The following is a 52465-nucleotide window of genomic DNA, read 5'->3' as shown; positions in this document are numbered from 1 at the left end:
CTTTTTTTATGTGTGGGATTTAATAAGACAAGATAAAAAGGCTTAAATAAATTTAAGCCTTTTATGAATCTAGTTATTTATTGATCTGCTTATTGATCTGCCGCGATAATGGATTGTGTTGCATTCTTTAGCATATATAGGGCCTGACCTAATAAAATGTCTTTTTCAGCCAAAGTAACCAGAATAAGAGGGTGTTTTGGTGCTGCAACTGCTGTCAAAATGGCTTTAGCATTTTCTGCATCCAAAGTGATGCTCTGACAGCCAGTAAGATGGATTTCCTTGGTAAATGCAGAAACCATCGCTAAAATCGAGCTACTCATAGCAGCCAGTTTGCTGTTGTTGTAGTTGTCTTTCTTGTGAATTGTTGCCAATTCAAACCCATCTGTTGAGCAGACCATTACATAATATACGCCACGAACATTACTAATGATCTCCTGAATTTGCTGTTTGGCATGCTGAACGAGGGCTTCCGGGACTTGATGTCTTTCTTGTATAGTAAGCATGCTTTAATCCTTAGCTCATGAGGTTATGGTTGACTTCGATTGAAGTAATGAGGGCTTCTAAGAGAAGTAAGATGTCGTCTTTTTGACGTGCATCTACAAAAAAGAGGGGAGTATAGAGATCCTGCTGAATCAGCCAGTCCTTATAAATCTGGGTAAAGTGAGAGCTTTCAAGATCACTGTGCGTAATCCCAATGGCAATATTATTGGTATATTCCTAGAATACTTCGATATAGCTTTCCAGTTCCTGGATTGGATCACTCACCGTATGATCAATGAGGATAATAGCACCTAGTGCGCCTTGACAGATGACAAGCCAGATAAAATCAAAGCGGCTTTGTCCTGGCGTCCCATATAGGCCAATTTTAGTTTCATCTTCTAATGTGATCTCATCATAATCAATTCCTACAGTGGTTTCCATTTTTGTATGGCTGCGGTCGTCAGTATTCAGTGCCTCAGTGAGTAACACTGGTATATATTAGATAAGGAACGTATCGCGGCTGTTTTACCTGCGCCCATGGAGCCCGCAAAAACGATTTTATATTGTTGTAAAATCATAAGTATTTACTTTATTAAAATCCAAATTTAAATCGTAGCTTTCCAAAAAAGCTTTTAATGAAACTTTGCTGTTCTGTTCTTTCAACTGGCGCAGTGGTGCGATAACGACTTTCCCAAGCATTAATTTTTTCAATATTTCCGGAAGCCATACTGGCTGCAATAAATTGTCGAAGTGTGAATAAAGAAATTGCATGTTGCTCAGCAATTTTTGAAATCTTAGCGCCTTAAATAAAGCAGGCAGATATCTGAAAAATACGTTTTTTATGTAGCGGATGAGCTGACTTTGGCCAGTAATGAATTTTGTAGTGACCATCTTCAGGTGCGATCTGAGCAAAATTAGGCGAGTCCCAGAAAAAATTCCATAACCAGTCCTGCAGAATCTGCGTTTCTCTACGTGTCACTTTTAATACGTCGCTAGTAAGCGAAGTCGTATTAAAATGAAAAGTCTGTACCTGTTTCAGCCCGGTCTTTGTTTAACCAAACCAAGCAAGTTTTTTGCTGAGTCAATGATGGCAATAGTGCCATGCTGATCATAGAGATGTAATTTGCCTTTTTCAGGATGCAGCATCTCTTTAAAAAAGTTGATGGTATAGGGAGGGTCAGAAGATTGCTGGGAGTGAACTAGCGTTGAAAATATAGGTTCTTCTATTTCTGGTTTAATTTCTGAATTAAGAACATTTTGCTCAAACCAGTGCTTGAGAATTTGTGTGTTTTGCAGGGGTAAAGCGAGCGTGTTATTTATAATCTGGTTCGAATATTGAGCATTTTTAGAGATGCATAAATAAGGACATTTTTGGTTTTTGAGAACACGTTGAATACCCTCTGTTTCAAGAAAGTATTCATACACCAACAGGCAATCGAGATGAGGATCGGAAGCAGTGTTCCATTGCAGGATAAAATGGTCAGGAGTGATGTGTTGTAAAGTCTTTTTTAGTTCATCAGCATCGTGAATACTTAAACCTGCTATTCCAATATGAATATAATGCCTATGCATTTTAAGTCTCGATTAAACTTTATATTTTATTGGGTGAAGCGCATAAGAATCCCCTTTATCGCATGAAATAAAGGGGAAAACTGTGTATTAGCTGAAGTCTAAACCTTATTCAAAAGATTTAAGCTCATGACGAGCCATAGCCCGGTTTGCTTTAGAGCGATCCAGTACAAGATACAGGAATACATTATTATTCTTTTCGAGTGGGCGAATGAGATGATATTGCTTGCCCAGCGTAATCAGAATATCTTCAATCGAGTCATTCAGGTTTAATGAATTCGCTACACGGCGTTTTGCGCGAACCACTTCTGTATTGCCGGCTGCTGCAAGTTTACGATCGATATTGCCACCATTGAGTTGCTAAAGCCAAGACCGCTTTCACCATCAGTTAATGCTGCAGCAACGAAACCATCAATGTCTGTAAGTGTATCTAAGGTTACCTTAGCCACAATTATTTCCCTGTTATAAAAATAGTTGATGCGTTAGTTGTATTTGATGAAGTTCGAATATTATCTTTTTCATTCAAATTCATTATAAAAATGGGCAAGTAAATTACAATTGAAATAAAAACCATATAAAATTTAATGGTTTACTTTAGATTTTAATTTTTAACTTCTACTTTGTAATTATGTGATGCGTTTATCTTTTTATTTAAGGATATGTGAAACAATTTTGTGATTATTTTTTGATTTATAATCTCAGCTTAATCTAAAAGATGTAATAAAATATTTTGAATGAATTATGGGGCTAGTTAGGTAAAAATTTCAGTTAAGAAAATTGATTCACTTCATTCCCTGATAAATCTAAAGAATAAAAAAAGCCAATATCTCATTGGCTTTTAGTAAAACTGAATTTTTTGAGGTTGAAATATTTATGCAAATACGCGTAATACTGCATCAATCAGTACCCAAAGAATCGCAAGCGCAACCACTGGCTCAACGATTTTTGCCCAGGTTGGTGTTTCTACAACAGCAACTTCTTCAACATCATGATGCTGGCTATTTTGATGAACCATTTGGCTAAACTCCTTCATTGATGCTTCTAATGATAGCTCTTCTTCATGAATTGGTTTAGAGCCTTTGAGTTCTGTTAGGTTATTTGTTGTCCAAACCCAATCATCTGCCTGGCCAGACAAATGTTCAATTTGTCCTTTCAACAGCTCTTGGATACTGGTCTGATTATGATTGCCAGTATCATGTAACTGCTTTAATTCAGTCAGCTGAAAATGGAAAATTTCAGACGTGAGCTGTTCCAGCTCGGGTTTTGGTAAAGTTGACTGGTTTTCCACTCGGGTAGTCAGGTGACGGGCGATTTCTAGGATATAAAGTTCATCTGGATGCTTGATTTCATTATAAATTTTTTGCGGATTATTGCGCCATTCGCTAATCAGTTTGCCTAAAGTGAGAGCATTGATTTCTGAAATATATTTACGTCTTTCTTCTTTTGTATAGTCTTGTAGAAGCTCAGGCTTTTGAGTTTCTATCTGTTCAACAAAATATTGTACTAAATCAAAAGCCATTCACTTACTCCATTATTTTTAATCTAATAACCTTAGGGTTGGTTTTTTCTTTGCGGGTTCAGGCTGTTCTTCAGTGCTTGATTTTAAAGCATCTTCATCATTTTGTGTATGCTCATATTCATTTGGATCAAAGAATAATCCCTGACCATTCTCACGTGCATAGATCCCGAGGACTGCTGCCATCGGTACATAGATATCACGTGATACACCACCAAAACGTGCTGAGAAGGTGATGGCTTCATTATCCATATTCAGCGCATGAACTGCATGCGGCACAATATTCAGGACAATCTGGCCATCTTTAATAAACTGTTCAGGTACCATGGTATTTGGACGTGTAGCATCGACCAGCAGATAAGGCGTCATATTGTTATCGCAAATCCACTCATAGATTGCACGTGCCATATAGGGACGGGTAGGACTTAAGTTGAATTCTTGTTCAGACATGATGTTTCTCTACAGATTTAATTTGCTCTTGGTAGCGGTTTTTTTCCTGCAAGGTCATGGATTTTGCAAATGCAGGACGGCTAAAAACTCGTTTGCAATATAAATAAAATGGACGACATTGTTGTCGAGGTAATTCTACTCCCATGCTTTTGAGTCGAATGAAAATGGGAGCCAGCATGCAATCTAAGATGCTGAATTGTTCCGACATAAAATAAGGAAAATGCTGGAACAGGGGCGTTAATGAAATCAGGATATCATGCAACTGTTTTTGTGCCTTTACTTTGGCTGCAGCATCCAGAGTATCCGGATGGCATAGCATGATATCTGCCAGTTTGAGCCAGTCATTTTCAAAACGCCAGATATATTGCCGCTGTTCCGCACGAGGCATGGGGGCATCTGCATAGAGCTTATTCTGGCGGTAACGATCATCAATATATTCGGAAATGATGCTGGTATTGAACAATTTTAAATCATTTTCAATTAGCATGGGCAGCTGGTTATAAGGATTGAGGCTGGCCAGATCTTCATCATCGCTATCGACCAGAATCAGGTTATATTTAATCTGCTTTTCGGCAAGTACGTAGCGAATCCAATGGGAACGAAAGTCATCGGCATGGCTATATAAGGTGAGTCCTTGAAGTGGCGCGCTTTCGACTGACATAAATCCTGATTAAGTTCTAATGAATAGACTAGGATACTAAAAATCAACCCAAAAAGCACGAAGCATAAAAAGCCAATTGGACTAAGGCAGGGTAGAGTAGAGAAAAAAATGAAAGGAGCAGAACAACATGATCATGAATTTTGGCTTAATCATTCTGTTTATTATTATCGGTTTTGCGAATTATTATCTGACCAAATCCTTCTGGTGCCATGAAGGAGTGTGGGGTAAGGATGTGCATGAACAATGACAATAAAAATAATATTAAGTGGTCATTTTAAAACCATAAAAAAACCCTGGAATAAACCAGGGTTTTTTGTCCGATCCGGTAAACGAATTAACGTTTAGAGAATTGAGGACGTTTACGAGCTTTACGTAAACCAAGTTTCTTACGTTCAACTTCACGAGCATCACGAGTAACGAAACCAGCTTGACGAAGAGCAGGTTTAAGAGTTTCGTCAGAAGCGATCAGTGCACGAGTAATACCGTGACGGATAGCGCCTGCTTGACCACCGATACCACCACCAGCAACAGTGATGTAAAGGTCATATTTCTCAGTCGCTTCAAGAAGCTCTAGAGGTTGACGAACAACCATACGAGCAGTCTCACGACCGAAGTATTGTTCTAAAGAACGGTTGTTGATTACGAGTTTACCAGTACCAGCAGATAGGAAAACACGTGCAGTTGCGGTCTTACGGCGACCTGTACCATAGTTAGTAGCCATGTGCTGTATCCCTTAGATGTCCAAAACTTGTGGCTGTTGAGCAGTATGTGGATGCTCAGTACCAGCGTACACTTTCATTTTTTTGATCATTGCATAACCAAGAGGACCTTTTGGCAACATGCCTTTTACAGCGCGTTGGAAAATTTCTTCTGGTTTGTGAGCAACTAATTTTTCAAAATTAGTTTCACGAATACCACCAGGGAAACCAGTATGGCGATAGTATTTCTTGTCAAGTGATTTGTTACCAGTCACTTGAACTTGCTCAGCATTGATAACAACGATGTAATCACCAGTGTCAACGTGAGGAGTATAAGAAGTTTTATGCTTACCGCGTAAACGACGAGCGATTTCAGTCGCGAGACGACCTAAAGTTTTGCCAGAAGCATCAACAACGTACCAGTCGTGTTGAACTTCAGCTGGCTTAGCGCTGAGAGTTTTCATTAAACCACTACCTATTATAGTTGGTTTGGACTATGGAAGCTGTCCAAACAAAAGGAGACGGAATTCTACCCGAAAGCCGGGAGAACCACAATGAAAATATAAAATTTCAAGCGCTGTATTTTACAACGTCTTTCAATGAATGACCAGTAGGATTTTTAGCCTATAAACACATATGATTAATCATTAAATAATAAAACGGACCTAAGACTAGGGGCACGTCTTTGTATGAATGGATTCACCTGTTTTTTAATATGTATTTCTTTAGCAAATGGCCTGTCTTCGAGTCTGCCTAGGTTTGCTTTCTAAACTTGAGACAATCCTCCTTGAAAATGCCAAAAGCTAAACATATCGAGTGTTTAGAGGATTGCCTGAAACTCTTTATAGGGTTTATTGACGTCAGCCCGGTTTTATCTTTCTTTAATATAATAAGAAAGGTACAGTATTATTTGAATAAACATCATCTAAACCTTTATCTAAAACTTTCCCTGTGAAATTTGTACTAAAATAAGGACAATTGATAATACAGAAGAAAGTCATGCTGCCTTTATATATTACCAGTGGTGAACCTGCCGGAATTGGTCCAGATATCTGCTTGAGTCTGGCGGATCGTATTGATGAGCGTCCATTGGTGGTACTTGCCGATCTGTATATGCTCCGTCAACGGGCGCAGCAGTTAAAACTTCTGGTTGAACTGATTGAATACACAGGGCAAACGACTTCTTCAGAAAAAGGTCAGCTTTATGTTGAGCATGTGCCTTTAAAAGAACCGGTAGTACTAGGTCAGCTAAATAGCCACAATGCCGCTTATGTACTGGAACAGCTGCGTCGTTCAGCCAAATATGCCATGTCAGGCAAAAGTGTCGGAGTGGCTACAGCGCCAGTGCAGAAGTCAGTCATTAATGATGCAGGCATCCATTTCAGTGGTCATACCGAGTATTACCAGGAATTTGCTGGTGTACCGCGTGTGGTGATGATGCTAGCGACTAAAACTTTACGTGTTGCTTTAGCAACCACCCATCTGCCACTTCGTGCAGTTGCCGATGCCATTACTCCGGAACGCTTGCATCAGGTGATTGATATCCTGATTCATGACTTAAAATCGAAGTTTAAAATCGAGCATCCGCATATTCTGGTCTGTGGTTTAAATCCACATGCAGGTGAGGGCGGTTATTTGGGTATGGAAGAGATTGAAGTCATCAATCCAGTACTGGAGACTTACCGTACTCAAGGTATCAATATGAGTCTGAGCCTGCCTGCAGATACTTTATTTACCGCTGAAAATTTGAAAGATGCCGATGCTGTTCTGGCGATGTATCACGATCAGGGTTTACCTGTGTTAAAATCTCAGGGCTTTGGTGAAGCCATCAATATTACTTTGGGCTTACCGTTTATCCGAACTTCTGTCGATCACGGCACAGCACTCTCCCTCGCAGGTACAGGCCTTGCGAAAAGCTCAAGCTTACATGTGGCTGTGGACTTGGCGCTGGATTTAGCGCATCAATGATCTCGTCTTTATTACACGTTGGAAATGTCTATGTATCAGATTAATGCCTTAAACCCAAAAGATGAAGGGCATCACACGCGCAAGCGTTTTGGTCAAAACTTCTTACATGACCAACGTGTCATTGCCAAAATTGTGCGTTCCGTAAATCCGCGTGCAGGCGAAAATATTGTTGAAATTGGCCCGGGTCTGGCTGCTTTGACATCTCCTTTAATTGGTGAATGTGATGCCTTGACCGTACTTGAGCTGGACCGTGACTTGGCCGCTGGTTTGCCGGGTCGTGTGCCGCATCCTGAACGTTTAACCATTATTGAAACAGACGCACTGAAATACGATTTCACCAATTTGTTTGAAGAAGGTCGTCCGCTACGTGTAGTCGGAAACCTGCCTTATAACATTTCAACGCCACTATTGTTCCATCTCCTGGAATTTGGTGACAAAGTGAAAGACATGCACTTCATGCTGCAAAAAGAAGTGGTCGATCGTATTACGGCTTCACCGAACACCAAAGAATATGGTCGTTTGTCGGTGATGATCCAGTATTACTGTAAACCGACTTTTCTGTTTGAAGTGCCGCCAGGTTCTTTTAATCCGCCACCAAAAGTAACATCTGCCGTGTTCCGTTTGGAGCCATATGATGTAAAACCGATCGTGGCAAAAAATGAAAAAGCTTTGGCTCGTCTGGTATCGCATGTATTTACCCAGCGCCGTAAGACTTTGCGTAATAGCCTGAAAGGGATGCTGGTTGAAGATGGTTTTGAAAAGGCAGGTGTGGATCCAATGGCACGTCCAGAGACACTGTCACTTGCCCAATTTGTGGCATTATCTGATCAAATGGTAGCTTAAAAATAATGACCCGCACTGTTCGATACAATTATGTGATTGGTGATGTACAAGGCTGTTTTGAAGCCTTGAAGGCACTGCTGAAAGAAATCCTTTTTGATCCTGATCAGGACTTTGTCTGGTTTGCTGGTGATCTGGTGGCTAGAGGGGAAAACTCGCTGGGTGCATTACGCTTCATTAAAAAGCTTGTCGATAATGGCGTGGCGGCAACAGTGCTGGGTAATCATGACCTGACTTTGCTGGCTTATGCACGCGGTATTAAGCCGATTAAAGACAAGGATAATGTCCGAGATGTGATTGATGCGATCGACAGTGATGAGTTAATTGACTGGATCCGTAAACAGCCGATGTGTCTGTTTCCGAATGAACAGACGGTACTGACCCATGCCGGTATTCCCAATATCTGGGATGCAGCCAAGACGGCTGAATTGGCTAAAGAAGTAGAAGCCATTATTGCCCATGATGATTTTGAGGTGGTGGATACTTTCTTAAAGGAAATGTTTGGGAAAGAGCCTACACTCTGGTCAGATGAATTAGAAGGTCATGAGCGTACACGCTGTATCGTGAATTACCTGACCCGGATGCGTTTAACTGATGCAGAAGGGCGTCTGGAATATAGTTTTAAAGATTCACTGGATGATCCGATGCCAGAAGGTTTTAAGCCCTGGTTTGAATTTGAATCGAAAACTGCAGCAACCCATCAAATTGTATTTGGACACTGGGCCGCTTTACAGGGTAAAACCATTTCTGAGCGAATTCAGAATGTCGATGGTGGCTGTGTCTGGGGTAATCAGCTGATGGCTTATCGCCTGGAAGACCAACAAATGTTCGCTGTCGATAATCCGGTATTTTAAAAAATTCAAAGCTAAAAAAGCCACGTTCAACGTGGCTTTTTTATGTGCTGATCATTAGTCTACACGAATCCAGGTCTGGTTGCGGCCCAGAACTGAAACACCCATACTGGCACGTAGTGTTAAACGCTTGCCGGTATTGTTTAGACGAACCTTGGCATCATAAATTTTACCTGCCAATGGATCAATGACACGACCTTTTTCATAATTTTTGGTGCCTTCAACGTGTTTCAGGCCTTTTAGAATAGTCATGCCTAAAATCGGTTGATCGGTATAAGGGGCTGGACATTTATTACATTTTTCGCGTGGTGTATAACCTGGACGTGGCGTGATTTTCGCAATCTTGCCTGAGTAAGTATTATTTGCTTCTTTTTCGATGACAATGATGGCTTTTGCTGCTCCAGTTTTATCATCAATTTGTTGCCAGGTTCCGCTAATATCTTGAGCCCACAGGTTCATCATGAATCCTGTAGTCAATGTGGCAAGGAATATCTTCTTTAACATATCCATCATTCCAAAGAACTTTTCATTATTACCCGCACATGTTAGGAAGATTGCACAAATAGTCAATAAATAATTAAAAATCATGGAATTAAATTTATAAAAAAAAGCTGCCTGTTTAGCAGCTTTGAGAAAAAGTGTGAACTTATTCCTGACGAATCCAGGTTTGGCTACGACCCAGAGCAGATACACCCACATAACCGCGTAGAGTTAAACGTTTGCCGTTGCTGCTTAGACGAACCTTGGCATCGTAAATTTTACCTGACAATGGATCAATCACACGACCTTTTTCATAATTCACGCTATCACCAACCTGTTTTAAACCTGTCAGTACGTCCATCCCCAGGATTGGCTGATTAGTATAAGGAGCAGGACATTTATTACAGGTTTTTTGCGGGGTATAACCTGGACGAGGCGTTACTTTGACAATCTTGCCGGCATAAGTACCATTGCTGTCCTGACGGATTTCAATCAGTGCTTTGGGTGAACCAGTCTTATCATCGATTTGTTGCCATGTCCCGGTCAAGTCTTGTGCATAAATGGTCCCAGTCATGAATGTAGCAATGAGCATTAATCCTAATTTAGATTTATTCATTTATATTTATCCTTTTTTCATAGATGAAACAAACTATCCCAAACACAAGCGTGTGGTTTTTTAATTTTGGTTGATTTTAGAGTAATGAGCGTTGCAGATTGCTCGATCAATCTGCTTTAACCCTGTTGATTCCCCATGACAGAAATATGCCGATGTTAATTGCTTTGTGGCTGAATTTTCAGTAAAAGCAGAGAAATTCAATAAGATCTTTAACATGGTAATGTCTTGCATTCTATCTCCTTATATTGCCCATCAAAATCCGTTTGATGCTAAGCCTGTTAAGGCAAATGAATCTAATATTTATATGCATGTTTTATATTGTATAAAAAAAGCATCTGTCTAATATTGATACAACTTAATGCATGAAAATGCAAGCTTCTGTGCACTAAGTCATGAATTAATCTTGTTTAATCCAAGTCTGGCTGCGTCCCAAGGCTGACACACCCACATAACCACGTAGGGTTAGACGTTTGCCATTGGCACTTAATTTAGCTTTGGTGTTATAAATATTGCCAGATAAAGGGTCAATCAGTTTGCCCTGAGAGAAATTATTATTACCTGCATCCTTTAAGCCGGTGAGTACATCCAGACCAAGAATCGGTTTATTGGTATAAGGTGCAGGGCAGGAAACACAGGTTTCGCGCGGTGTGTAGCCAGGACGAGGCGTAATCTTGGTAATTTTGGCGGTATAAACACCATTTGAAGTTTCACGAATTTCCAGAATCGCTTTGGGGGATCCTGTTTTATCGTCAATACTTCTCCAGGTACCTGAAATATCAGAAGCGAAAGCCAGATGACTGAAAAAGGTCAGGGCTAAAACGGATAATAATTGAACCTTTTTCATAGGTCTGTTCCTGAGTGAAAAATTCTTTATTTCCCTATAGTAAGAATAGTTTCATTCAGAAACAAACGTTAAATATTGATTGATGAGTCACATTTTTTGCAGATAAAGTATAAAAGTTGGCAACCAGATCGCAGTAAAAACGGCATTCACTGCCATGCCAAACGCAGCATAACGTCCGGCAACACTACCACGCTGCCAGGCTTGAGCTGTACCAATCGCATGTGCTGCTAGACCTAGAGCAAGACCTGAAGCACGCTCATCATTGATATGTCGTAAAATAAATGGTGAAAATGCTGCACCAATTACGCCAGACAAAATGACGATCAGAATGGCCAGACTAACAGGTGCCTCCAGTAAGGTTGCAATATTAATTGCAATTGGTGTTGTGACTGCACGGGTGGCAAAGGCCATGATGTCGCCAGAAGACATATGCAGCAAATAGGCGAGACCCATCGGTAAGGCAACCGCACTGATACTGGCAAAAACGAGAATCCCAATAATGGCTTTCAGCGGCAGGTCATCATAACGCATGGCCGCTAGTGGAATCGCCAGTGCAACCGTGACATAACCGAGCAAATGGTTAAACAGTGGATTGACTTCATCCATATAATGCTCATAAGGAATACCGAGCACCAATAAAATCACCAGCACCAAGAACATGCTAAACACAATCACAGGAATTTGCGGAATAACACGATTGCAGGGTTTAGCAAGCAGATAAGCAATTAAGGTAATCGCAAAGCCATAAAGAACAGAAAACATGTGCGACTCCTATAACCAGCATTTTGCCATTTTGGCGTAGATCCAAAGAGGGAGCAGAGTGCTCAGGCATAACACCAGCATGAAGGCCGGAATTTTTTGTCCCATATGCATCAGCATAATTAGCGCGCCTGCACTAATTGGTAAAAAAGCGAAGGCACTTTCTTTCATTAACTTGTTATTGGTATCCACCAGACGCGCTGGAATTTTGCCAAAATAGCGCCAGGCAAATAAGGTGATTAGCAGGCTGATGAGTCCGACCAGATTGCCCAGTTCAGGGTGATCTAGCTGGGTCATTAGCCAGACTGAAGCTTCACGAAATACAATAATTAAGAGGAGAGTGCCGATCCATGCTGGCCAGTCAATATGTTTTATCCAGTTCATTGGTGATGTCATTTAAAAGTTTACTTATCAGGTTTTACTCGATCTTAGGCCGAATTTCAAACTCTTCAAGTGGACGCTGGAATTGAAGTGCTTGAGATCCCAGAATTTCTTCTATCGGTAAATGTGCCTGTTTGATCAATTGTTCCAGCTTCGGAGGTGCAATCCTTACATTGATATGCAATTGACCTTCATCATCATAATGTTCGGACTGAATCACATTCAGCGCATAAAGTTGATTGCGCAGTTTGCCATAGGCAGGTTTCAATACCAGTTCAAAGTGCTGAATCTGACCCATTAATGCTTCATGCACAGCTTTGCGTAACAGATCCAGACCTTCACCGCTATGTGCTGAAACATAGACCCGTTCAGGCTGACCGGGCTGGCGGTAAATGATTTTGGCATCCTCACCGCTACAGTCAATTTTATTATAAACCCTTAAAACTGGAACGTCAGCGCCAATTTCCTTGAGCACCTTTTCAACGGCTTCAATTTGTTCAAGCATTTCCGGGCTGCTGGAATCAATCACATGCAAGAGCAGGGTTGCTTCAACGGTTTCTTCCAGAGTCGCTTTAAAAGATTCAACCAGTGAATGTGAAAGATTACGTACAAAACCTACCGTATCTGCCAGTACCAGATTGCCGACGCCGTCCCATTGCAGGCGTCTTAAAGTTGGGTCCAGAGTCGCAAATAGTTGGTCAGCTGCATAAACATCGCTATCGGCCAGAATATTGAATAAGGTAGATTTTCCCGCATTGGTATAACCTACTAAAGACACAGTTGGAACAGCCGCTTTTTGGCGTGCAACACGGCCCTGAATACGGGTTTGACGGACTTTTTCTATTTTGGCTTTAAGCTGTCCCATGCGGATACGCAATAAACGGCGATCTGTTTCTAGCAGGGTTTCACCCGGACCACGCAGACCGATCCCGCCTTTCTGGCTATCCAGATTGGTACGGCTACGAACCAGTCGTGAAGATAGATGCTGTAATTGTGCCAGCTCAACTTGCAGTTTCCCTTCATAGGTGCGGGCACGCTGTGCAAAGATATCGAGGATAAGTTCGGTACGATCGACTACCCGGCAATGCACCACATTTTCCAGGTTACGTGCTTGGGCAGGTGTCAGTGCATGATCGAAGATGACCAGATTAGCATTGAGTTCTTTAACCCGTTCAGCAATTTCTTCTGCTTTTCCTGAACCCACAAAGAATTTGGCATCCGGTTTTAAGCGTTGAACAAAAAGATGTTCCAGAATTTCGGCATTTGCAGATTGAGCTAACAGATGAAACTCTTCAGCATCAAGGTCATCCAGCATTTGTACACTCACACTGACCAGTATGACGCGTTCTTTTCCCTGATGTTGCTCAAAATATTCCACTCAGGCCAATCTCCAGTTGAAAACTTCATTTTAGTTGAAAATGAACTTTACAGATACTGAAATAGCGAGCTTTGTTTTAGAGTGCCGTGACAAACAGTTGTGCAAGTGTTACGAGCAACGCCGTATATAACAGGGTACCACCCAAGATATAGCTTAATACTTTTAAGGGCCGAATCATCTCAGCTGATTTCACTGTTTCATCTTGCATGATGAGCATCCTTTTTTAATCTAATATTTCGATTGATTTATTTTATTTAATTAATTTGATGAATTTAAATTGAAAATATAGATGTACTTGGTCGTTTTTTATTATCAATGCAAGTTGGACATGAACAGTATAAAATGGGTTTAATTCGTGGATATTCCCTGTATCTTGTTTAGGATTTAGTGATCTTTTTATGAACTCGACTGTACAAAATCAATCACCTGAGATACAAGGTTTAGCAAAATTCTTTCTTTATACAAGAAAAACGACTTTTGCATTAGCAGCCATCAGCCAGGGGTTTTATCTGGTTTACCGTCACGGTTTGTATAAAGACCCGAATAACCCGAACAATACCCGATATGTGCAGTATTTCTGTCGCCAGTTGTGCAAGGTGTTTAATATCGAGGTTCAGGTCCATGGCGTGATTCCACGTGAGCCTGCATTATGGGTGAGCAATCATGTATCCTGGCTGGATATCGCCGTTTTGGGTTCAGGCGCGCGAGTGTTTTTTCTGGCCAAAGCTGAAATTGAAAATTGGCCAATTTTGGGCAAGCTGGCTAAAGGCGGTGGCACCTTATTTATCAAGCGTGGTTCAGGAGATTCGGTCAGAATCCGTGAACAGATTACCGATTTTCTAAAGCAGAATATTCCAGTCCTGTTTTTTCCTGAAGCAACCACATCTGATGGACGCTCAATTAAAAAAATTTATGGTCGTATTCTCGGTGCAGCAATCGAAGCGCAACGTCCCGTACAAATCTGCCTGATCTGTTATGTAAATCAGCAGGGTGAGCTGGATATGGTGGCGCCTTTTATTGGGAATATCAGTTTTGCCAAACATGTACAGAATGTTCTGGAAATGCCTAAAGTAACAGCTCATCTGATGGCCTTGCCGGCAATTGCGACCGAAGGGCATACAGTAGAAAGCCTGACTGCACTAGTGCATGAAAATATGCTGGAGGGTTTGCAAAGGTTGCAAGCCAAAGTATTAAAAAAGCCTCATTAAGAGGCTTTTTTATTAGAAATACTCAGAGATATTCATTACATAAAGCCTTCGATTGGGAGTATCGACAGGAATTTTATTGAGGCTTTTTGATACCACTTCATTCCCGGCTCTTTTTTAAAGGTCTTTGTTTCACCTTTGGCATTGCGAATTTTCCAGTTAATGTTCTGGTTGGCATCCAGAACCAACTTATAGGCATACTTGCTTAAGTTTTTGTCCATGGTTTCATGTACCGCACGGGCCAGATTAGGACTATTTAGCAATACGCCAATTTCAGTATTCAAATAAGCCGAACGCGGATCAAAATTAAAAGAGCCGATAAATACTTGTTTCTGATCAATGGCCATCAGTTTAGCATGCAGGCTGGAGCGGCTCAGGCCTTTTAAGCTGACTTTCGCTTTTTGTGCCAGCTCTTCAGTATTGGCATTCAGGTTGTCGGCATCTGGCGCGGCCAAAAACTCATAAAGTTTTACATCATTTTCTAGCAGTTCCTGACGATATTTGGCATAAAAGGCATGGACCAGCGGCACGTCATTGGCCTTATAAGAGTTGGTCAGTACTCGGACTTTGACATCTTCTGAAGCCAGTTTCTTGAGACGTTCTGCCCCCTGTTTTTCCGGTACAAAATAGGCCGACACGATATCCACACTTTCTTCCGGTTTTTCCAGATGCTGTAATAACTGGAAGTTCAAGTGATCTTCAGTTTTAGCCTTTGACTTGATTTTACTTGGTGGGTCTTTAACGACTTCAGCTTCTACCCAATCAAGTTGAATGTTGTGTTCCAGCCATTTATCGAAAGCCTGGGAGCGATTGGCCAGATTCAGGTAGTTCTGGATTGCAGTATCATGGCTATATTCTTCCAGCTGCTGTTTCAGGCTCGGGTAGCGTAGCGTGTGATGGCGAGGATTAACAATCTGCCGAACTGGATAGGCATAATCATCATTCCAGTATTCATCAAAAGAATGAATGATTTCATCAGAAGCGGCACCAACCAACATCACATCTACATCAGAAAATTGATAACTGTCACTGACGTTGTAATACTGGTTACTCATATTACGGCCGCCAATCAGGGCAATCTGGTTATCGGCAATAAAGCTTTTGTTATGCATGCGGCGGTTGATCCGTTTTAGATCCAGCAGCATATCCATGGCACGGTATTTACGGAAACGGTAGGGGTTATACAGTTTGACCTCAATATTCTGATGCTGATCCAGCGCCAGATAAATACCTTCCATTTTCTTGGCATTGTTGTCGTCCATCAATAAACGGACTTTTACGCCACGGTCTGCTGCCTGAATGAGGGCATGCAAGGCCAATGCTCCAATACGGTCGTTATCCCAGATGTAATATTGCAGGTCCAGACTGCGTTCGGCTTTATTAATCAGCTGGATACGTGCAGCGAGTGCTTCAAGCGGATCTGGCAGTACGTGATAACCGGTCAGGCCAATATTCTGCCGACGTAAGGGCTCAACAATCTGGGCCAGACTGGTTTGTGAGGTATCCGTTTCAAATGCCATCCGGCTAGGCTGTTCGGTTTGCGGAGGCAGCGTACTGCAAGCAGGAATGCCGAGTACCAGGCTGCAGCTCAGTAAAATGCCAGCTTTATAGCGGTAAGCTTTTGATAAGCCAGAGGGTTTTGAATGAGCGGAAGCATGGGGAGCATTTACCATAAACATCAAAGACTGAAAAATTTGGATTGAGTATAATTGCCAGCTATGAAAAGATAAATATAAAGCCACTAATCAGCTCCTCGACTCGACAAGGCAAATCTATGTGGGATACAAGTTCCGTACTTTTTTATTTTTATCTAGGCATGGCCATTCTTGCCGTTTGGGCAGTGTATCAGGCCTGGTCGAGTCAGTCGCGTACAGAAACCATTCATCCCTTTAAAGCGTTTTGTCACCTGCTGGCTTTCTATCTGACCTATTTGCTGATTCCGCTGGTGTTCTTCAGTATTTATGCAGGATGGATAGGCTACTATTCGATTCATGAGTCTATTTTTATTTTCGTGATTAGTGCCGTACTCAGTTATGCACGTTTTATCGAGCCGCATTTGATTCGGGTTGAAACCACGCCTTATCAAATCAATCCTCAACAGAAACTTAAAAAGCCGGTACGGATTGCCCTGATTGCAGATTTACATATTGGTCTGTTTTCCGGACATGAACGTCAGTTAAGACAGATTGTGCATAAGCTGAATCATCTGAAACCGGACTTGGTGGTGGTTGCAGGGGACTGGACCTATGAACCTGAAAATAAACTGGCACAGGAGCTGGCGGTCTTGAAAGAAATTCATGCGCCAGTATATTCGGTGACAGGGAATCATGATGAACAGTATCCTGGCCCGCCTATTCAGGAATTGCTTCGTTATGCGCTGGAAGTGAATCAGGTTATGGACATTGAAGGGCAGATTGTCGAGTTTGACGAATTTCGTCTCTTAGGAGTAGGGGATCTTTGGGCTGGAAAAACCGATATGCGCGCAATGCCGGATCTGCCTCAAGACAAACCTTGGGTGATTCTGTCACATAATCCAGATACCGTGGATATGGTGCCGAAATTGCCAACACGACCACTGATGCTTTCTGGGCATACGCATGGCGGACAGGTCGAGTTACCTTGGCTGACGGATTATGTGATGAAAAAGGTCTCCATTCTGGGCCATAAAAAAGGTCTATACCGGCATGAACATGCAGATGTATTTGTGACTGTGGGAACGGGTATGGTGGGCGTGCCATTTCGTTTTCGCGTACCACCAACCATTGATATTATTGAACTGGTATAAAAAAGATTCATTTACTGCTGTTAAAGCAGTAACCAGAGCACAATAATAATCAGTAAAATCACGGCTGCGGTGATCCAGATTTTCTTTTCAATCTCACGGCCGGGCACACGTTTGCCGACTTGCTGTGCAGCTACCTCAGTATCTTTGGCGATGCTAAGGTTGGGATGATCTGGAACTTCCAAAGGTGTAGTTACCACTGAAATATTTTCATCTGCATCATCTGTAAAGCGTGGGCCAATGTTGCCTTTATTGTTCCGATTCAGCGCCAGATCATGCTCGCGGACAATTTCATCAATGACCTGTATCGCCTGTGATTCATCTAAAGCTGTATGCGTCCGGATATAGCGAATGGCGTCCAGTTTTTTATCATCTTCTAGCAGAATCACAATATCCACCAGCTGTTCTTGAGTAAGTTGCTCAATAAGATCCTGCATCACTCTGCCTCATTCTCTGGCTTTATTTATTTGATTGTTCTCGAAATATCCGCAAAGAAGTAGCAAGTTTTTGTTGTGAAATCATAAAAAAAGCCAGCATGAACTGCTGGCTTTGATTGAGATGGCTTAATCTGTCAAGATCCTTAGATCTGATTGTTTACATCATCATTTTTAGTTTCACGGATCAGCAAGAATGCAAGCAATGACAGGATAGAAGCTGCTGTGAGGTAATAACCTACTGCAGACAAGCCATAAGTTGTTGCCAGTTTTGTTGCAATCAATGGCGCGAAAGATGCACCAAAAATACCTGCCAGGTTAAAGGTCAGGGCAGAACCGGTATAACGTACTGAAGTCGGGAAGATTTCAGACAATACGGTACCAATCGGGCCATAAGTTAGACCCATGATCGCTAGGCCGATACATAAGAAGAAGAACACAACCAGCGTACTGCCTGATTCAAGCATATCGGCAAAGAAGATACCGAAAATAGCAGAGACCACACATACCGCGATTGAAGTTGTCTTACGACCGAATTTTTCTGCAAGAACTGCTGAAAGTGGAATGAACGCAGCAAAGCACAGAGTTGCAACTAACTGCAACTGAAGGAATTCTTCACGTGTATAGCCGAGCTGTTTGGTACCCCATTGCAATGCGAATACAGTAGTCAGATAGAACACTACGAATGTACAGATCGCTGCGATAGTGCCCAATACCAGCATTTTAGAATGCTTTTTGAATACTTCGAAGAAGGGTACATTCACTTCTTTCTGCTTTTTCAATACGTTCTGGAATGCAGGGGTTTCATGCAGTTTCAAGCGAATCCATAGACCCATAATCACCAGTAGTGCACTAGAAATAAATGGAATACGCCAGCCCCATTGCATGAACTCTGCTTCAGACATGAATGCGCCAAGGGTCAAGAATGAGCCTGTTGCCAGAATGAAGCCAATTGGTGCACCAAGTTGCGGGAACATACCATACCAGGCACGTTTGCCTTCTGGCGCATTTTCAGTTGCCAGTAGAACCGCACCTGACCATTCACCACCCAAACCAAGGCCTTGGCCTAAACGACAAAGAGCCAGCAATAATGGCGCAGCAATACCGATTTGTGCATAAGTTGGCAATAAACCAATGGCAACGGTAGAAAGGCCCATAGTCAGTAAAGCAGCGACCAGAGTCGCTTTACGTCCGATCCGGTCTCCTAAGTGACCAAAGAGTGCAGCACCGATTGGGCGGGCAATAAAGGCAATCGCAAAGGTTGCCAGCGACTGAATAGTCGCAGTCATAGGATCTGTACTTGTAGGGAAGAACAGATAAGGGAAAATAATAACGGCAGCTGTGGCATAAATATAGAAATCGAAGAACTCGATTGTAGTGCCCACTAAACTTGCTGTTAAAACACGAAATTTTGAATTGGTTGCTGTAATTTCTGTTACAGCGATAGAATCTGAAGACGCCATGAATAACCTTACACTTACTAAAAATAAAAAATTTAGTTTTAAAAGCGTAATCTTTTTAAAAAAGGCGTAATTTTTTAAAAAAACAACTGCAATCTTCTCGTTTCAACTCGCTCAGGGTCACTGAAATGGAGAAATGAGATGATTAAATCACGTAAAGATAGATAGACAGAAAATGTGATCCTGCGCCTATCAATACAAAAATGTGCCAGATAGCGTGGGTATATCTTACTCTTTTTAAAGCGTAAAACAATGCACCTACGGTGTATGCTAAGCCACCAATGATCAGAAAGGTTAAAGATTGAGCACTTAAGTACTGCTGCATATCGTCCATAACCAGTAGTGCAAGCCATCCCATGACCAGATAAGCGACTAAAGAAAGTTTCTGGAAACGGTTGATGAAAATGAACTTGAATAGTGTTCCAAGTACAGCAATCACCCATAAGGCAATCAGTAAATACTGGGCTTTGGCTGTTGGAATCGCAATCGATAGAAACGGGGTATAGGTACCTGCAATCAGGTAGTAAATTGCCGTATGATCAACTTTTTTGTAAAAATAGCGTCGGTCAGCAGCAGTAGACATATGGTAGAGCATCGAAGCGGAAAACAGCAGAATCATGCTGAAAGCATAGACCCAAAGGCCAATCCATTGTCCGGTACTCAAATAAGAGCCTTTAATAATCAATAAAATACCGGCAATCAAAGCCAGCGCAGCACCGAGGCCATGACTAGTGTAATTAATCCGTTCCTCATTGTGATCATAATCTGGAACTAGGGGAGCATTCTGCATGATTGTCATTCTTGTTTAAATATACACTTGTATAATAATTCAATTTTGCTTTTAAGTTAAGAACAATTAAACTTGAGCAGCAATTCATATCAGGTTTTTCTTATGTCGACATCGACTTCTCTCTCGGTTCAGGAACAACAATTCTTGGAGGCTTTTCAGCAAGCCTTTGAAACTGATCATTTTGATCGTCTGATTTTGAGTCAGTATAAAGGTGAACTTGAACAATTGGAAAAAATGACCTTTAGAGTCATTTCGCTCAATGAGCAGAAGGTTTTGAGCTGTGTCTATCGATACAAGACTCAAGATGTCACTAAAAATTATCCTTTGAATGAAGCCTTAACTCAAGTAACGGAATTATTGACCTGTTGTAAGCAAGCTAACCTGTTTACTGATCAGGAAGAGTTGCAGCTGAAGAAAAACAAGAAAAAGGCCATGCTGACAAGAAGTAAAGCTAAACCAGTCTCTACAAAGGCTAAAGCAGAACGAGGCCATGACCGGATCAAGCAGCGTTATGTCGATCAAGACAGTGTATTCCTACAGCATTTAGGAATTACCGATCAGCAAGGCCAGATCATTCCGAGCATGGCGCGTAAGTGGAAACAGATTAATAAATTTGTCGAGATTTTCTCCGGCGCACTGGCTCAAATCCAGCCGCAGGAACAAGGATTACGTATCGTCGATTTCGGTTCAGGTAAGGGATATTTAACCTGTGCACTGTATGACTATATGCAAAAACATGGTCAGACGCCCTATGTCACCGGCGTAGAGCTGAATCCGAAAATGGTCGAATTCTGTCAGAATGTCGCGCAGCAATCCGGTTTTAATCAATTGCATTTCTTCCAGGGTGATGTGCGTACCTATGAACCGGAACGTCTGGATGTGATGATCGCTCTGCATGCCTGTGATGTGGCGACCGATTTTGCGATCCATAGCGGTATACGCCTGAATGCACAAATCATCATGTGTGCTCCATGTTGTCATAAAGAGTTAAGACCGCAATTACAGAGTCCGAAAGTGCTGTCGCCAATGTTGCAGTTTGGCATTCACGCTGGGCAGCAAGCCGAAATGCTGACGGATACCATTCGTGCCTTATTGCTGAAGGCTTATGGTTATGAAACCAAGGTCTTTGAATTTGTGGCCCTAGAACACACCAGTAAAAATAAAATGATTCTGGCGACCAAACGTAAGGATTATGAACAGCCCGATCAGGCTGTTCTCGCCCAGATTCAGGCATTGAAAGAGATGTATGGGATTCAAAAACATTCACTGGAATTGTTATTGAATGACCAGTGGGATCAGCAGGGAATTGGTTCTAAATGCTAGATGATAAAAATCTTAAAATCGTGTCAGGCAGCTGGGATGATTTAGCTCAAGATGCCCGAGTGATACGTGAAGCCGTTTTTATTCAGGAACAGCAAATTGCTCCTGAAGATGAATGGGATGCGGAGGATACAATCTCTACGCATTTTGTGGCTTATTTACAGGATCAAGCCGTGGCGACTGCACGCTTATTAAAGAATCACAGTATTGGTCGCGTAGCTGTATTACAGTCGGCACGTGGTACGGGCATCGGCTACAAGACCATGCGGGCTGTGATTGATCAGGCCAAGGCAGAGCAACGTAAATTCGTAAAGCTTTCTTCACAGGTACATGCGATTGGCTTTTATCAGAACTTGGGTTTTGACGTGCGGGGTGAGGAATATCTGGATTGCGGCATTCCACATATAGATATGTATCTCAGCTTAAAAGACTAAAAAAATAAAAAAGCGAGGAAAACCTCGCTTTTTTAAATTTGATCTTGGAACTGTCTAGTGACCATGAGCCGTATTTTCGTCATGGCTAGCACTGTCCATCTGTGCATGTTCTTCAGCAGACATATTATGCTCCTCCGCGCTCATCTCATGAGTCTGATGAGATGAAGAGGTAGCCTGACGAGCTTCACGGTCAGCCTGTGCTTTGGCTAAAGCTTCTGGAGACATTGCAGGTGCATTCTTAAATGCATGCTGCTGGGTATTTTCTTTCTTTTGCTGGCTTGGCATGTAGTCTGGTTCATTGCTGACCGCAAGCCAGAAAAACAACATAAATAATCCACCTAAAATACAGAAGATAATCAGTGCTTTCCAACCCCAAGGTGATTTTTCAGGTGAACTGTGATCAGTCATATGCATATACCCATCGTGGATGTCTAACTCATGTAACTTTATAACATAAATTGTCTGGAAAGCAGATCAAAATCTGTCATTGATTGAATGCAATAGACTTCGAGAGTTTATCGCGTCGAAATAAAAAAAGAGGAGTCAAGCTCCTCATTTTTAGACCCAGTTTTTAAAAGCGCTGACCTTCAGCAACTTTCTGTTTGAGTAACTGTGGCGCTTTGAAACGTTCGCCATATTTACGTTCTAATATCTCAGCACGATTTAAGGCCTTGGTTAAACCATACTGGTTCAAGAACTGCACTGCACCTCCCGTCCAAGCGGCAAAACCAATTCCAAAGATTGAACCAATATTGGCATCGACCACTGACTCCAGCACACCTTCTTCCAGACAGCGTACGGTATCCAGCGCTTGAACAAACAGGAAGCGGTCTATCATTTCCTGTTCAGAAATATCCACTTCTTTATACCAATGCTCCAAGCCAGACCACAGCTGCTTTTTGCCACCTTCAGGATAATCATAAAAACCTGCACCAGCAGCTTTGCCTTTACGGTTAAACTCATGAATCATGGTTTGAATCACGGCATCTGCATCGGTGCTTGGGCGTTCTTTGCCTTGTGCTGCCAGAGCCTTACGGGTTTCTGCAGCTACATGCTCAGAAAGTGTCAGAGAGACTTCATCTTGAATAGCAAGTGGTCCGACCGGCATACCTGCTTTCAGCGCAGCCATTTCAATACGGGCTGGATGCACCCCTTCGGCGAGCAAACGTAAACCTTCCTGTACAAAGGTTCCAAAGACACGGCTGGTAAAGAAGCCACGGCTGTCATTCACTACAATCGGTAGCTTGCCAATCTGCTGCACAAAGTCAAATGCCTTGGCCAGTGTTTCTGCTGAAGTATTTTTCCCCTTAATGATCTCGACCAGTTGCATCTTGTCGACTGGGCTAAAGAAATGCAGACCGATAAAATTCACCTGATTTTGAGAGGCTTGAGCCAAGTCACTGATGGGTAGAGTCGAGGTATTGGATGCCATTACACCGTTGGATGCTAAATATTGCTCTGCTTCCTGAGTAACTTTGGCTTTGAGTTCCTGATTTTCAAATACTGCTTCAATGATCAGGTCACAGCCTTGAAAATCTGCTGCTTCTGTCGTGGTGTGAATCAGACTTAAAATCTGGTCACGTTTTTCAGCTGTTAAGCGGCCTTGGGCTACTTTTTTATCAAGTAATTTCTGGCTATAGGCTTTGCCTTTTTCAGCAGCTTCGACCGAAATATCTTTTAGTACCACCTGAATGCCTTTGCTGGCAGTGACATAGGCAATACCTGCACCCATCATACCTGCACCCAAAATACCTACTTTAGTGGCTTTCCATGGCGCAAAGTCTTTAGGACGACTGGCACCTGATTTAATGGCATTCATGCCATGCCAGAATGTACCGATCATGTTCTTGGAAATCTGGCCGGTAGCGAGATAGGTGAAATAACGCGACTCAATTCTCAGTGCGGTATCAACATCAACCTGAGCGCCTTCAACCGCAGCGGATAAAATGGCTTCAGGAGCTGGATAGCAGCCCTTGGTTTTATCACGCAGCATCGCAGGAGCAATGGCCAGCATCTGTGCAACGGCAGGCGAAGAAGGAGAGCCTCCCGGAATTTTGTAACCTTTTACATCGAAAGGCTGTTGGGATTGCGGATGTTGTTTAATCCAGGCTATAGATTTATCTAGTAACTCATCCAGTGAGTCGGCTGTGTCATGTACCAGTCCCAAAGACTTGGCTTTTTCTACACCGAACTGTTTGCCTTCCATCAGCAAAGGTAAGGCATTTTGCAGGCCTAGCAGACGAATCATACGGACAATACCACCACCGCCTGGTAGCAAGCCTAAAGTGACTTCAGGTAAACCAAACTTGGTTTTGGCATCATTGAGGGCAATACGATGATGGGCACATAAAGCGATTTCCCAACCACCACCGAGTGCGGTGCCATTTAAAGCTGCCACCACAGGAATGCCACGCGTTTCGATATAGCGTAATTTGGCTTTCATGTCTTCAATCATATTGAAGAATTCAGTGGCATGTTCAGGCGTCGCCTGAATCAGCTCATCCAGATCACCGCCAGCAAAGAATGTCTTTTTAGCTGATCGGAAAATAATTCCGGCGATCTGTTCATCTGCCTGTAACTGGGCAGCGACTTCTTCCAGAGCCGTGCGAAAGTCGGCATTCATGGTATTGGCGGACTGGTTTGGAGAATCAAAGGTCAGAATGACAATATGATCTTCAGTTTTTTGATATTGAATTGCGCTCATGCTGATCTCCTTATACCAACTCAATAATGGTTGCGATGCCCATACCACCACCCACACACAGGGTGGCCAGTCCACGTTTCTTACCTTGACGTTCCAGTTCATCCAGTAAAGTGCCTAGAATCATGGCACCGGTCGCACCGAGTGGATGTCCCATGGCAATGGCACCACCATTGACATTGACTTTGGCAGGATCAACCTTCATTTCATTGATAAAGTGCATCACCACAGCAGCGAAAGCTTCATTGACTTCAAACAGATCAATATCATCAATGATGAGTCCGGCTTTGGCTAAAGCCTTANNCGTTGCCAGTACTTTGGCGCGTGGCTTGAGATTTTGCTGTTGCACTGCCTGTTCGGAGGCAAGTAATACGATTGCTGCACCATCCACAATGCCTGAAGAATTACCCGCATGGTGTACATGGTTTACAGAGCCTACTTCCGGATATTTCTGTAGAGCGATGGCATCAAAGCCTATCTGGCCCATCGTTGCAAAACTTGGCTTTAATGCACTTAAGCCTTCTGCAGTTGTTGTCGGTTTAATAAATTCATCTTTGTTTAGAATCACGACGCCAGCTTTATCTTTCACTGGAATAATGGATTTATCAAAATAACCATTCGCTTGGGCTGCTGCCGCTTTCTTTTGTGATTGCTCGGCGAATTGATCTACATCTGCACGACTATAACCATCAATGGTCGCGATCAGGTCAGCCCCGATGCCTTGTGGAATAAAATCGCAAGCCATATTGGTTTCAGGATCTAAAGCCCACGGGCCGCCATCAGAACCCATCGGAACACGAGACATGGATTCAACGCCACCCGCAACGACCAGATCTTCCCAGCCTGAACGAACTTTTTGTGCTGCCAGATTTACAGCTTCCAGGCCCGAAGCACAGAAACGGTTGATCTGAACGCCAGCCACATCATTGTCCCAGCCTGCGGCAATTGCAGCAGTTTTGGCAATGTCTGCACCCTGATCACCGATTGGAGTCACACAGCCCAGCACAATATCATCCACCTGAGATGTATCCAGGTTATGGCGTTCTTTCAGTTCATTTAAGAGCGTAGTCAGTAAACTAATTGGTTTAACTTCATATAATGATCCGTCTTTTTTTCCCTTTCCGCGTGGCGTGCGAATGGCATCAATAATATAGGCCTCGCTCATACAATATCCTTTTCTTGCTTTACTGAAATTGTTCTAATGCTTCGAGTGTAATGATTAAATCTTGAAGTGCAATGACGAGAACGGACCAGATCATTTGAGCAATTTGGTCAGTCTTGATGGATTAAAAAGCGGGCATAAAAAAGCCCAAGTCTGGAGCTTGGGCTAGGGGCTTGTAGCGCTTAATAAACGATACTTTTCAAGTATACAATTTTATAGCAAGGTTTTTAATGGTAACCGTGTAACTGACGGTATAGGCCTGGTGTTACCCCTGTCCATTTTTTGAAAGCACGGTGGAAAGTACTGGTTTCACTAAAGCCAACCTGTTGTGCAACATCTTCCAGAGTCAGATCTGGGTTAAGTAATAAGTGAATTGCAGCATCACGGCGCAGTGCATCTTTCACGCCCTGATAGCTCTTGCCTTCAGCAGCCAGACGGCGACGCAGGGTTTGCGGAGACAGGTAGAGCATCGATGCGACATCGTTCAAGGTCGGCATTTCTTCACCAATCTGGCTCTTTAATACATCACGGATCCGAGAAGTCAGCGAGTTGGTATTTTTAAATTTGACTAGAAGTTGAGCCGGAGCTGCTTTGAGGAATTCTTCCAGCGTTTCTTCATTCTGGCGAATTGGCAAATCCAGATAATCCGCTGCAAAGGTAATTTCAGTACGCGGCATATCGAACTGCATCACAGGTGCAAAGAACAGCGCATCGTATTCATCTGCATGAGCAGGACGCGGGTAGCTGAAATGTACACGTTCCAGCGGCAGACGACGTTCAATTAACCACGATGCCAGACCATGCCAGATCATCAGCATACTTTCGGTAATAAAGTGTTCCGGATCCATCGAATTTGGAATCAGGGGAACCAGACGCGCTTCGTGCTTGTCACGCTCTAGGGTTACAGACCAGTCGTCACCAAAGAGTTTGTAGAATTGAGAAGAAAGCTCGAGTGCATCGCCCAGCGTTTTGGCATGGATGATCAACTGGCACATAATCGCGAAAGTGCCCAGACGACGCGGCTGTTTGTCAAAACCGACATGTTCGTCCTGTGTCACCATCCAGAGCATCTTGATAAAACGGGTATATTGTTCAGGCGAAATACGGGCCTTCGGCTGATGCAGAAGCTCGGCTTCAATCCCAACGTGAGACAATAAAGTATCGACATCCATGCCCAGGCGCTTAACGCCGTATAAGGCTGCATTGACGAAATGGATACTGATCGTATCACGACTCATGTTTAATCCTTCAGTCTCTTTAATGTTCACTAATATTTGACCTAAATGACAAAAAATAAAAAATCAATGGCAATTTACAAGAATGCAATTACCATTTTCTTACATGTTAAATTGCCGAAACTATCAAGGTAAATGGCTGAACATGACATTGTTTTTGGGCATTTATGTTCTTATGATGAGGCAAAAAGCAATATAAATAGAGTAATAACTCCAATGTCATATGCATTAAAAGGTTTGAAAATATTAGATTTTTCTACATTATTACCCGGTCCATTTGCCACGTTATATCTTGCAGACATGGGTGCAGAAGTTGTGCATATTGAATCACCCGCACGTCCTGATCTGGTGCGTTTAATGCCACCTTTTGCACATGGACAGGCCACAACGCATAATTATCTGAACCGAAACAAACATTCTGTCGCACTGGATTTAAAGAATCCTCAACATATTAAGCAGATCAAATCCCGAATTGCAGATTATGACATTGTCGTAGAACAATTTCGCCCAGGTGTGATGCAACGGCTTGGCCTGGATTATCCAACACTCAGTGCGCTCAATCCACGCTTAATCTATTGCTCGATTACTGGTTATGGTCAGACCGGCCCTTATAAAGATCGGGCTGGGCATGACATTAACTATTTGGCTTTATCTGGGATTGCTGGGCATAGTGGCCGGCTTGAAAGCGGACCACCGGCAATCGGAATCCAGATTGCTGATGTCGCGGGCGGCTCTATGCATGCGCTGGTTGCCATTCTGGCAGCGGTGATTGAGCGGCAGAGTAGTGGTCAGGGACAATATATTGATATTTCCATGACCGATTGCGCGGCGACATTAAATAATATGGCAGCTTCTGCCAGTCTGGCGGGTAATCAGCATCAGCAGATAGAATCAGGTTACTTAAATGGCGGTACCTTTTATGACTATTATCAGACTCAGGATGATCGCTATCTATCAATAGGCAGTCTGGAGCCTCAATTCATGCAAGGTCTGGCACAATTGCTGGATTTACCGATTATTCTGGAAAAAGGTGCTTCTTTCGCACCTGAAGATCATACTTTAGTGAAACAGGCGATTCGCGATAAAATCAGTTCCCAACCTCTATCTCACTGGCAAGCCTTATTTTGTCAGGCAGATTTCTGTGTCGAACCTGTACTAAAGCTTGATGAAGCCCTACATTCTGAGCTGGCGCAACAACGTGAATGGGTGGTGCAGGTGCCAGTTAAAGCGGATCAGCGGGAGCAAACCGAAGCTCAACTGGCTTGCCCGATCAAGTTTTCAAGATCAACTATGCGATATCAATTTATTGGTCAGGCTTTAGGCGAAACCGAAGAGTGGTAATTGAGCGACCTTCTCATTTTAGTTTATGAAAAAAACTGCTAAAGATTTAAAAAATAAATCATTCACATTAAAAATCAGAGGAAGCTGATCTAAAGCTTTATATCATTGAAAGTTTGCTAGGCTTATCAATAAAATCGCTATGAAATATGTATAAAAAGCATTTTATTGATAGATTCAATGTCGTTATCCTTGCCGACGATATAATAGAAACTACTAGCTGTACGCCATGTATTTATATACTGATTTCGATCAGCAACTGATTAATGAACGTGTTGCACAGTTCCGTGACCAGACGGAACGTTATTTAGCGGGCAAATTGACGGAAGATGAATACCGTCCGCTCCGCCTTCAAAATGGTCTTTATGTACAACGTTATGCGCCAATGTTGCGTATTGCGGTACCTTATGGCCTGATGAATTCTAAACAACTTCGTAAAGTGGCTGACCTGGCGAAAGAGTATGATCGTGGCTATGCGCACGTTTCAACCCGTCAGAATATCCAGTTTAACTGGCCTGCACTAGAGAACGTGCCTGATATGCTGGCTGAACTGGCAACCGTGCAAATGCACGCGATCCAGACTTCAGGGAACTGTATCCGTAATACTACCACTGACCAGTATGCAGGTGTCGTGGCAGGTGAAATTGCAGATCCACGTCCAACTTGTGAATTGATCCGTCAATGGTCAACTTTCCACCCGGAATTTGCTTTCTTGCCACGTAAGTTCAAGATTGCGGTATCTGCGCTGGAAGAGATTGACCGTGCAGCAACTTCATTCCACGATATCGGTGTCTATATCGTGAAAAATGAAGCAGGCGAGATCGGCTATAAAATTAAAGTGGGTGGCGGCTTGGGCCGTACGCCAGTAATTGGCAGTTTTATTCGTGACTTCCTGCCACGTGAAGACCTGATTGCTTATCTTGAAGCGGTACTACGTGTGTATAACCTGCACGGCCGCCGCGACAACAAATACAAAGCACGTATCAAGATTCTGGTAAAAGCATTAACGCCAGAAGTTTTTGCTGAAAAAGTTGAAGCCGAATTTGTACATACTGTCAAGACATTAAAGATTGATGCTGAAACACTGGCGAAAATGGATGAAAACTTCACTCCATTTGACTACCAAGATTATGCGGATGAAGACTTCACTGAACTGTTTGCACAGTATCCGAAGTTCAAGCAATGGTTCAATATCAATACCAATGCACATAAAGTAAAAGGTTACCGCATCGTAACGATTTCACTGAAACGTGCGGGTATTGCACCGGGTGATATGACCACTGAAGAGATGAACCTGATTGCAGATCTTGCAGACAAGTACACCTTCGGTGAACTGCGTACAACTCACGAGCAAAATATTGCGCTGGTAGATGTACCACAAAAAAACCTGTTCGAATTGTGGCAGACGCTGGATCAGCATAACCTGGCACGTGCGCATATTGGCTTCTTGACTGACATTATCTGCTGCCCAGGTGGTGACTTCTGTTCATTAGCAAATGCGAAATCCATTCCAATTTCTGAAGCGATTTCACGCCGTTTTGATGATCTGGATACTATTTACAACTTGGGTAAACTGGACCTGAACATTTCAGGTTGTATGAATGCCTGTGGTCATCATCACGTGGGTAACATCGGTATCCTGGGTGTAGATAAAAAAGGCGCTGAATTCTATCAGATCACTTTAGGTGGTAATGCGGATCATGATGCCTCTATTGGTGACATTCTTGGGCCATCATTTGCTGCAGAAGTGGTGCCGGATATCGTAGAAGAAATTCTGAATACTTATCTTGACTTGCGTCAGGATGGTGAAGAGTTTATCGATACTTATCGTCGTGTCGGCATTCAACCATTCAAGGAGCGCGCATATGCTTAATACCGCACTACAAGTGCTCTCTAAAGATGGCACAATTGCAGATAACACTTACCAGCTAATTGGTGAAGATGGTGTATTGCCACAGGGTGATGTAGTTCTGACTGTAGAGCAGTTAGACCAGATTGCCAATATTACTGGTAAAAAAGCATTGTACTTAACGGTTGATGCTTCACCTGAAACTAATGAATTTCCGCTTGAGCAACTTGATGCGATTTTTATTGAGTTTGCAGGTTTTAATGATGGCCGTGGTTATTCATTTGCTGCATTGCTTCGCCGTCAAGGTTTCCAGGGTGAGCTGCGTGCGACTGGTGATGTGTTCAAAGATGTCTTGAACTACATGAAGCGTTCTGGTTTCGATACTTTTGTCATTAAAGAAGGTAAAGATATTCAGGAAGCAGCTGCAGGCTTGGGTGATTTTACCAATCCGTACCAAGCTTCAACTGCCGTACCAACACCGAATTATCAAACTGGGGCTTAATTCGCCTTCAACTAAAAAGCCTCCATCTGGAGGCTTTTTAGTATTTAAACCTTAGGGTGCTCGTTCTTCAAGTAGGCAGTTAATCATCCATTGCACTCCGAATTGATCCGTAAAGGCACTATAAAGCGCACCCCAAAAGGTTTTTTCTAAAGGCATTTCGATTTGGCCATTCACCGATAAAGCTTCATAGAGCCGTTTGGCTTCATCCTGTTCATTGGCACTTAAAATAATCGCAATGTAGTGATTAGTACCTTTCCTAAATGCTGGTGTGTCTTCAGTACAGAGCTTGTCATTGATATCCGAACCCATGAGCTCTGTATATTCATTGATTGGAAGTGAGATATGCAAAATCAGACTTTTTTCTTCATCTGATAAATCAATTCCTTGCTGTCCAGGCGTATCTCCATAACGGGTTAGACTGGAAAATTCGCCACCAAATACCGAGCGATAAAAGGTAAAGGCAGCTTCGGTTTCATCCTGGAAATTGAGATAGTGATTAAGTCGCATGCAGGATTCCTTTTCTTATTTTGACTCCCTTTAATTTACGCCCTGAATTGAATTTGATTGATAAAGAAGCTTTATGAAAATGTAAGTAAAAGAATTTAATTTATGGACAGATAATAAAAAAATGAAATATTTATAAAATAAAAAGAGGGCTATAAAAGCCCTCTCTACTACTTGATTATAAAAGAATTAGATTAGTTCGATTGCGACCGCAGTTGCTTCACCACCGCCAATACATAGCGCAGCGATACCACGTTTACCGCCTGTACGTTTCAATGCATGGATCAAGGTCAGGATAATACGTGAACCTGTAGAACCAACCGGGTGACCGAGTGCACATGCACCACCGTTAATGTTGACTTTTTCAGGATCAAGCTTGAACTCATCCATTGGGCACATGGTGACCATGGCAAAGGCTTCGTTAATTTCCCAAAGGTCAACTTCCTCAGCTTTCCAACCAGTTTTATCCAGAACTTTCTGAATAGCGCCAACAGGAGCAATCGTGAATTCAGATGGATGCTGAGAGTTTGAAGCATAAGCGATGATTTTAGCCAAAGGCGCTAAACCTTTAACTGCTGCATTGTCGCCTGAAGTCAGTACAAGGGCAGAGGCACCATCTGAAATTGAGCTGGCATTTGCTGCAGTGATCGTCCCGTCTTTTGCAAAAGCAGGACGTAAAGTTGGAATCTTGTCAATATTGGCATTGAAAGGTTGCTCATCCTTATCAACGACCACATCACCTTTACGGGTGGAAACAGTGACTGGCACGATTTCATCAGCAAAGTAGCCTTCATTGACTGCAGTTTGAGCACGTTTCAGTGAACGGATTGCAAATTCATCCATTTGTTCACGTGTATAACCTTTGCTATTTGCCATATCTTGAGCAAATGAACCCATCAGGCGACCAGTTTCGGCATCTTCCAGGCCATCCAGGAACATATGGTCCTTGATTTCACCATGACCCATACGGAAACCGCCACGCGCTTTTGGCAATACGTATGGGGCATTGGTCATGGATTCCATACCACCTGCAACCACATAAGTTGCAGAACCTGCCTTAATCATATCTGCCGCTTGCATGACTGCTTTCATGCCTGAACCACATAATTTGTTGATGGTGACAGCACCGGTAGAATCAGGCAGACCTGCTTTACGCATCGCTTGACGGGCAGGGCCTTGTTTTAAACCTGCCGGGAGTACACAACCCATAATGACTTCTTCAATATCGGTTGGCTGCAAGCCTGAACGAGCAATCGCTTCTTTGATGGTGACAGCACCAAGTTCAGGTGCAGTAACGCTAGCCAAGCTGCCTTGAAAGCCGCCCATCGCCGTACGTGCGCCATTGACAATTACGATGTCAGTCATTGTTATATCTCCCTATAAGTTTTGATCATTTTTTCTCGAACCTAAGCAGTATATTGAAAAAAGTACAGGATTAAAGTCCTAATCTGGATAAATCATAGACTCTAGGGTTTTATTAACAGGAGGCCAGATGTTCGATTCGGATATGCCCCATTTTATTCAAGACAATACGTTGTTGGGATGCAAGGTGAGTAGAACAATAATAAAAGCTGCCATTTGATCCAATCGGTAAAGCCGTTTGGGCCTGATAAGTTACGTTCGGCATACTTAAAGCACCTCGCCAACTCAAGTTACCGTATTTAAGATTAAGTTGTTCAATGTGTAAAATTTGTTCGTCATTGTCGACTTGACGATTACGGTTTTTATCAATAAATACCAGCAAATTTTTATTCCATTGGTTTGCTTGACAGGTTAATGAATCTTGACTGGGACAAATCACAATATTCTGGTGAAACACAGCTGCCTGGCTGCGTGCATAACGATTGGTTGCTGTAATTTTCATCGGAATATTTTTAGCTTCCTGCTTGGATAGATAATCATGAAAGTAAGGCAAGGCAATTGTGACCACAATTGCCATAAGGGCAATACAGATAATTAACTCAACAATAGTGAACGCTCTTGTTATCTTTTTATACATAGAGTTACCTGATTTATATATTATTTTTATTTGAAACATGCTATTAATTGTGCGTTTTTTATGCTTAATTGAGCGAGTAAGAAATGCCTTACTCAAAATTCAAAAAGGCGCTTAAAAATAAATTGGCAATGACAATAGGCGATTCACAACAAAAAATTGAGTAAAAAATTACTGAATTACAACGGAAATTGTAAGTAATTTTGTCAATAATTTACTTGATTAGATTAATCAAGCACTTGGAAAAATAATAAAGTGTTTGTATGATGCGCAGTGAATAGCTTAAAAATAACACTGGGGTAAAAAAAGCCTATCTCAGAATGGCCTATTAGAAGGCTTGAGCTTGAACAACAATTGTTATCTCTGGAGGATAAATCCATGAAAATGAGTCGTATTGCTTTAGCAATGCTTGTAGCTGCTCCTTTTGCTGCTGCAAACGCAGGTGTAACTGTTACTCCATTAATGTTAGGTTATACTTGGCAAGACACCCAACACAACAATGGCGGTGATGATGGCGAACTAACAACTTCTGGTGAAATGGAAGATGATCTATTTGTTGGTGCTGCAATTGGTGTTGAACTAACTCCATGGTTAGGTTTTGAAGCTGAATATAGCCAAGTTAAAGGCGATATGCGAGATCTACCAGGTGCTGAATACAAAGGCCAGAACATTGCAGGTAATTTCTATGCAACTTCTGACGTATTTACTGGCAACTATGACAGCAAAATCAAGCCATATGCATTATTAGGTGCTGGTCACTATAAATATGAGTTTGATGGTGCTTCAGAAGCTGCTTTAGGTCGTACTGGTCGTGGTTTTGAAGAAGAAGGTACACTAGGTAATGCTGGTATCGGTGCATTCTGGCACATCAACGATGCTTTAGCGCTACGTACTGAAGCTCGTGGTACTTACCACTTCGACGAAAAATTCTGGAACTATACAGCACTTGCTGGTCTTAACGTAGTTCTAGGTGGTCGTTTGAAACCAGCTGCTGACGTTGTAGAAGTTGCTCCAGTTGAGCCAGTAGCTCCAGTTGCTCCAGCTCCACAAGAGTTGACTGAAGACCTGAACATGGAACTTCGCGTGTTCTTTGATACGAATAAATCAAACATCAAAGACCAATACAAACCAGAAATCGCGAAAGTTGCTGAGAAGCTAGTTGAATATCCAAACGCAACTGCTCGTATTGAAGGTCACACAGACAGCACTGGTCCACGTGCATTGAACGAACGTTTATCTCTAGCTCGTGCTAACTCTGTTAAATCTGCACTTGTTAACGAATACAACGTAGATGCATCTCGTTTGTCTACTCAAGGTTTCGCTTGGGATCAACCGATTGCTGACAACAACACTAAAGAAGGTCGTGCTATGAACCGTCGTGTATTCGCGACAATCACTGGTAGCCGTACTGTTCTAGCTGAACAACCAGTTGCTCAATAATTCGTTATTGAACACTGATTAAAAAAAGCGACTCTTTGAGTCGCTTTTTTTATGGCTGTTTTTTGCATACACTTGCTGCTCGAAACTGATTTTGAGTTAAAGCATGAGCATAGAACTCCCTGAAGACTTACAAAGTCTGGAAGCTAATAGTGGTATTTATGCGATCTGGATGATTTTTCATCATTATGGAATAGATCTGCATATTCCTGATCTGGTGCAATTGACACAGCATAATGATGAGATGGGAGCTTCAAGTATTGCGCTCGCTGTTGCCCTTAAGACATTAGGACTCGATGTTGAGTTTTTTACAGAAACTGATCCTGATAAACAGCTACTTGAAATCCAGTTTTATCAAAAAGCACAAGAACTCAAAGTGCCTGTTTATGAATATCCACTTTCTTATACAGATATTCAAAAATCAGTGGATAAAGGCCTTTTTGTAATCGTGTTCTACGATACGCTTGAAGGGGTGGGGAACCATTCATTGATTTATGAAATCAATGAAAAAGAGATCAGCTTCTTTGATAGTTTTGATGCTATGCCTATAGAAGTCTTCGAACAGCAGCGTCGAGTAGAAGGTATTTGTCAGCAAGTCATCGTGATTGATGACCGTAATTTTGTCATGCGTCATAGCTGATTTCAGAATATAAAAAAGCAGCTACTTGAGCTGCTTTTTTAATAAAGGTGAGATATTAGTCTTTTTCAATATTCATCGGTTGAACATCCATCTCCTGATAAGAAACCAGTTTGGTTTTATATTTCCATTTATAACCCAGCCAAATCACCAAGAATAATAAAATACCGATATAAGTAGAAAGGACAGCCAACCACTCACCATCTAGGACAGCTTGATAATTCTGACCTAATACGACAATTGAACAAAGAATGAAGGCAAACCAAGGTGCGAACGGGAAAAATTTAGCTCTATAGGCTAGACCTTCAAGTTGATAGCCTTGAGCCAGATAACCTTTACGGAAGCGATAATGTGAGATTGCAATCCCGAGCCAGACAATGAAGCCACACATACCTGACATATTCAGCAACCAGTTAAACACTTCCTGCTCGCCAAAGAATGTGGTCAAGAAACATAGTGCCGCAATCGCCGTTGTCGCATACAGGGCATTCATCGGTACACCGCGTGGATCCAGATGGGCAAACAGCTTAGGTGCACTGCCTTTACGCGCCATATCGAACAGCATACGGGTAGAAGAATACATGCCTGAGTTACCCGCAGACAGAATCGCCGTCAGAATTACCGCATTCATCATACTGGCTGCAAAAGCAAAACCTGCTTTCTCATACAATAAAGTGAATGGAGAAAGGGTAACGTCTTCTGTTGCAGCTGCCTGTAATAGACGTGGATCATTATAAGCAACTAATGTACCGATAATGAAAATACACACGATATAGAACAGCAGGATTCGCCAGAAGATCTGCTTGATTGCGACTGGAATGGTTTTTTGCGGATCTTTAGATTCACCAGCGGCTACACCAACCATCTCGGTTCCCTGGAACGAGAATCCGGCAATCATGGCAACACCAATAAGGGCCTGGAAACCACCAACAAAAGGCGCTTCACCCACGCTCCAATTTGCAAATGCTGAAGCACCCGGTGTGAGCATGATCTTGGCAATCATCCAGATCCCGATGATGATAAAGGCAATAATTGCCAGTACTTTCACCAAAGAGAAGAAGAATTCTGACTCACCAAAACCTTTTACTGTGAGAGCGTTAATCCCAAAGATCACAGCGAGGAAGATCGCACTCCAGTAAAAGCCCGGAATATCAGGGAACCAGAATTTCATAATGAACTGTACGGCAACCAGTTCAAAGGCAACGGTAATCGCCCAGTTGTACCAGTAGTTCCAGCCTAAAGCGAAACCGAAACCACTTTCGACATATTTGGTGCCGTAGGTAAAGAATGCGCCCGAGGTCGGATTATGAGTCGCAAGTTCTCCAAGGCTGGTCATCAAGAAATAAATCATTACGCCAATCAGGGCATAGGCGAGAAGTGCACCACCCGGGCCTGCGCTGGCAATGGTCGCACCTGAGGCCAGGAATAAACCTGTACCGATAGACCCGCCAATCGCGATCATATTGAGATGACGAGCACCAAGCTTACGCTGCAGCTGCACGCTGTTCTGAGTTTCGCTCATCATGATTCCTTAGCATTTTTTTGAGTGCTGGCGAAGAGCACTTTAAAACCTTGTTGATCAGTTTTGACTGTACATTGGCCAAAACTTTGTTCAATTAAAATTGGATAATTTAAGAAGCGGTTTGCCACAATCCACAATTCACCGCCAGACTTGAGATGACGACGCGAAGTCTTACATAGAGTTTCGCTAGCCGCATAGTTGGTTTGGATTCCCTGATGGAAAGGGGGATTGCTGACAATGGCATGTAAAAAGAGCGGTGCATCTTCAATACCTGACACAGCTTTAATTTCCAGCTGCTGAGGACTGAGCTGATTTTTCTCAAATGTCATTTGAGTAGAAGCCAAGGCAAAGGCATCTACGTCCAGAGCAAAAATACGGTTCTCAGGATTCAGTTTGGCTAAATAAGCACTGATCACACCTGCGCCACAGCCAAAGTCGGCAATCTTGCCTGAAGTCACTTGAGATAAATAGGGTAAGAACACCGCTGTTCCTACATCCAGATGATCCTGACTGAATACACCTGGAAGTGCACAAATCTGCAAATCACCTTTTGGTGTCGCCACTGTATAGGTCTGTGCCCAATCTGCCAACGCTTTTGCTTCGACCGTGCAGTCTAGAGTCAATTGCCACAATTGGCAATGTCGTGCGCTGTCGAGCTTGATGAGTTTACCATAAGCCTGTAGCTGCTTTGCTGCACGCTCTACGCCACCTTTCTTTTCACCCACCAGAAAGACACTGCTGCCTTGTTTTAATCGGCCTGCAATATTATGAATCAGATAATTCAATAATTCTTTTGATTTAGGTACGAAAATAACAGCCTGATCAAATTCCTGATCAGGGAATTCTGCGCCGAAATGAACCTGGGCCTGCTGTGACTGGAAATATTGAAAATCATTATAATTCCATGTCCAAACAAAGGGCTGGATAGATTCACCACATTCAGCAAGAAGCTCATCGGTCGGGGCATTCACCAGCAATACGCGACCAGACAAATAATCATATTGTCTTAATAAAACTTCGCTTTTAGGATCCATAGATCTCTCTCCAATAGAAAAAACACTGTCCGAGTCCAACTCAGACAGTGTTCTTTGGATATGAAATTACTTCTTTACTTCAGGAAGTACAATATTCAATATGAGGGCTGCAATACCGCCTGTCGCAACACCGGAACTAAAGATGTTACGGAATAATTCAGGAAGATGTTCCAGAATCTGAGGCACCTGCGCAACCCCTAGGCCAAGTGCAAGCGAGATTGCAATGATTAGCAGGGCACGACGGTCTAAGTGAATACCAGATAGGATATTAATCCCAGATGCAGCGACTGCCCCGAACATCACCATCACTGCGCCACCAAGCACAGCTTGAGGAACGGCCTGAATCACACCGGCCACTGCTGGAAGTAGACCCAGAATCACGAGGAGTGCTGCGATCCAGATCCCGACATAACGGCTAGCTACACCAGTCAATTGAATCACACCATTATTTTGTGCGAAAACTGAGCTCGGGAAGGTATTAAATAATCCTGCAAGCAGAGAGTTGGCACCATTCACTAACACACCACCTTTAATGCGATTCATCCAGGTTTGACCATCGACTGGCTGATTCGATAATTTTGATGTGGCTGTAATATCACCAATGGCTTCCAGTGAAGTCACCAGGTAAATGAATGCCATTGGAATGAATAAGCTCCAGGAGAAGCTTAAACCAAAATGCATTGGGGTCGGAATCTGAACCAAAGGTGCATCTTTTAAACCATCAAAGTTGAGATGACCCATAAAGCCGGCAAGGATATAACCCACAACCAGTGCAATCAGAATTGCTGAGCTTTTTACCCAAGTGATGCGTACACGGTTCAGTAAAATAATTAATGCCAGAACGGTACATGACATGATCAGGTTATCTGCATTGGCGAAAGTTTTGTCGCCCATAGCTTGATAACCACCACCCATACTGATTAGACCTTCTTTAATCAAGGTTAAACCAATCAATAAAACTACAATACCCGTTACTAGTGGCGTAATGAGTTTCTTCACCCATGGCAAAATGCGTGACACGCCCATTTCAATAAATGAACCTGCAATCACTACACCAAAGATCGAAGCCATCACCGCTTCTACCGGTGTGCCTGCAGCGACCATCGCTGAACCGATCCCGATGATCGGGCCAATAAAGTTAAAACTTGTACCCTGAACAATCAGCAAGCCTGCACCAAAGGGACCTACTTTCTTGGATTGTAAGAAAGTCGCAATCCCCGAAATCACCAAAGACATGGATAAGATCATGTTGGTGTCTTCTTTGGAGACTCCCAGCGCCAGACAAATGAGCAGGCCAGGGGTCACAATTGGGACAATAATGGCCAATAAATGCTGGAATGCGGCTAAAAATGCGATAAACGGTTTAGGACGATCTTCAAGGCCGTAGACAAGGTCAAGTTGATCTTTAGAAGGAGGAGATTGATTAAAATCAGACATGTGTCAATGCAAATTAAGGCTGGGTGGCGCTATTCTAATCGAGTTACACGTCATTACAAAAGTCATTGGAAAAAAAATTGACGCTCTCTACAAACAGTCACTGTCAAAAGTTTGTATTTTTCTGTATAATTTGCCCTCAAATTTAAAACGTATCGAATTTACATGTCAGATATTAAAACTCTCCGTAACATTGCCATTATCGCGCACGTCGACCATGGTAAAACCACTCTTGTAGACAAACTTTTGCAACAATCAGGTGCTCTCGGTGATCGCGCGGGTGAGATCGAGCGTGTCATGGATTCGAATGCGTTAGAATCTGAACGTGGTATTACCATTCTTGCAAAAAACACTGCAATCAAGTGGTTAGATAAACGTACAGATACAGAATACCGTATTAACATCGTGGACACCCCGGGACACGCCGACTTCGGTGGTGAAGTTGAACGTGTAATGTCGATGGTTGACTGCGTACTGCTTCTTGTAGACTCACAAGAAGGTCCTATGCCACAAACTCGTTTCGTAACGCAAAAAGCGTTCGCGCGTGGTTTGAAACCAATCGTAATTATCAATAAAGTTGATAAACCAAGTGCGCGTCCAGACTGGGTAATCGATCAAGTATTCGATTTGTTCGACAACCTTGGCGGTACTGACGAACAGTTAGACTTCCCAGTAGTTTATGCTTCTGGTCTTCGTGGTGTTGCTGGTCCTTCTCCAGAAGAACTTGCTGATGACATGACTCCATTGTTCCAAACAATCGTAGACATCGTTGAGCCACCAGCAGTTGACGTTGACGGTCCATTCCAGATGCAAATTTCATCTTTGGACTATAACAGCTTCGTAGGTGTAATCGGTGTTGGTCGTATCCAGCGCGGTTCTGTAAAACTGAACACTCCTGTGACTGTGATCGACAAAGAAGGCAAAACCCGTAACGGCCGTATCTTGAAAATCATGGGTTACCATGGTCTAGAACGTGTTGACATTGAAGAAGCTTCTGCAGGTGATATCGTTTGTGTAACTGGTATCGATGCACTGAACATTTCAGATACAATCTGTGATCCTAAAAATGTTGAAGCGCTTCCAGCACTTTCTGTAGATGAACCGACTGTGTCTATGACTTTCCAGGTGAACAACTCCCCGTTCGCTGGTAAAGAAGGTAAATTCGTAACTTCACGTAATATCCGTGAGCGTCTTGACCGAGAATTGATCCACAACGTAGCACTTCGTGTTGAAGATACTGACAGTCCTGATCGTTTTAAAGTATCTGGTCGTGGTGAGCTTCACCTTTCTGTACTGATCGAAAACATGCGTCGTGAAGGCTTCGAGCTTGGTGTATCACGTCCGCAAGTGATCATGAAAGAAATCGACGGTCAAATGCAAGAACCGTACGAAAACGTAACGTTTGACGTTGAAGAACAGCACCAAGGTTCTGTAATGGAACAAATGGGTCACCGTAAAGGCGAAATGACCAATATGGAAGTTGACGGTAAAGGCCGTATCCGTATTGAAGCAACTGTTCCTTCACGTGGCTTGATCGGTTTCCGTTCTGAATTCATGACCATGACTTCTGGTACTGGTATTATGACTTCAAGCTTCTCGCACTACGGTCCTGCTAAACAAGGTACTGTTGCGAAACGTCAAAATGGTGTACTGATTTCTATGGTTCAAGGTACTTGCCTGGGCTATGCACTGTTCACACTTCAAGACCGTGGTCGTCTATTTGCTAAACCACAGTTAGAAGTTTATGAAGGTATGATCGTAGGTATCAACTCACGTTCTGACGACATGGTGGTTAACCCAACTAAAGCGAAACAGTTAACTAACGTACGTGCGTCTGGTACTGATGAAGCATTGACTCTTGTTCCAAACCTTGAATACACGCTAGAACAAGCGCTTGAATTCATTGAAGATGACGAGCTAGTTGAAGTAACACCTAAGTCAATCCGTATCCGTAAGCGTTACCTGACTGAAAACGAACGTAAACGTAACCGTGCTAAATAAGACCGGTCACTGATACGGAAAAAGCCGCTGAATGAGTTCAGCGGCTTTTTTATTGGGTAGAAATTACATACACTCAATAAATTAGTTTTAAATAGAAACCCCTAACTAATGTATAATCCATCACAAAATTGCATAAAAATACTGGTGACTTTATGAGCATTATTCAAGAATTTAAAGAATTTGCGGTAAAAGGCAATGTCATGGATCTCGCAGTGGGCGTGATCATTGGCGGTGCTTTCGGTAAAATTATCGATTCTATGGTGAAAGACATCATCATGCCTGTCGTGAGTTGGATCTTGGGTGGTGATGTTGATTACTCTAACTGGTTTGTCGTATTAGGTGATAATCCAAATAATGTGACCAATCTGGCTGCGGCACAGGCGGCAGGTCTAAATGTCTTTGCTTATGGTAATTTTCTGACCATTCTCATTAATTTCCTGTTATTGGCATGGGTGGTGTTCTGGTTGGTGAAACTGATGAACAAACTACGCCGTAAACAAGAAGCAGAACCAGAGCCAGAAGCTACTCCGGAAGATATTGCATTATTACGTGAAATCCGTGACGAGCTAAAAAAACGTCCTGAAGCTTAAACTTTTCGAGTAAATAAAAAACGGCGCTGAGTGCGCCGTTTTTTATTGAATCCCTCCTTGCGAAGCAGTGCTTCTCACCTTTTTCAAAGGGGGACTCCTCCCTTTCTTAAATGGAGGTTGGGAGGGATTTATAAAATTAAAAATCCATCCGAAACTTGATTTCTACCAGATGAAAACCAAACTGACTTTTGACTGGGCCATGTAGAACATGTTCTGCAGCAGTAAAAACCAGTTTATCAATCACTGGAACGAGTTGGCCTTTTTTTACTTCACCGAGTTCACCACCACGTTTGGCAGAGTTACAGGTCGAATATTGTTTGGCAATTTTGGAAAAATCTGCACCTGCCAGAATCTTTTTCTTAAGCTGTTCAGCAGTATCTTTATCCTTAACCAGAATATGACGGACAATCGCGGTCTTCATGATTTCTTACCTCGTACAGCAACCATACGCTTAGGTGAAAGCTTGACCTTTTTTAGCGGCTGGCATTCAGGACAGTAGACAGATGCACGTTGTCCTAACTTGATATTTTCTAGTGTCGTTTCGCAGTTCACGCACATTTCTCCTGCACGGCCATAAGCCAGCAGCGCCTGCTGAAAATAACCATTTTCTCCCATGGCATTGGTATAGTTGCGTAAAGTAGAACCACCTAAGTCAATCGCCTGTTTCAAAATACGCTTAATCTCAACGACCAGTTTTTCAATCTGCTCAAAACTTAATGTAGACGCAGGTTGTGCTGGATGAATGCCCATATTGAATAGACTTTCAGTCGCATAAATATTGCCTACACCAACCACGACATGGTTATCCATGATTGCAACTTTGGTGCCAACGTTTTTATTTTTCAATTTTTCAGATAGATATTCGGCATTAAAAGCATCGCTTAATGGCTCAGGTCCAAGCGTATCAATCAGTTTGCTTTGTGATTGAGCATCTAACCAGAGAATACAGCCAAAACGACGCGGGTCATGGTAACGCAGCTGAATCTCTTCAAATTGAATAATCAGATGATCATGCTTGCGCAACTCTTCGTTGGCTTCACATAAACGAAAGCTGCCTGACATACCCAGATGCCAGAGCATTGTATCCTGTTCAAATTGCGCCAGAATATATTTGGAACGACGCGTAAGCTGTAGTAGGCGCTGTCCTTGCAGACGCGCGAGATCATCAGGAATTGGCCAACGTAAACTAGGCTGACGCACTTCAACTTTTAGCACTTGCTGATTAAGAAGGGGAAGGAGGCTGGTTTTGGTGGTTTCAACTTCGGGTAATTCAGGCATAACACTTAGCAGCTAATATCATGAGGCTAATATTGGGCGTTTTAAGTCTGAATGCAAGTCCTGTTTGAATAGAAGTTATAAGTAGGGCATTCAAAAATATTTTAACAATTGGTTAAAAAATAAACTTTAATATTGAGATGGTTTTAGATCCAAATAATGAAAACAGGAAATATATTGGTTGATTTTTAGTATTTAACTTACTGAAAAATATAAAATATGTAAATTTATTGTTATATAAAATATCTTTTCTTATAACTTAAAGTTTTACTAATAATAAAAAAAATGCTGAGTTTTTAAGTGAAAAGTTATGTAACGTTCTGTATCAAGTCACACAGGGCATGCATCAGGTTGCCTTTACTCTCTCCATATGTTTAGGTTTTATATGAAAAAGTTAAGTCTAGCTTTATTGCCATTGATAGCAGCCATGAACTCTGCGCAGGCTGAGTCTGCATTTGATTCTCAAGGGCAGTACCTATTAGGCGACTGGAATGGAAAACGTACTGAACTTGCTCAACAAGGCATCAAGTTTGAAGCAAACTTGCTGACAGATACAGCGTATCTGGCTGATGGCGGACGTAATGAAGGAGCTGATCCTTTAACTTCAGCACAGTTATGGTTAGGTACACAGTTAGACATGGAAAAACTGGCTGGCTGGGATGGTGTAACTGTTCGTGCAGTTGCGACTGCGCGTCAGGGACAAAGTACATCGGTACGTGATTTACAAGGTGATGCAGCTCAATGGGCCAATGTTCAAGGAACATTTGGTCGTGGTAATCAGGACAGCCGTTTAACCGAACTTTCAATTGAAAAGAACTATAAGGAACAAGGCCTGAGTATTAAAGCTGGTCGTCTGGGTCTGGGTATGGACTTTAACGTAATGGCTTGTGATTTTGCCAGTACAGCATTTTGTGCTGCGCAGATGGGCAAATGGCAAGGCAATATCTGGATGAATACGCCAGTCGCACAATGGGGTGCACGTGTAAAACAGCAGCTAAACCCTGACGTTGCTGTACAAGTCGGTGTTTATGAATTTAATCCAGATAACGGCAATGGTGCTAAAGAAGGTCAGGGCTGGAGTCTGGATACCGACAATGCTGATGGCGTGACGATTCCTGCAGAAGTAATCTGGACACCAAAATCATTAGTAAATGGTTTGCCTGGCAGCTATCGTGTAGGCGGTATGTATAACACTGCTGATGATGTTGCCAACCAGAAAGATGTTGCGACAGGTGAAGGAGAAAACCGTACCTTTGCAGGCTGGTTAGCCGTAGAACAGCAGTTGACTTCAACGGGTAATGACCGTCAGGGTTTACACTCATTCGCTAACTTTACTTGGCATGATCGTGATACCAATAAAGTGGATAATTCACAACAATTGGGTCTGAAATATATTGGTCTGATGGATAGCCAGCCGAATGATATTTTGGGTTTAGCGGTTAACCGTGTACATGTAAATGACCGCTTCGCAGATTCACGTCCAGTATATGATGCGAGTGCCGAATACAATATCGAACTCAACTACAGCTATAACGCAACAAAATGGCTGATGCTACGTCCAAACCTGCAATACGTTATAAATCCGGGGTCTAGCAACCAGGTGGATAATGCATTGGTACTAGGTTTGACTACACGAGTGATCTTCTAAAAAGAATTTAATCACGTTATAAATAAACAGACTCATCAGAGCCTGTTTTTTATTTTTTAGTAAAAAGTTCTGAAAAGCCACTTCACAAAAAGAGGGAATACCGCGTGTCACTACTATTTCAGTCGGTTCAGTTTGGATCATTGCAACTTAAAAATAAAATTGTGATTGCCCCGATGTGTCAGTACTCTGCAACCGAGCAAGGTGAAATCACTTACTGGCATGAACAACAATGGGCCAATTATGCCTTATCCGGTGCAGGTCTTTGCATTGTGGAAGCCACCGCTGTACAGCCTGAAGGGCGTATCAGTTATGCCGATTTAGGGCTTTGGAATGATCAGCAGGCCAGTCAGATCAAAACCTTATTGCAAAAGGTCAAGTCAATTTCTCCTATGCCTTTTGCCATACAGCTTGCACATGCAGGCCGTAAAGCTTCTACAGATAAACCTTGGGGTGGCAAAGGGCAGTTCGCCCCAGATCATGCACTCGGTTGGCAAACTGTCTCTGCCAGTGATATTCCTTTCCAGGCTCATGAACATCCACCTAAGTCTTTAAGTGTTGATGAAATCCAGCAAGTGATTCAGGATTTTGCTGCCAGTGCAAAGCGAGCGGTTGAAGCAGGCTTTGAACTGATTGAACTACATGGAGCACATGGTTATTTGCTGCATCAGTTTATGTCACCGTTATCAAATCATCGTCAGGATCAATATGGCGGTTCATTTGAAAACCGTATTCGTCTGACGCTTGAAGTATTTGAAGCAATTAAAGCTGCAGTACCAGAAGGTTTTCCAATTGGTGTTCGTATCTCAGCAACGGACTGGATGGATGGCGTAGAAAGTTGGGATGTAGAATCTTCAGTTGAACTATCCAAAGCTCTGGAGAAACTGGGTGCAGTCTATATTCATGTGTCGAGTGCAGGTTTACATGTCGACCAGAAAATTGATGTGCATCCAAATTATCAGGTCCCTTTTGCTGAAGCGATTAAAAAGGACGTAAATATTCCAGTCATTGCAGTGGGTCTGATTACCGATGCACAGCAGGCAGAAGGCATACTGGAGTATAAACAGGCTGATGCGATCGCGATTGCACGTGCCTTGCTTTATGATCCACGCTGGCCTTGGCATGCTGCAGTAACGCTGGATGAAAAAATAGCAATTTCTCCACAATATTTACGTTCTGCACCGCATGGCTTAAATCAGTTTTTTGAATCGTTTTAAGGCCATTTTTTCTTAGAAAGGCTTATAATAACGCATCTCAAACAACAGGACATTTCATATGATTATTGCGGTAATTGTGCCTATATTTTTATTATTGGCACTAGGTTACCTGAGTGTGAAATGTCAAATTCTAAAAAAAGAACAGGTTGAAATGGTAGGGGCCTTTGTCATCAAAGTGGCCTTACCGTTACTGTTCTTTCAGTTTCTAGCCTCTAAAGATCTGCATGAAATCTGGTATTTTGAATACTTTGCGATCTATACCTCTGTCACTTTATTACTTTATGGTTTCAGCTTCTGGCTGATGCGCCGTCAGTTCAAGAATACCTCTTCGCATAGTGCTGTTCTGTCCTTGGGCGCAGCGATGTCCAATACCGGATTGATTGGTACAGCAGTACTCACTTTATTGGTGGGACAGCATGCGATGACCTATACCTCATTGGTGGTCATTATTGAAAGCATGATTCTGATTCCGATGGTCTTAATCTTGGCTGCACTCGGTACCCAACATCAAGCCAATCTGGGGAGTCTTGTGAAAAGTACTATTCTGATGCTGTTTAAGAACCCTTTATTTATGGGGGTGATGCTGGGTATGGCCTGTGCGATTTTTGAAATTCGCCTGCCAATTTATCTGGATCAGGTTTTTGCCATGATTGGACAGACTGCCTCACCTTTGGCGCTGTTCGCGATTGGTGGCGGAATCGTGGGCATGAGTCTGAAATATGTGAATCTGCAAAGCTTCTATTTGGTATTTTCCAGCAATATCCTGATGCCGATCCTGATGTATCTGGGCCTGAGTCGATTGACTCATTTAAATCAGGAAATGGTCTATGCGGGTACCTTGATCGCAGCCCTACCTATGCCAACGATTTTTGGTATGTTAGGGCAGGCGTACGGCCTCAATGAGCGGACTCTAACGCCATTATTAATGAGTACCCTTGCAGGTTTTGTGGTTGCCAGTGGACTTATTACTTTGTGGTGGAGTTAACCAAGCTGGCTTATAAATCTATAGCCCATGAAAAAGCTCCAACAGGAGCTTTTTTATTTGGATAAAATTTGATTAACTTTTTTTGGCAGGTGCTTTTTTCTGCTCGGCAATCATTTTATCCACTGCTGCTAGAGATTCTCTGGCCTTAGGAATATTTTCCTGTGCTAGGGCTGCAAAGATCTTTTTAGCTTCAGGTAGGTTTTGCGGAACAATACTACCGTTGGCAAACATATTGCCAATCGCCATCAGGGCAGGGATATAGCCTTTTTTCGCCAGATCCTGAATACTGCTCAAGCCTTGTTGGATCGGCTTTTCATTCTTGATTTTAAAGCCGTTGCTGATGTCATATAAGGCTTTGGCATGAATAGCCGGCATATTACCCTTGCTAATAAGAGGCTGTAATTTTTTCAAAGCCTGCTGGTCAGAAGCTGTTGTTCCTTCAGCAAATAAAAGTATAGCCAGATCTACCGTCGCTTCATCAAAATTGGCTGCCGATGCGCGTTCTAGGTATTGCTTGGCTTTGCCCAAATCCTGCTTAAGACCTAAAGTGCCACCGGTATAATTCTTACCTAGTACATAGTTGGCCACTGGATAACCTTTGCTGGCGGCCTGTTCATATAGCTGAATAGCCTTTTTTTCATCCTTAGCAGTGCCTTGGCCGGTTTGCGTTAAATAGCCTAAGTTATAGATGGCTTGTGCATTTCCCTGGCTGGCCAGTTTGCTTAAAGCATCGTAGGCACCCTTGAAATTCTTAGCATTCACCATCTCTTCAATTTTGGCAAATTGAGGATCAACTGGGGCATTTGAAGTGGTTGCGAGCGCAAATTGGCTGGACACAGCAAGAATTGCAGCAAGTACTAATTTTTTCATTGTTCCGATAACCTTAATTTTTCTAACACCTAATTCCATGGTGCGATTTTTGTCGTTTTCATCTACATCATAAGACGATTTCAGGCTTTGTAAATACTGAATATGTGACTAATTACAAATTATTTGAGAATCATAGAGGAGATGAATCAATAAAAGCATGCTCGGTTTAAGGTGTGTTTTATTTAGTCAATCTTTGTCTATTTAATTGTTTAGCCTAATAAAAATAAAAAAGCCAGAATTGAATTCTGGCTTTTGCATCAAGAGAACAGTTAGTTATTGTGGACGTGCCACATCACCACTTAAAGCTTCAGGCAATTCAAGAACTTGTACGTCTAGCTCAGCCAATGCTTCAGGTTTGGCAACCACTAAAGCTTGATAACCCTGATCTGTACCAATACTATTGACCACTTCGATGTCATTGTGCAGCTTGGTCGCAACAGCAGGTACTTCACCTGTACCTTGAATCAAATGCAACCAGTGTTTTGGCTTAGCTTTAAACCATAAACGTGCAATCACTTCCTGACCCAGATAACAGCCTTTGTCATAGTGAATGCCTTCACGTTGATGCAGACGCAATTCCTGTGGCTGGAACAGGGTCGCAGTAGCTGCCTGAATCCAGGCCTGACCTGAGGCAATGGCTTGCTGTTGCCAAAGGATAATATCCGTTTCAGTTTCAAAAAAATCAGTCTGGATATCATTGATAACTGGATAAACCGGGCCAACCTGTTCCAGTTTCATTTTTGAAAAAGCGCCAAACTTTTTAATATGGCTGGCCAGTTCTGCTGCCTGATCTTCAGGGCTGACAATTTCAAAGCTTTCCGGATTAATTTTTTTCAACCAGATACCGAACTGGATACGTCCTTTCAAGCTACAGATCGCTGTATAGCGGGTCAGGTTTTCAGCCAGAATTTCGACATTTAAAGTAACTTGACCCTGAAGGAATTTTTGCGCATCTACTCCATTCAGCGTAAATAAGGTAAAAGCAGGAGATGTTGCCATGATCAGCCTCAGTTTGAATACTCAAAATCAATCAAGCTATTGTGCAGCAAGCATTTAATAGAGGCAAACAAAAAAGCCAACAATCGGGATCGTTGGCCTTTTAAAGAGTGTCTACTTAGTGATGATGAGATGAGGTTGGCAGAGGTGAATCACAAGGGAATTTTCCTCCACAGACCCGTACCGTTTCCATCATGCCCTGATCTTCATGATCGAGGATATGACAGTGCTGTACAAAATCGCCTTCAAATTTCTTGTAATGACTTCGAAGAATAAATTTATAATTCGCCTTGATAAACAGGGTATCCTTGAATTGTCCTTTCATGCCACGATATTGCACATCATCTGTATCATTATCGTCAGGCGCTAATTCACTCACATCAACTTCTTTGGATTCGCCATTAGGGCCAGTGACAGTTTTTAAGATTTTAACAATCTGGAATGGATTGACATGAATATGGAAAGGATGGCCACCAAAAGCTTCGGTCGTCAGTTCCCATTCATCCGACTGTCCAATTTGTAATTGACGCACATATTCACGATCCGGGTCTTTGGCATGAGTCCGACCGACTGATCCTTCGCCATCAAATGCATCTCCAAAACTGAGCAAGTCACCATCTTCTTTATGGCGGAAGCCAAATTTAAGACCATTTGCGAAAGCCAGCTCAAATTTACTGTACTGTTTCGGTCTGGAGGCAACCAGCTTGTCAATTGCTGGAGTCATCAATGATGGATGATCAGTAAAGGCAGTAAGATCAAGCTTGGATAACTGAGTCTGAATCTCTTTGCTTAAACCAATTTTTTTTGCACGCTCTTGCAGGAACTGGGCAGGAGTCTGCGCTTTTGTTTTGCTTGCCTGTACATTGACCCATCCCAGTAGTTGAGCATTGAAAGGATGGTTCGGAGCTAGTTGAGGAGTAATTTGACCCGTTGGGATCGGTGCATTCACTTCATCCTCAATATTTAATTTAGAGTCATAAATGCAGTATTTGTTGGTGGTTGGGAAGGTGACCATTGCATCATGACGATAACCAGGCTGGAACACAGACAGTGTTCTGCGCTGTACCTGAGTCATGGTCAAACCATCTTGAGCAATCGTATAAACAGGTAAGCTTTTTAAACTCTCATTAAACTCTCATTAAACTCTTTTGGATCTGCTTCCTGATATGCCAGACAGGCTTTAAGGGTGTCTGCGGCGCTAAATTTACTGGAGTTTGGCAGTTCTTTAATAATCAAACCAATGGTGTCGCGTACACCACCATGAATCATGCGCCAGCGATTAAATGCATTCTGTTCAACTTTAATCTCTCCTAAAACTTTACCATTGATAGACGTATAAAAGTTCTGGCCGGCCCAAGAGCTAGGATTAGCGATATCTGTATAATCTTCCAGTAATCCTAAGCCTTTACCTTCGCAATTGTTAGGAATATCGAATTTTACATCCGGGTCAGGGTTAGAGCATCGATATTGAATTTGCTGGAACAACAGGATTTTTTCATTTGGATAGCTATTTTTTTCTTTCCATAAAATGTCCATATCGCCTGTTTCAGTAACTTTGCCATTTTTTACTTTTGGCGTTCTTGAGCCTTCTACAATTAATGGGCCTGCCATACCGCTCGATACCTGAATAGCCGTTGAGCCATGCAGATGGGCATGATACCAGTAGGTTCCTGCCGGATGATTCGGCTCCATTCTGTACTGATAGTCAAATTTTTCCTGAGGTTTAAATTTCAGGAAAACATTATCGCTGTTGCCTTGAGGGCTTACCCAGAAGCCATGGGTATGCAAGTTAGTAGTATTAAAGCAATGTGGATCGTTCACATTATCCACTTTGTCTGGGCAGGTGGCTTTCTGTTCAGGTGGAAGCTGGTTATTTAGGTTAATTTTCAGGGTTTCACCTTGTTTGACCCGGATTTGTGGACCAACTAAAAGGTCTTCAACAGACTCTCCAGCTTTTTTCTTGTTAAACAAGCTGGCATTAGTGAGATAACCTCTGACGAACAGTTGATCCCAGGTACTATTTCTCGGATTGTAAATCTTTCCGGTTTTATAAGCGACGATCAGTTCATGGGTGCCTTTGGAATTTTTTTGCAATAGTGGCGGATTGCTAATCAATGTATCAGGTGTTGTTGGAGAAGGTTGTGGGTTGTTGGGATTATTGGGAGTGGTTGGTGGGTTAGGGTTATTGGGAGTTGGCGGTTTAGGATTGGAAGGATTTTTACCTCCATGCCAGCTTGCTGCCAGTACAGCGATCACTGCAGCAACGATACCAATAATGGCGAGTTGTATCATTGTAATCACCCTTATGTGCTTTTGTGATAAGTGTTGTTGTGAAGTAATTCGAGGGTAGATTTACAAAGTTGAGATACAGACTGTTATCACCAAATTAGGGGGAGGGCGACAGATGGTAGGCTGAAATGACGTGTATAAAGTATTTTAGAAAGGAATGTACTTCATAAGCCCCTGTTTATGCATAAATGCCTTATAAATATTTAACGTATTTCTAAAATTGTAAGAAAGTCTTAAAAAATATATGGAATTGAGAATGTAACTTATTTCGGGTTATGTCTTAACCTGAAAAAATGATTTCTTCGCCTAAACTCATCGAGCCATATCTGCAATGAAATTTACTATTTCTGGTTAAGAGCTACGCTTAACACTGAAATAGAAAACATAGATTCAGCTTTTTATTAAATGAGCTATTTCTAAAATTGAAAGATTCTAAGCTTTGATTTCATATGAAATTTATCCTTAAACAGATTCCAAGAAATCGATTATTTTTTATGCGGTTATTAACATATCATACTAAAGAATGAGACCGATTCAGGTCGATTTTTCAGAAAAAATGCAATTTAGAGTCAAAATTCTAAAGTATGAGTTATAAATTTCGGTAAAAATACCATTTTTATTATTTAAGTTTTTGAAAATTATAAGATTTGGGAAATGGACTTTCGACAGCGTACAATGCCTTTATTAAAAAACAAGTCATCAAGATATTTTGATGAATAAAAAGAGTAATGAAAGAGGGCAGGCAAGCTATGAACAATAACTACCGGAAACCGCTGCAAGGTACCCAGCTAGAATATTATGACGTGCGACAAGCTGTAGAAGATATTCAGCCAGGCGCATATGCCAAACTTCCTTATACATCTAAAGTGCTGGCCGAGCAGCTGGTACGCCGTTGCGAGCCTGCGATTTTAGAACAGTCTTTACGCCAATTGATTGAGCGTAAACAGGAACATGATTTTCCTTGGTATCCGGCGCGTGTAGTGTGTCATGACATCTTAGGGCAAACAGCACTGGTCGATCTTGCCGGTCTGCGTGATGCGATTGCCGATCAGGGCGGTGATCCCTCTAAAGTTAATCCAGTGGTTCCAACCCAGCTGATCGTCGATCACTCATTAGCAGTGGAATACGGCGGCTTTGACCCAGATGCATTTGAGAAAAACCGTGCAGTAGAAGACCGCCGTAATGAAGACCGTTTCCATTTTATTGAATGGACCAAAACTGCGTTTGAAAATGTCGATGTGATTCCAGCCGGTAACGGCATCATGCACCAGATCAATCTGGAAAAAATGTCACCGGTGATTCAGAACCGTGATGGCGTGGCATTCCCAGA

51 protein-coding genes and 3 pseudogenes are annotated in these 52465 nt (G+C 42.5%); 18 read left to right on the top strand and 36 right to left on the bottom strand.

Going from position 1 to position 52465, the window contains the following annotated elements:
* Nucleotides 1-89: 89 nt before the first annotated feature.
* The 10 genes and pseudogenes from B3J29_RS07980 to rplM all read right to left on the bottom strand — a co-directional run bounded on the left by B3J29_RS07980 (nucleotide 90) and on the right by rplM (nucleotide 5838).
* Entirely contained in the window at nucleotides 90-503 is a 414-nt protein-coding gene (locus B3J29_RS07980; RefSeq protein WP_005237174.1) for a roadblock/LC7 domain-containing protein, read from the bottom strand.
* Between the two features lie 10 nt (nucleotides 504-513).
* Nucleotides 514-1058: pseudogene (locus B3J29_RS07975) on the bottom strand (GTP-binding protein).
* On the bottom strand, nucleotides 1039-1371 hold the full coding sequence (locus B3J29_RS07970; RefSeq protein ID WP_224213999.1) for a hypothetical protein: 333 nt from the start codon (nucleotides 1369-1371) through the stop codon (nucleotides 1039-1041). The pseudogene B3J29_RS07975 and the gene B3J29_RS07970 overlap by 20 nt, the downstream one beginning before the upstream one ends.
* Nucleotides 1372-1515: 144 nt before the next feature.
* Nucleotides 1516-2052, bottom strand: a complete 537-nt coding sequence (locus B3J29_RS07965; RefSeq protein WP_286964928.1) for a hypothetical protein — start codon at nucleotides 2050-2052, stop codon at nucleotides 1516-1518.
* Nucleotides 2053-2157: 105 nt separating this feature from the next.
* Nucleotides 2158-2498, bottom strand: a pseudogene (locus tag B3J29_RS07960) (roadblock/LC7 domain-containing protein).
* Between the two features lie 422 nt (nucleotides 2499-2920).
* On the bottom strand, nucleotides 2921-3568 hold the full coding sequence (locus B3J29_RS07955; RefSeq protein WP_286964926.1) for a hypothetical protein: 648 nt from the start codon (nucleotides 3566-3568) through the stop codon (nucleotides 2921-2923).
* 18 nt (nucleotides 3569-3586) lie between these two features.
* On the bottom strand, nucleotides 3587-4015 hold the full coding sequence (locus B3J29_RS07950; protein WP_034171093.1) for a ClpXP protease specificity-enhancing factor: 429 nt from the start codon (nucleotides 4013-4015) through the stop codon (nucleotides 3587-3589).
* Nucleotides 4008-4676 (bottom strand): glutathione S-transferase N-terminal domain-containing protein, encoded by a 669-nt coding sequence (locus tag B3J29_RS07945; RefSeq protein ID WP_286964923.1) that lies wholly within the window; start codon nucleotides 4674-4676, stop codon nucleotides 4008-4010. The genes B3J29_RS07950 and B3J29_RS07945 overlap by 8 nt, the downstream gene beginning before the upstream one ends.
* Nucleotides 4677-5010: 334 nt before the next feature.
* Entirely contained in the window at nucleotides 5011-5397 is a 387-nt protein-coding gene (gene rpsI / locus B3J29_RS07940; protein WP_004785251.1) for a 30S ribosomal protein S9, read from the bottom strand.
* Between the two features lie 12 nt (nucleotides 5398-5409).
* Nucleotides 5410-5838 (bottom strand): 50S ribosomal protein L13, encoded by a 429-nt coding sequence (gene rplM / locus B3J29_RS07935; RefSeq protein WP_004785249.1) that lies wholly within the window; start codon nucleotides 5836-5838, stop codon nucleotides 5410-5412.
* A gap of 535 nt (nucleotides 5839-6373) precedes the next feature.
* Here rplM and pdxA point away from each other — a divergent pair.
* From pdxA to B3J29_RS07920, 3 genes are read left to right on the top strand one after another with little or no spacing between them, the layout of a single operon-like run.
* Nucleotides 6374-7342: a 4-hydroxythreonine-4-phosphate dehydrogenase PdxA gene (gene pdxA, locus B3J29_RS07930; RefSeq protein ID WP_414632200.1), complete on the top strand. Its 969-nt coding sequence runs from the start codon at nucleotides 6374-6376 to the stop codon at nucleotides 7340-7342.
* A 30-nt stretch (nucleotides 7343-7372) separates the two neighbouring features.
* On the top strand, nucleotides 7373-8185 hold the full coding sequence (rsmA, locus tag B3J29_RS07925) for a 16S rRNA (adenine(1518)-N(6)/adenine(1519)-N(6))-dimethyltransferase RsmA (protein WP_034704111.1): 813 nt from the start codon (nucleotides 7373-7375) through the stop codon (nucleotides 8183-8185).
* Nucleotides 8186-8190: 5 nt separating this feature from the next.
* Complete coding sequence (locus B3J29_RS07920) at nucleotides 8191-9036, top strand: symmetrical bis(5'-nucleosyl)-tetraphosphatase (RefSeq protein ID WP_286964919.1); 846 nt, start codon at nucleotides 8191-8193, stop codon at nucleotides 9034-9036.
* Between the two features lie 54 nt (nucleotides 9037-9090).
* Here B3J29_RS07920 and B3J29_RS07915 read toward each other — a convergent pair whose 3' ends face one another.
* From B3J29_RS07915 to B3J29_RS07885, 7 genes are all read right to left on the bottom strand, one after another.
* Nucleotides 9091-9537: a DUF2147 domain-containing protein gene (locus B3J29_RS07915; protein WP_034171097.1), complete on the bottom strand. Its 447-nt coding sequence runs from the start codon at nucleotides 9535-9537 to the stop codon at nucleotides 9091-9093.
* A gap of 142 nt (nucleotides 9538-9679) precedes the next feature.
* On the bottom strand, nucleotides 9680-10129 hold the full coding sequence (locus B3J29_RS07910; RefSeq protein ID WP_286964917.1) for a DUF2147 domain-containing protein: 450 nt from the start codon (nucleotides 10127-10129) through the stop codon (nucleotides 9680-9682).
* Nucleotides 10130-10526: 397 nt separating this feature from the next.
* Nucleotides 10527-10973 (bottom strand): DUF2147 domain-containing protein, encoded by a 447-nt coding sequence (locus tag B3J29_RS07905; protein WP_286964915.1) that lies wholly within the window; start codon nucleotides 10971-10973, stop codon nucleotides 10527-10529.
* 87 nt (nucleotides 10974-11060) lie between these two features.
* On the bottom strand, nucleotides 11061-11735 hold the full coding sequence (locus tag B3J29_RS07900; RefSeq protein WP_004785229.1) for an LrgB family protein: 675 nt from the start codon (nucleotides 11733-11735) through the stop codon (nucleotides 11061-11063).
* 9 nt (nucleotides 11736-11744) lie between these two features.
* Complete coding sequence (locus B3J29_RS07895) at nucleotides 11745-12116, bottom strand: hypothetical protein (RefSeq protein ID WP_286964911.1); 372 nt, start codon at nucleotides 12114-12116, stop codon at nucleotides 11745-11747.
* Nucleotides 12117-12150: 34 nt separating this feature from the next.
* A complete protein-coding gene (gene hflX, locus B3J29_RS07890) occupies nucleotides 12151-13491 on the bottom strand; it encodes a ribosome rescue GTPase HflX (RefSeq protein WP_286964909.1) in 1341 nt (446 codons plus the stop codon).
* A gap of 76 nt (nucleotides 13492-13567) precedes the next feature.
* Nucleotides 13568-13699, bottom strand: coding sequence for a hypothetical protein (locus B3J29_RS07885; RefSeq protein ID WP_004785224.1), 132 nt, complete (start codon nucleotides 13697-13699; stop codon nucleotides 13568-13570).
* 190 nt (nucleotides 13700-13889) lie between these two features.
* Between B3J29_RS07885 and B3J29_RS07880 the strand changes: the two genes are divergently transcribed.
* Nucleotides 13890-14699 (top strand): lysophospholipid acyltransferase family protein, encoded by an 810-nt coding sequence (locus B3J29_RS07880; protein WP_286964907.1) that lies wholly within the window; start codon nucleotides 13890-13892, stop codon nucleotides 14697-14699.
* A gap of 35 nt (nucleotides 14700-14734) precedes the next feature.
* Here the strand turns inward: B3J29_RS07880 and B3J29_RS07875 are convergent, their stop codons facing one another.
* Complete coding sequence (locus tag B3J29_RS07875; RefSeq protein WP_171521878.1) at nucleotides 14735-16369, bottom strand: phospholipase D family protein; 1635 nt, start codon at nucleotides 16367-16369, stop codon at nucleotides 14735-14737.
* A gap of 101 nt (nucleotides 16370-16470) precedes the next feature.
* Between B3J29_RS07875 and B3J29_RS07870 the strand changes: the two genes are divergently transcribed.
* On the top strand, nucleotides 16471-17481 hold the full coding sequence (locus B3J29_RS07870; RefSeq protein ID WP_286964903.1) for a metallophosphoesterase: 1011 nt from the start codon (nucleotides 16471-16473) through the stop codon (nucleotides 17479-17481).
* Between the two features lie 20 nt (nucleotides 17482-17501).
* Here B3J29_RS07870 and B3J29_RS07865 read toward each other — a convergent pair whose 3' ends face one another.
* The 3 genes from B3J29_RS07865 to trhA all read right to left on the bottom strand — a co-directional run bounded on the left by B3J29_RS07865 (nucleotide 17502) and on the right by trhA (nucleotide 20162).
* Nucleotides 17502-17915 (bottom strand): hypothetical protein, encoded by a 414-nt coding sequence (locus tag B3J29_RS07865; protein ID WP_286964902.1) that lies wholly within the window; start codon nucleotides 17913-17915, stop codon nucleotides 17502-17504.
* Between the two features lie 143 nt (nucleotides 17916-18058).
* The gene (locus tag B3J29_RS07860; protein ID WP_004785216.1) at nucleotides 18059-19375 is read right to left on the bottom strand and encodes an MFS transporter; all 1317 of its coding nucleotides are present in this window, start codon (nucleotides 19373-19375) and stop codon (nucleotides 18059-18061) included.
* A gap of 142 nt (nucleotides 19376-19517) precedes the next feature.
* Entirely contained in the window at nucleotides 19518-20162 is a 645-nt protein-coding gene (trhA, locus tag B3J29_RS07855) for a PAQR family membrane homeostasis protein TrhA (RefSeq protein WP_034171103.1), read from the bottom strand.
* Between the two features lie 102 nt (nucleotides 20163-20264).
* On the opposite strand from trhA, the gene B3J29_RS07850 reads away from it, so the two are divergent.
* Together B3J29_RS07850 and B3J29_RS07845 are read left to right on the top strand one after the other, a co-directional pair.
* Complete coding sequence (locus B3J29_RS07850; RefSeq protein ID WP_286964899.1) at nucleotides 20265-21485, top strand: class I SAM-dependent methyltransferase; 1221 nt, start codon at nucleotides 20265-20267, stop codon at nucleotides 21483-21485.
* Nucleotides 21479-21916, top strand: coding sequence for a GNAT family N-acetyltransferase (locus tag B3J29_RS07845; protein WP_034171105.1), 438 nt, complete (start codon nucleotides 21479-21481; stop codon nucleotides 21914-21916). The genes B3J29_RS07850 and B3J29_RS07845 overlap by 7 nt, the downstream gene beginning before the upstream one ends.
* A gap of 54 nt (nucleotides 21917-21970) precedes the next feature.
* Here the strand turns inward: B3J29_RS07845 and B3J29_RS07840 are convergent, their stop codons facing one another.
* From B3J29_RS07840 to B3J29_RS07825, 4 genes are all read right to left on the bottom strand, one after another.
* Entirely contained in the window at nucleotides 21971-22324 is a 354-nt protein-coding gene (locus B3J29_RS07840; protein WP_171284712.1) for a hypothetical protein, read from the bottom strand.
* A 163-nt stretch (nucleotides 22325-22487) separates the two neighbouring features.
* Nucleotides 22488-24620, bottom strand: a complete 2133-nt coding sequence (locus B3J29_RS07835) for a 3-hydroxyacyl-CoA dehydrogenase NAD-binding domain-containing protein (protein ID WP_286964894.1) — start codon at nucleotides 24618-24620, stop codon at nucleotides 22488-22490.
* A gap of 10 nt (nucleotides 24621-24630) precedes the next feature.
* Nucleotides 24631-25782: an acetyl-CoA C-acetyltransferase gene (locus B3J29_RS07830; protein WP_286964892.1), complete on the bottom strand. Its 1152-nt coding sequence runs from the start codon at nucleotides 25780-25782 to the stop codon at nucleotides 24631-24633.
* A 224-nt stretch (nucleotides 25783-26006) separates the two neighbouring features.
* The gene (locus B3J29_RS07825; RefSeq protein WP_004785199.1) at nucleotides 26007-27017 is read right to left on the bottom strand and encodes an AraC family transcriptional regulator; all 1011 of its coding nucleotides are present in this window, start codon (nucleotides 27015-27017) and stop codon (nucleotides 26007-26009) included.
* 213 nt (nucleotides 27018-27230) lie between these two features.
* Between B3J29_RS07825 and B3J29_RS07820 the strand changes: the two genes are divergently transcribed.
* The 3 genes from B3J29_RS07820 (at nucleotide 27231) to B3J29_RS07810 (ending at nucleotide 30703) form a co-directional block, all read left to right on the top strand.
* A complete protein-coding gene (locus B3J29_RS07820; protein ID WP_286964890.1) occupies nucleotides 27231-28355 on the top strand; it encodes a CaiB/BaiF CoA transferase family protein in 1125 nt (374 codons plus the stop codon).
* A gap of 226 nt (nucleotides 28356-28581) precedes the next feature.
* Nucleotides 28582-30225, top strand: coding sequence for a nitrite/sulfite reductase (locus tag B3J29_RS07815; protein ID WP_286964888.1), 1644 nt, complete (start codon nucleotides 28582-28584; stop codon nucleotides 30223-30225).
* Complete coding sequence (locus B3J29_RS07810) at nucleotides 30218-30703, top strand: DUF934 domain-containing protein (protein ID WP_004785193.1); 486 nt, start codon at nucleotides 30218-30220, stop codon at nucleotides 30701-30703. The genes B3J29_RS07815 and B3J29_RS07810 overlap by 8 nt, the downstream gene beginning before the upstream one ends.
* Before the next feature lie 51 nt (nucleotides 30704-30754).
* Here the strand turns inward: B3J29_RS07810 and B3J29_RS07805 are convergent, their stop codons facing one another.
* The 3 genes from B3J29_RS07805 to B3J29_RS07795 form a co-directional block, all read right to left on the bottom strand.
* Nucleotides 30755-31210 carry a VOC family protein gene (locus tag B3J29_RS07805; RefSeq protein WP_286964885.1) on the bottom strand — a complete coding sequence of 152 codons (456 nt, stop codon included), beginning with the start codon at nucleotides 31208-31210 and terminating at the stop codon, nucleotides 30755-30757.
* A gap of 186 nt (nucleotides 31211-31396) precedes the next feature.
* Nucleotides 31397-32572, bottom strand: a complete 1176-nt coding sequence (locus B3J29_RS07800; protein WP_286964883.1) for a thiolase family protein — start codon at nucleotides 32570-32572, stop codon at nucleotides 31397-31399.
* 112 nt (nucleotides 32573-32684) lie between these two features.
* The gene (locus tag B3J29_RS07795; RefSeq protein ID WP_104425795.1) at nucleotides 32685-33206 is read right to left on the bottom strand and encodes a GspH/FimT family pseudopilin; all 522 of its coding nucleotides are present in this window, start codon (nucleotides 33204-33206) and stop codon (nucleotides 32685-32687) included.
* A gap of 375 nt (nucleotides 33207-33581) precedes the next feature.
* On the opposite strand from B3J29_RS07795, the gene omp38 reads away from it, so the two are divergent.
* On the top strand, nucleotides 33582-34643 hold the full coding sequence (omp38, locus tag B3J29_RS07790) for an outer membrane protein Omp38 (protein WP_005237141.1): 1062 nt from the start codon (nucleotides 33582-33584) through the stop codon (nucleotides 34641-34643).
* Nucleotides 34644-34746: 103 nt separating this feature from the next.
* On the top strand, nucleotides 34747-35280 hold the full coding sequence (locus B3J29_RS07785) for a cysteine peptidase family C39 domain-containing protein (protein WP_286964880.1): 534 nt from the start codon (nucleotides 34747-34749) through the stop codon (nucleotides 35278-35280).
* A gap of 55 nt (nucleotides 35281-35335) precedes the next feature.
* Here the strand turns inward: B3J29_RS07785 and B3J29_RS07780 are convergent, their stop codons facing one another.
* The 3 genes from B3J29_RS07780 to B3J29_RS07770 form a co-directional block, all read right to left on the bottom strand.
* A complete protein-coding gene (locus tag B3J29_RS07780; RefSeq protein WP_286964878.1) occupies nucleotides 35336-36799 on the bottom strand; it encodes an amino acid permease in 1464 nt (487 codons plus the stop codon).
* Nucleotides 36799-37833 carry a methyltransferase gene (locus B3J29_RS07775; RefSeq protein WP_286964875.1) on the bottom strand — a complete coding sequence of 345 codons (1035 nt, stop codon included), beginning with the start codon at nucleotides 37831-37833 and terminating at the stop codon, nucleotides 36799-36801. The genes B3J29_RS07780 and B3J29_RS07775 overlap by 1 nt, the downstream gene beginning before the upstream one ends.
* 66 nt (nucleotides 37834-37899) lie before the next feature.
* On the bottom strand, nucleotides 37900-39270 hold the full coding sequence (locus tag B3J29_RS07770; RefSeq protein ID WP_159123683.1) for a uracil-xanthine permease family protein: 1371 nt from the start codon (nucleotides 39268-39270) through the stop codon (nucleotides 37900-37902).
* 162 nt (nucleotides 39271-39432) lie between these two features.
* Here B3J29_RS07770 and typA point away from each other — a divergent pair, with 162 nt between their 5' ends.
* The gene (gene typA, locus B3J29_RS07765; RefSeq protein WP_005237138.1) at nucleotides 39433-41268 is read left to right on the top strand and encodes a translational GTPase TypA; all 1836 of its coding nucleotides are present in this window, start codon (nucleotides 39433-39435) and stop codon (nucleotides 41266-41268) included.
* 152 nt (nucleotides 41269-41420) lie between these two features.
* Entirely contained in the window at nucleotides 41421-41858 is a 438-nt protein-coding gene (gene mscL / locus B3J29_RS07760) for a large conductance mechanosensitive channel protein MscL (protein WP_005237137.1), read from the top strand.
* Between the two features lie 136 nt (nucleotides 41859-41994).
* Here the strand turns inward: mscL and B3J29_RS07755 are convergent, their stop codons facing one another.
* A complete protein-coding gene (locus B3J29_RS07755) occupies nucleotides 41995-42279 on the bottom strand; it encodes a peptidylprolyl isomerase (protein ID WP_005237136.1) in 285 nt (94 codons plus the stop codon).
* The gene (gene mutM, locus B3J29_RS07750) at nucleotides 42276-43136 is read right to left on the bottom strand and encodes a bifunctional DNA-formamidopyrimidine glycosylase/DNA-(apurinic or apyrimidinic site) lyase (RefSeq protein ID WP_286964872.1); all 861 of its coding nucleotides are present in this window, start codon (nucleotides 43134-43136) and stop codon (nucleotides 42276-42278) included. Before mutM ends, B3J29_RS07755 begins: the two co-directional genes overlap by 4 nt.
* Before the next feature lie 382 nt (nucleotides 43137-43518).
* Between mutM and B3J29_RS07745 the strand changes: the two genes are divergently transcribed.
* From B3J29_RS07745 to B3J29_RS07735, 3 genes are all read left to right on the top strand, one after another.
* Nucleotides 43519-44781 carry a carbohydrate porin gene (locus tag B3J29_RS07745; RefSeq protein WP_286964871.1) on the top strand — a complete coding sequence of 421 codons (1263 nt, stop codon included), beginning with the start codon at nucleotides 43519-43521 and terminating at the stop codon, nucleotides 44779-44781.
* A 104-nt stretch (nucleotides 44782-44885) separates the two neighbouring features.
* A complete protein-coding gene (locus B3J29_RS07740; RefSeq protein WP_286964869.1) occupies nucleotides 44886-45995 on the top strand; it encodes an NADH:flavin oxidoreductase/NADH oxidase in 1110 nt (369 codons plus the stop codon).
* 58 nt (nucleotides 45996-46053) lie between these two features.
* A complete protein-coding gene (locus B3J29_RS07735; RefSeq protein ID WP_286964867.1) occupies nucleotides 46054-46980 on the top strand; it encodes an AEC family transporter in 927 nt (308 codons plus the stop codon).
* Nucleotides 46981-47052: 72 nt separating this feature from the next.
* On the opposite strand, the gene B3J29_RS07730 is transcribed toward B3J29_RS07735, so the two are convergent.
* The 3 genes and pseudogenes from B3J29_RS07730 to B3J29_RS15360 form a co-directional block, all read right to left on the bottom strand.
* Entirely contained in the window at nucleotides 47053-47850 is a 798-nt protein-coding gene (locus B3J29_RS07730) for a tetratricopeptide repeat protein (RefSeq protein WP_286964865.1), read from the bottom strand.
* Between the two features lie 273 nt (nucleotides 47851-48123).
* On the bottom strand, nucleotides 48124-48849 hold the full coding sequence (locus tag B3J29_RS07725; RefSeq protein WP_286964863.1) for a YgfZ/GcvT domain-containing protein: 726 nt from the start codon (nucleotides 48847-48849) through the stop codon (nucleotides 48124-48126).
* Nucleotides 48850-48964: 115 nt separating this feature from the next.
* Nucleotides 48965-51138 (bottom strand): annotated as a pseudogene (locus tag B3J29_RS15360) (multicopper oxidase family protein).
* A gap of 746 nt (nucleotides 51139-51884) precedes the next feature.
* Here B3J29_RS15360 and B3J29_RS07710 point away from each other — a divergent pair.
* A partial coding sequence (locus B3J29_RS07710; protein ID WP_286964855.1) for an aconitase family protein occupies nucleotides 51885-52465 on the top strand: 581 nt, incomplete at its 3' end.

Origin of the sequence: Acinetobacter sp. UBA5984, from assembly GCF_002429925.1 — a bacterium.
In the GTDB taxonomy this organism is placed as follows: domain Bacteria; phylum Pseudomonadota; class Gammaproteobacteria; order Pseudomonadales; family Moraxellaceae; genus Acinetobacter; species Acinetobacter variabilis.
This window is presented reverse-complemented; position numbering and strand designations above follow the sequence as displayed.

Coding starts and splice junctions, on each gene's coding strand:
- B3J29_RS07980 (WP_005237174.1), bottom strand. CDS start 503: ATGCTTACTATACAAGAAAGACATCAAGTCCCGGAAGCCCTCGTTCAG.
- B3J29_RS07970 (WP_224213999.1), bottom strand. CDS start 1,371: ATGGTCACTACAAAATTCATTACTGGCCAAAGTCAGCTCATCCGCTAC.
- B3J29_RS07965 (WP_286964928.1), bottom strand. CDS start 2,052: ATGCATAGGCATTATATTCATATTGGAATAGCAGGTTTAAGTATTCAC.
- B3J29_RS07955 (WP_286964926.1), bottom strand. CDS start 3,568: ATGGCTTTTGATTTAGTACAATATTTTGTTGAACAGATAGAAACTCAA.
- B3J29_RS07950 (WP_034171093.1), bottom strand. CDS start 4,015: ATGTCTGAACAAGAATTCAACTTAAGTCCTACCCGTCCCTATATGGCA.
- B3J29_RS07945 (WP_286964923.1), bottom strand. CDS start 4,676: ATGTCAGTCGAAAGCGCGCCACTTCAAGGACTCACCTTATATAGCCAT.
- rpsI (WP_004785251.1), bottom strand. CDS start 5,397: ATGGCTACTAACTATGGTACAGGTCGCCGTAAGACCGCAACTGCACGT.
- rplM (WP_004785249.1), bottom strand. CDS start 5,838: ATGAAAACTCTCAGCGCTAAGCCAGCTGAAGTTCAACACGACTGGTAC.
- pdxA (WP_414632200.1), top strand. CDS start 6,374: ATGCTGCCTTTATATATTACCAGTGGTGAACCTGCCGGAATTGGTCCA.
- rsmA (WP_034704111.1), top strand. CDS start 7,373: ATGTATCAGATTAATGCCTTAAACCCAAAAGATGAAGGGCATCACACG.
- B3J29_RS07920 (WP_286964919.1), top strand. CDS start 8,191: ATGACCCGCACTGTTCGATACAATTATGTGATTGGTGATGTACAAGGC.
- B3J29_RS07915 (WP_034171097.1), bottom strand. CDS start 9,537: ATGTTAAAGAAGATATTCCTTGCCACATTGACTACAGGATTCATGATG.
- B3J29_RS07910 (WP_286964917.1), bottom strand. CDS start 10,129: ATGAATAAATCTAAATTAGGATTAATGCTCATTGCTACATTCATGACT.
- B3J29_RS07905 (WP_286964915.1), bottom strand. CDS start 10,973: ATGAAAAAGGTTCAATTATTATCCGTTTTAGCCCTGACCTTTTTCAGT.
- B3J29_RS07900 (WP_004785229.1), bottom strand. CDS start 11,735: ATGTTTTCTGTTCTTTATGGCTTTGCGATTACCTTAATTGCTTATCTG.
- B3J29_RS07895 (WP_286964911.1), bottom strand. CDS start 12,116: ATGAACTGGATAAAACATATTGACTGGCCAGCATGGATCGGCACTCTC.
- B3J29_RS07885 (WP_004785224.1), bottom strand. CDS start 13,699: ATGCAAGATGAAACAGTGAAATCAGCTGAGATGATTCGGCCCTTAAAA.
- B3J29_RS07880 (WP_286964907.1), top strand. CDS start 13,890: ATGAACTCGACTGTACAAAATCAATCACCTGAGATACAAGGTTTAGCA.
- B3J29_RS07875 (WP_171521878.1), bottom strand. CDS start 16,369: ATGGTAAATGCTCCCCATGCTTCCGCTCATTCAAAACCCTCTGGCTTA.
- B3J29_RS07870 (WP_286964903.1), top strand. CDS start 16,471: ATGTGGGATACAAGTTCCGTACTTTTTTATTTTTATCTAGGCATGGCC.
- B3J29_RS07865 (WP_286964902.1), bottom strand. CDS start 17,915: ATGCAGGATCTTATTGAGCAACTTACTCAAGAACAGCTGGTGGATATT.
- B3J29_RS07860 (WP_004785216.1), bottom strand. CDS start 19,375: ATGGCGTCTTCAGATTCTATCGCTGTAACAGAAATTACAGCAACCAAT.
- trhA (WP_034171103.1), bottom strand. CDS start 20,162: ATGCAGAATGCTCCCCTAGTTCCAGATTATGATCACAATGAGGAACGG.
- B3J29_RS07850 (WP_286964899.1), top strand. CDS start 20,265: ATGTCGACATCGACTTCTCTCTCGGTTCAGGAACAACAATTCTTGGAG.
- B3J29_RS07845 (WP_034171105.1), top strand. CDS start 21,479: ATGCTAGATGATAAAAATCTTAAAATCGTGTCAGGCAGCTGGGATGAT.
- B3J29_RS07840 (WP_171284712.1), bottom strand. CDS start 22,324: ATGACTGATCACAGTTCACCTGAAAAATCACCTTGGGGTTGGAAAGCA.
- B3J29_RS07835 (WP_286964894.1), bottom strand. CDS start 24,620: ATGAGCGCAATTCAATATCAAAAAACTGAAGATCATATTGTCATTCTG.
- B3J29_RS07825 (WP_004785199.1), bottom strand. CDS start 27,017: ATGAGTCGTGATACGATCAGTATCCATTTCGTCAATGCAGCCTTATAC.
- B3J29_RS07820 (WP_286964890.1), top strand. CDS start 27,231: ATGTCATATGCATTAAAAGGTTTGAAAATATTAGATTTTTCTACATTA.
- B3J29_RS07815 (WP_286964888.1), top strand. CDS start 28,582: ATGTATTTATATACTGATTTCGATCAGCAACTGATTAATGAACGTGTT.
- B3J29_RS07810 (WP_004785193.1), top strand. CDS start 30,218: ATGCTTAATACCGCACTACAAGTGCTCTCTAAAGATGGCACAATTGCA.
- B3J29_RS07805 (WP_286964885.1), bottom strand. CDS start 31,210: ATGCGACTTAATCACTATCTCAATTTCCAGGATGAAACCGAAGCTGCC.
- B3J29_RS07800 (WP_286964883.1), bottom strand. CDS start 32,572: ATGACTGACATCGTAATTGTCAATGGCGCACGTACGGCGATGGGCGGC.
- B3J29_RS07795 (WP_104425795.1), bottom strand. CDS start 33,206: ATGTATAAAAAGATAACAAGAGCGTTCACTATTGTTGAGTTAATTATC.
- omp38 (WP_005237141.1), top strand. CDS start 33,582: ATGAAAATGAGTCGTATTGCTTTAGCAATGCTTGTAGCTGCTCCTTTT.
- B3J29_RS07785 (WP_286964880.1), top strand. CDS start 34,747: ATGAGCATAGAACTCCCTGAAGACTTACAAAGTCTGGAAGCTAATAGT.
- B3J29_RS07780 (WP_286964878.1), bottom strand. CDS start 36,799: ATGAGCGAAACTCAGAACAGCGTGCAGCTGCAGCGTAAGCTTGGTGCT.
- B3J29_RS07775 (WP_286964875.1), bottom strand. CDS start 37,833: ATGGATCCTAAAAGCGAAGTTTTATTAAGACAATATGATTATTTGTCT.
- B3J29_RS07770 (WP_159123683.1), bottom strand. CDS start 39,270: ATGTCTGATTTTAATCAATCTCCTCCTTCTAAAGATCAACTTGACCTT.
- typA (WP_005237138.1), top strand. CDS start 39,433: ATGTCAGATATTAAAACTCTCCGTAACATTGCCATTATCGCGCACGTC.
- mscL (WP_005237137.1), top strand. CDS start 41,421: ATGAGCATTATTCAAGAATTTAAAGAATTTGCGGTAAAAGGCAATGTC.
- B3J29_RS07755 (WP_005237136.1), bottom strand. CDS start 42,279: ATGAAGACCGCGATTGTCCGTCATATTCTGGTTAAGGATAAAGATACT.
- mutM (WP_286964872.1), bottom strand. CDS start 43,136: ATGCCTGAATTACCCGAAGTTGAAACCACCAAAACCAGCCTCCTTCCC.
- B3J29_RS07745 (WP_286964871.1), top strand. CDS start 43,519: ATGAAAAAGTTAAGTCTAGCTTTATTGCCATTGATAGCAGCCATGAAC.
- B3J29_RS07735 (WP_286964867.1), top strand. CDS start 46,054: ATGATTATTGCGGTAATTGTGCCTATATTTTTATTATTGGCACTAGGT.
- B3J29_RS07730 (WP_286964865.1), bottom strand. CDS start 47,850: ATGAAAAAATTAGTACTTGCTGCAATTCTTGCTGTGTCCAGCCAATTT.
- B3J29_RS07725 (WP_286964863.1), bottom strand. CDS start 48,849: ATGGCAACATCTCCTGCTTTTACCTTATTTACGCTGAATGGAGTAGAT.